Raw genomic sequence first — 57671 nt, 5'->3', positions numbered from 1 at the left:
TGGTGATCGGAGCAGGCGGGCTGGGCAGTCCGGTACTGTTGTATCTGGCAGCAGCTGGCGTTGGGCACCTGACCATCGTTGATTTTGACCGGGTGGAAATGAGCAACTTGCAGCGGCAGGTTCTTTTCACAGAATCAGATCTGGGGCACCCCAAGGCAGAAGCTGCAGCTAACCACCTGCGCAGGCTGAACCCGCAGATTGAGATCAGCGCAATTGTTGCCCCTTTTTCCAGGGAGAACGCCCGCGAGCTGATCCGTCAGGCCGACCTGGTCATCGACGGTACCGACAACTTCCCCACCCGCTATCTGAGCAACGATGCCTGTGTACTGGAAGGCAAGCCGCTGGTGTACGGCAGCATCTACCGGTTTGAAGGACAGGTCTCGGTCTTCAACCTGCTACGGGAAGATGGCAGCCGTGGCCCCAACTACCGGGATATTTTCCCCACACCTCCTCCGCCCGAGCTAGTGCCCAATTGTGCCGAAGGAGGCGTACTGGGCGTACTGCCCGGCATTATCGGCAGCATGCAGGCCAATGAAGCCATCAAAGTGCTGGCACGTGTCGGGGAACCATTGGATGGCAAACTCCACCTTTTTGATGCCGCTACGCTTTTGTCCCGAACGATTAAGATTGTGAAGCATCCCGAAGTGGCAATCGGGCACCTAATTGATTACGATCAGTTTTGTAACCCTGCTCCTGCAAATCCACTGCCGTCTGTCACTGTAAAGGAACTGGCGGAATGGCGTCAGCAGGGCATGCCTCACCAATTGATAGACGTTCGGGAGCCCTACGAGTACGAAATCGCCAATCTGGGCGGGCGCCTCATACCAATGGCTGAACTTCCCGCACGTAGCAGCGAGCTTTCAAAGGAAACGCCTTTAGTCCTGCATTGCCGGAGCGGACAGCGGTCGGCACGGGCCGTAAGGCAATTGCAGGAGGCCGGCTTTCAAGACCTTTATAATTTGGAAGGCGGGATTCTGGCCTGGGCCGAAGCCATCGATCCGCAAATGACAATTTATTAGACTTGATGTTTCCACGCCTGTCAGTCCGCTTTGAGCCGGTACCGCAACCGGACCGCTCCATTGCTGTAGGACTTTGAATCGAGGAGTTCCACCATCGTCTCCGGAATGCCCCCCGGGAACAAGGGAACCCCCTCCCCCAGGAAAATGGGCATCAGGAAAAGGGTGAACTCATCCACCAACTGCTCCTTCATCAGAGCTTTGATGATTTGAGCACCGCCGTCGCAGTAAATGTCCTTGCCAGGCCTGGCTTTAAGTTCCCGGGCCAGTTCCACAACCTCTCCTTTGTGAAAAATGACGCCGGGCTGAGCTGGGATATCCTGCCGGGTGACGACGTAGCAATGCGGGTATTGCTCAGCAGCAGGGAAGTTCCCCGCAATTTTCATAACCACATCATAGGTCCGCCGCCCAACGAGGTAGGTATCGACCGACTCAGAAAATTCGGCATGCCCGAAATCCTCCCCTTCGAAGCGGGACAGAAAGCTCAGGTCATCGCCAGGGCCGGCAATATAGCCGTCGAGGCTGAGGGCAATAAATAGTTTTATTTTCCGCATGGTCAATTGATTATTTCCCGGACGGCGCCGTCCACCTCTAAAAACAAATCTGCACCGTAGGCTTTCGCCGGGGTTTGGAATCCGGGCTTGGCCTGCCCTTTGAGTATCCGCTCAACGATCATAATACTGGTCAGGGCGGTGAGGGTGTACCCTTCCGGCATGACGGAACGCGCGGTCCGGGTTTCACCTTTGGCATTCGTTACCCGGCCCCAAACGAGGCTGCGGCCGTTTTTGCGCTGTTCGGCGGAAGGTCCGGCGGGGCCGCTTAGCACCCGCTTACGGGCACGTGCTTTTACAAATGGCAGGCGCAGGAACCAGCCGAAGTACTTCTGCAGCTTCACATAGCGGTACGTTTTGGGGTGCACCGCAGTGTAAGTTTCAATATTCGGAATGCCGGAGGAATAGTAAGCCGTGGAAACATCACCCCAGGGAATGGTCATGACCAAACGCTTAAAGTCATCGGCAAATTCCACCGTCATCGACTTGTGACCAAGGGGGACTTTTGTGATTTTGCCATTCTGCCGAACCGCGCTGCTTTGCCCCAGGCTTTCCGTCATCGTCAGGGCCGTACCCCGGGAAAAGCGGGTGCCCTGAGAAGCAAACGCCAATTGCAGGTGGGTGGCATCCGGGAGCTGTTCTTTGAGGAAAACCGCCATGCAATCGGTAGGTACCACGTCGAAGCCGGTGCCTGGCATCATCATGATTTCCGCTCTTGCTGCCTTTTCCCCCAGAGCTGCGCCCGTTTCAAACACCGGGATTTCTCCGGTAATATCCAGGTAATGGGTGCGGCTGCGCAGGCAGGCTTCCATCATAGGGCGTGCGGTATGGATAAACGGGCCGGCAGCGTGCAGGACCAAACCGCAGCCTTCCAGCTGTTTCGCTATATTTTCGGCATCGTCCAGCGGGAAAATCCGGTATTCCAGCCCAAGTTCTTCCGCCAGGGGTTGCACTTTTGACGCTGTCCGGCCTGCCAGAATTGGAGTTAAGCCTCGGTCCTTGGCATGGCGCGCGATCAGCTCACCGGTATAGCCATTCGCGCCGTAGATCATCCACTGCTGTTGCATCAATTGACTTTTTGTGAAGAGGCAAGATAGGGAATTCTATTTCAAATCTGCTACCATCAGGTTGCAGCCCCGCACATCGCTGGCATCAAGGCGGCCGAGGACTTCAAAGCTGCCATCGTCGTGAACGCGCCCGAGGTCATCCGTGGCGATGAAGCTAATGGTATCCAAATTGGCCAGGTCGATGATATTCAGGGCTCCGGTCCTGCCGGGGACAGGCTGCGCAAAGGGGTCGGTGATTTCACGGGTGCGCACCTGCATCGTTGGGGAGGCCCGAAAAAGCCCGTTGCCGGTGGAATAGGCCTGAGACAGGAGTTCTGTCATTCCATATTCGGAATGAATTTGCTCTACCTGAAAAGCCTGCCTAAGCTGAGCGTGCAGTTCCTCCCGGGTGAGCTCCCGGCGTCGGCCTTTCATGCCCCCGGTTTCCATGATGATGATGCCGGATAAATCGGTGGGGTGGGCTTCTGCCAGGTCGAGCAAGGCGAAGCTTACGCCAATTAGTAAGGTCGGCTGCTGGCTTTTTTGGCACTTTTGCAAAATCTGTAGCAGCTCACCGGTGTTATACAAAAAGAATCCACTGTTTGGATGCCCGGATTGGCGAATAAAATCTTCCACCATAAAAACCAGGGAGGAGCCACTGCGTTCCAGATAAGAGGGTAGCAATGCCAGTACACAGTAGTCTTTGAGGCTTCCGTAGAAAGTTTCAAAGCCGCGGCGGGCACTTTGCTGATAGAAAGCCTTGCTGCGCAGCAGGTGTTTGCTGGAAATAGCTCCGGTAGTGCCGCTGCTGCTGAAGATTGCCTCCGGTTGCCAATCACCGGTTTGAATGGTATAACTTTTAAACAGCGAAATCGGCAGGAAGGGGATATCAGAAAGGCGTTGAACTTTTTCCGGCGGTTGCCCAAGCAGCTCAAGGTAGCGTTGGTAGAGTGGATTACACGCCGCCTGAAACCTGAACACCTCCAGTGCTAAGGGTTCAAAATCAGGGGCAGTGACGTGCCCGATGCGCTCTTTCAGCGCTGCATGTTCTTTTTTATAATTCAACAGTTGAAATTTTTCCGATGAAAACGACATCCCTTGTAATGATTCTTGGCCTGGCACTATTCAGCTGTGTAAAACCAAAAGACTATCCCATAGAACCAGAGATTGAATATATTGGTTTTAACAAACTTACTATACTACAGGGCGGACCTAATGCCCTCAATGACACCCTGGTTCTCCGTTTGGGCTTCACCGATGGCGATGGCGACCTGGGCAATGATGACTCCGCTATTGATATTTTCATAACGGACAGCCGGACGCCCGGCTTCCAGGAAATCCGCAAACTGCCGGTTATCCCGGAAGAAGGCGTGGGCAATGGCATCTCCGGTGAAATTATTCTGCGCTTTCCCAACAAGATAGACCAAATTTGCTGCCTTGAGGGGGAGGAAGCATGCGCCGGGCCGATCGAAGGTGTACCTTCAGAGACTTTCTCTTACCAGGTACAAATTCGGGACCGGGCAGGCAACTTAAGTAATGTCGTACAGACTGAAACCGTCACTATCCTATGCGAGTAGTGATTAATAGGCACTGTTCAAAAAGCCAATCAATTTTGACCCTGAGCCAAATTTCACCCAACTCCTCCTTGATTGTATTGTTAGGTTATTATTTGGCAAAAAGCTTAATATTACGGGCAATGGGCTCGGATGTAGTTCCCAGTTTTTGACATACGCCCAGCTTTCAAAACTCAAATGAGCTTCAACAGAAAATTTTTTCAAATGAAAACGACTGCTTTGGTATTGCTTCTAGGTTTAGGTTTCGCTGCATTCAGCTGTGTCCAACCACCAGACTACCCCGTAGAGCCTGAACTTGAGTATATTGGTTTTAACAAACTTACTTTCCCCCAGGGAGGAGCCAATGCCCCTTTTGACACCCTGGTCCTTCGTCTGGGCTTCACTGATGGTGATGGCGACCTGGGCAATGATGACTCCGCTATTGATATTTTCATAACGGACAGCCGGACGCCCGACTTCCCGGAAATCCGAAAATTACCGGTTATTCCGGAAGAAGGCGTAGGCAACGGCATCTCGGGTGAAATCATTCTGCGTTTTCCCAACCAGGTGTCACAGCTATGCTGCCTTGTGGAAGGCGAGCAGGGCTGCTCTGGCCCGATCCCGGGAGTGCCTTCAGATACCTTCTCTTACCAGGTACAGATTCAGGACCGGGCAGGCAACCTAAGTAATGTCGTACAGACGGAGATGGTCACGCTAATCTGCAACTGACAGCCAGTCGATATTCTTTTTAAGCATGCCTAGCGTTTGTTGCTCCGGGCCTCCCGGCTCCGGTTGGTGGCTGTATACCCAATGGGCAACCGGTGGCAGGCTCATGAGAATGGATTCGGTACGCCCATCGGTATCGAGCCCGAATTTGGTGCCTTTGTCCCAGACCAGATTGAATTCAACGTAACGGCCCCGGCGCAGAGCCTGCCAGCTCAGCTCCCGTTCTCCGTAGGGCTTGTCCTGATTCCGTGTGATCAACTCACTGTAGGCAGGAGCAAAAATCTCCCCCACCTCTTTCACAAAGGAAAAAATGGCCTCTTTTGACAGCCCTTCGCTTTCCTCATTCAGCCGGTCAAAGAAAATGCCCCCCACACCCCGCGTTTCTTTACGGTGTTTCAGGTAGAAATAATCATCCGCCCACTTTTTAAACCGGGGGTAAAATTCGGGATGGTGCCGGTCGCAAACTGCTTTCAGCTGTTCGTGGAAATACCGGGCATCCTTTTTATTAATATAATGTGGCGTCAGATCAATGCCTCCTCCAAACCAATACAGCCCGTTTTCCATCTCAAAGTAACGGACATTCATATGTATGATGGGCACCATCGGGCTGACCGGGTGCTGCACGATACTTACGCCGGTGGCCAGAAAACGGCCAGGCTCCACTCCCAGCGCATGGGTAACCCGCTCCGGCATTTCCCCGTGCACTGCAGAGAAATTGACGCCTCCCTTAGCGATGCGCTGTCCCTGAAGGATACGTGTGCGCCCACCACCGCCACCGGGGCGTTCCCAGGCATCTTCCTGAAACTTGCCCCCTCCGTCTGCGGCTTCCAACTGCTGACAAATACTATCCTGCAGCGACTTGAAAAATGAAATGATTTCCTGTTTATCAGTATACATGATGAATTTTCTTATTTTAGTGGCTCGTACTCAACAATTGCACAAAATACATCCCTTTGCTCAAGGCGCACCTATACATATTGTCAAGGCATTGTCAACGCCTTTTCCTGGTCCTCCCTTTGATGTTGATGGCAATGCCCGGTTTCGGTCAATACGATGCACCGGTTGACAGCCTGAAAAGCTTACTACATACGCAGCCTCCCCCCAAAAACCGGGGTATGCTGCTTAACGATATCAGCTATGCCTATAGTGTTTATCAGTTTGACTCGTCAAGGTACTATGCCGAATTAGCAGAGGCAGAGGGCATTGTACAAAAAGACACTTCGGTCATTGCAAGGGCTTACATCCTGCAGGGGTCGGCAGCCTCTGCTCAGGGCAACCTTGCTGAATCCATCCGAAAAACGGAACAAGCACTCAACCTGGCACTCGCGATCAATGATAGTACGAATCTCGCCAACGCTTACAACAACCTCGCCCTGGTGGATATGGATGCCGGAGATGCCCAACAGGCACTCAGCCGGTTTCATAAATCCCTGGACTACACTACGAATGACACGCTGGGGCGGGTGTACACCCTCAACAACATCGCTCTGCTCTATTACAACAGCGGAGATGAATCGGCTTGTGAAAAATATATGGCCCAGGCTATCGCAGAAGCACAAGTGTCTGATGACCCCCTGATCCTTCTTGAAGCCTACTTCACAGAAGGTATGATCAAGATGGAGGATACCACACAACTGGATTCCGCGCTGCTGCTCTTCAACAAGGCTCTCAATATATGCCGGGAATATAAAGACCTGACTACCGAAGTACATACGCTCATCAATATTGCCATCATACATCGCGATGCCAAGCGTACGGAACACAGTGAAAACGTATTGCAAAAGGTCATTAGCCTCTGTGATGAAAACAACTATCCACTTGGTGCCTACTATGCGATTATGGAGCTTGGTGAGTTGTACCTTGACAATAAACTGTACCCCAAAGCCAGGGAAGCTCTCGGGCGTATTCCAACCGGGAGCGCATTGGCACTGGGTGACCAATTGCTGCTGCACGAACTTAAGGCCAGATATTACCGGGAAACCGGTCAGTACCGGCAGGCACTGTCAGAGCAGGATTCTGTCCTGTTTTACAAAGACAGCCTGTCCAATACCCTCAAACAACAGGAGCTAACCCGCTTAGAAGTCAACTACGAAGTAGCTCAGAAAAACCGTGCCAACGAAATCCTTGCGCTGGAAAAGGAACAAGCCGAGCAAAAAGTCGTCAATCAGCAGCGCCTGGCATTGCTAACCGTATTTACACTGGTGCTCCTGCTCTTCACCACCCTGTTTTTATTGTGGCATCGCCGCCGGTTTAGCCAACAGCTGGAGCTACAGGTAGAACTGCAAACCCAGGAACTGCAAAAGGCTAACCACGAACTGGAGCAGTCCAACCAGGAACTGGAAAGGTTCACCTACATTGCTTCCCATGATTTGAAAGAGCCCCTTCGCAATATCATCAGCTTTACTACGCTGCTGGAGCGAAAGAAGGCACTCTGGGCGGGCCATGATGACGCCAGGGATTTTTTCAGCCATATTAAACGCAGCGCCCGGCAGATGCATACCCTGATTCAGGATGTGCTGGCCTATGCACAGGTGCGCGGAGGTCAGAATCAAACTGCCTTATCAAGGGTTAATCTCAACGAGATCATGGTACAGGTACAGGAAGCCCTTCAGCCCCAACTCGAAGCTAAAAACGCTAAACTCTACAGCGAAAACCTGACTTTCATAGAAGGTACGCCCCACCACTTCTACATCATACTCAAAAACCTGGTCGAGAACGGGCTCAAGTACAACGAGCACGAATCGCCCATGATCATTGTGCAGCAGGCACTGAAAACTGAGAAGCCCCGCCTATTGGTCATCGATAATGGTATTGGCATACCGGATGAATTCAAGCCCAAGGTTTTTGAAATGTTCTACCGGTTGCACGGCCGGTCTCAGTACGAGGGCACAGGTCTTGGCCTGGCTATCGTTCAGCGGCTTGCCGGCAGTCTCGGTGCAACCATCGAAATTAGCGACCGCCCGGGCGGCGGCACTATTTTCTCCATTGAGTTTGCTAATTGATACCAGCTTTTTCCGCAGCGGCAGCCACCACGCTTTTGCTGTTGCCGATAAAGATCTCGTCCTCTACCACAACTACCGGCCGTTTGAGGAAGGTATATTCCTCAAGGATCAGGCGCTTATAGTCGGCTTCCCCCAGTTCCTGCTCGTGCAGCCCCATAGCCCGGTATTTGCGCGAACGCCGGGTGAATAAAGCCTCATACGAGCCTGCCATGTCATACATCTCCAGTAGTTGTACTTCGGTTATTGGTTCGGTTTTGATATCTTGCAAGACAAAGCCCTCTCCGCCATTGAGTTCCCCGATGATGCGCTGACAGGTTTTGCAAGTGGACAAGTGATAAATTTTCTTCATCTTTTTTTCAGCAAAGATAAACGATGCAACGCATTTCCAATGCCGAACTCATCTTAAATGCCGACGGCAGCATTTACCACCTCAACCTCCGCCCGGAGGATATTGCCTCTACCATCATTACGGTGGGCAACCCCGGCCGGGTAGCCCGGGTCTCCCAATACTTTGACGAAGTACGGGTAAAGAAAGAAAAACGGGAGTTCGTTTGCCATACCGGCCGGATCGGGCAGAGGGAACTTTCTGTCCTTTCCACCGGCATTGGCCCCGACAATATTGATATCGTCATTAATGAGCTTGACGCACTGGTGAATATTGATTTCGAGACCCGTGCTCCAAAAGCCGAGCATACGGCGCTGAATATTATCCGGATCGGCACTTCCGGCTCCCTGCGGGCAGACCTTCCGGTGGATAGTTTTGTAGCTTCAGCCTATGGCATCGGGCTCGACAATATGCTTTCCTTTTACCAGTACCAGCAAAATCTACCGGAGGCAGAGCTCGAAGATGAACTGCGGGCTTTCCTCAAAGAGAAGATGGACCTGCCCTTTTACGTTTGCGCAGGCAGCAAGACACTATTGGAGACGGTTGGGCAGGGCATGCATCCCGGCATCACGCTTACGGCGGCTGGCTTCTACGGGCCTCAGGGGCGGCAACTCCGGCTGCAGCCCCGCTTCAGTACCGAACGGATGGAGCAGCTCGGTCACTTTTACTTTGGCCAGACGCCAATCACCAATTTTGAGATGGAAACCGCTGCTATTTACGGGCTTTGCCGCATGCTGGGCCACCAGGCACTGTCCACCAACGTTATCCTGGCGAACCGGCCGGCCGGGCAGTTTAGCCCGGACCCGAAAAAGTCTGTCGGAAAATTGATTAAATTTGTATTGCAACAGCTTGAATAGCAAACGTACTTTAATATATGCACATTGAAATTACCAAAAGGCTCTCCTGCCTGCTTATCAGTATACTTATACTGCATCCTCAGCTACAGGCGCAGCACAGCCATACATATGGCCGGACGCAGCCATTACCGCAATTGCAGAAGCAGCTGCAGAATGCCTCTGATGATTCCACGAAAGCTTACTTACTAAACGAAATCAGCTGGGCTTATCATGTCCGGAATCTTGATTCGGCTGCCTACTACGCTAATGCTGCTCTGACGCTCGCCCGCCAAATCAACTATCCGTCGGCTGAGGGCCGGGCAATCAACTTGCAGGCAGTGATCGCCTACATCAGGCAGTACCCTGTAAAATCATCGGCACTGAATCATGAAGTACTAAAAATAGGCAAGGCTATCCAGGATTCTTTTCTGATAACAGCAGCCTGCAATGACCTGTCCAGCTACCACTCCGTTAACGGCAATCTGGATTCCTCCTTTATTTACCTAAATGAAAGCCGGGCTTACTTAAAAAGCAGCGATACCCTCGCAAAGGTATTTGTCCTGTCTAACCTGGCCATCCTTCAGGAAAAACTGGGCTACACGGAGGACGCAGCTGACCACTTTGAAAAAACAATTGCTCTTGGGCAAAACAGCCAGGATACTGTTGCCAAAATTGTGGCGGCCATATCCGAAGCCGATTGGCATTTGATGCACGACAAGCCCCTGAAAGCCATCGCTTCCCTGCAAAAAGGCTACAACTATGCATTACATAGCAATAATCAGTATCACCAACTTCTACTTAGCAGATACCTAGCATTTCTCAATAAACTACAGGGTAGAAGCGAACAAGCTTATCAGTTCTACCAGAAAACCCTGCAGGAATCCTGGTCTAAACGATACCACCGTATTTACCACTCCATCCTTTTCGATTACGTTAATTTCCTGCGCGAAGAGGAGGACTATGCAAGTATACTCCAACTATACCAGACCCATAAACCGCTCATCCCTCAGATGGAATTGGAAACTAAAGTCGCTTTTTTCAATGCTGTTGCAGATGCCTACCTGCACGAGCAGCAGTTTGAAGCAGCGGCTTGGTTAAAAGACAACATTTTGCATCTTCAGGATAGCTTGCTGAACCTGGACCGGCAGCGAACTATAGCAGAGTTGCAGTACAAATTCAAACTGGAAAGCGAAGTGGTGGAGAACAAATTGCTCAAGTTGGAATATGAAGCCAGCCGCCTGGAACTGGCTCAAAAAAACAGCTGGCTGACCGCAGCGATAGCAAGCTTGCTTTTTGCCGCGAGCCTGCTCTTTGCACTTTATTACTTTTACAGCCAAAAAAAGCAGCACAACGAGCAGCTCGAAAAAGAAGTGGAAGCACGTACAGCCCAGCTTAAAAAGTCGAATACGAAACTACGCCTCGCCAACCAGGAATTGGAAAAAAGTAACGAAGAACTGGAACGCTTCGCTTTTATCACCTCCCACGATATGAAAGAGCCGCTGCGCAACATCAACAGCTTTTCGACTTTGCTCGACCGCCGCATGCAGTCGATTGGCTATCAGGACGAACAGTCCCGTGAATTCCTGGCCTTCATAACCCGGGGTGCCCGGCAATTACATACTTTAGTTGAAGATGTGCTCTTTTACAGCCGTATCAGACAGGGATACGACCCTGAATATCAGGATATCCAATTAGAGGAAAGATGGGCAGGCATACGGGAGCAGTTGAGCATCCTGCTAAATGAAAAGAATGCTACGGTGGAGCTCTTCAGTTCCGGAACCTGCCGGGGGCCTGCACCGGTGATCGATATCCTCATTAAAAACCTCGTAGAAAACGGTGTAAAATACAATACGGCAGCTATCCCGCTCATCACTATCCGGCAAGGCGAAAAAGACCAACATTACTGGATTAGTGTAGAGGATAACGGCATAGGTATCCCAACTGAATTCCAGGAGAAGGTTTTCAACATGTTTTTCCGTATGCACGACCGCGGCACTTATCAGGGCACCGGATTAGGGCTGGCTATCGTACGGCGCCTGACAGACTATATCGGGGGCACGATAACCCTGCAGAGTGAAGAAAATAAAGGGAGCGTGTTTACCATTCGATGGCCGAAAGAGAAAACACAGTCGGGCATCAATCACTGACGACCGAGCCGGATCAGCCTGCAGTTGGACATTACTAATGCCAACAGGGAGCCCGGTAATAACTGCATGCTGCAAAACCGTCCAGCATACAACGCCCAATACCAACAAAAATCAATGCACCGCCAGTATGATCAGACCAATATGCACAACTGTATTTTTAGCTATAGGAATACCCTTAGCCTTATTCTGCCAAAGTTTTTCGCCGGCAAACAATGGAGCAGCCCGTAACAGCTCAGCATATGGCACCTACACTCCTGTGGCTCAACACGATAAGCGGCAAACACCAGCCGACAGTATACTTGTCCATTTGCAGCAACTATCTGAGCAGGGCGACTACCTGGCTCTCCTGCAGCAATATTATGCCCATCGGCAGTTTTTCGTTGAACAAACGGTAAGCCCGGCTAAATGGAGTATACTCTATGCATTGCTGAGTACTGCTCAGGCCCGGTTGGGTAACTATGAAACGGCTATCCGGCTCAAAGACAGCCTTATTCTCTATCAGAATATCGCTCTAACTCACCAAAAATCGGCAGCACTTGCCGCACTTGCAGCCCGATACCCCATTGATGAAGCGAGAGCACAGCGCCGGGAGCTTGAGAAACAGCGCATCCGGCAGGAAATGGCCATCAACCGGCAGCAGCAAAATTTTTCGGTTCTCATTACTGCCCTGATACTCTTACTGGCAGCTGGGGGGGGGCTCATGGCTCTGCGTACCCGCCAAAAAAGATATCAAAAAGAACTGGAGCAGGCAGTGGCAGAACATAAAAAGGAACTGAGGGAAAAAAATCAGCAACTTCAGGATTACAACAAAGACCTTCAGGCTTTCTACCGAAGTACGAGTCATGACCTCGTGGAGCCCCTGCGGAATATTACAAGTTTTGCAGGTCTGCTGGAACGCTACTACCGGCAGCAGCAACAACAAACCCGGGAATCAGCAGCCCGTAATCTGAAAGCAGCAAGCAAACAAATGCACCAACTTGTAGTACGGCTACCGGAGCTACTCGGGGTAAAACATTGACTTATGAGCCGTAAATTCTATATTCTGATACTCTTTGTCTGTATACTGCCACAACTGTCCTATACACAGCCGGCAAAAGACAGCCTGCAGCTTTTGATCGAAACGGCGCCTACAGACAGTGCCCGGGCGATTTATCACAACCAATTAGCAGGCGTACTATTCTACGAAAATGTGGACTCAGCACTGTACCATGCAGTACGCGCACAAAAAATAGCACAGGCTACCGGCATGGCTGCGGAAGAAGCGCAGGCGCATTACGCGGCTGCTGTCCTCTACAGCGTAAAGGGGAACCGGGAAGAACAGCTTTTCCACCTCGGCAAAAGCTTGCAGCTTGCCAGGCAAATCAAAGACTCCACAAAGATTCATTCAGTCATTGTGGAGCAAGCGCTAATTTTAATAGACAACGGGCGGATGGCCGAAGCCCTGCAAAGACTGCAGCAAAGCCTTGACTATACCCACTATGGAGGAGAGGACCTGCTGTATTCCCTGTACTACATCGCTGCATTGCACTTCGAGATGGGCAACGATAGTCTGGGGCTCGCGTACGAGCAGCGCGTTGTTTCCCTGCTTGACGAACTCAATCAGCCGCTACTGCATACCCGGATACTCATACAAACCGGAAGAAGCATGATTGATGCAAGTCAGTGGGCGAAGGCAGAAAGCCGACTGCAAAAAGGCCTGGAAATGGCAACCCGGCAGGGCAGCAACAACAGCATTGCACTGGCTTTAAAGGGTCTGGCTGAAATCAATATGCATTATGGTCATTATGAGCAGGCTGACAATCAGTTAGAGCAATCCCTCGAGCTATGCCTGCAGGATGACTTTAAACCCGTGCAGCTAACCGTCATACTTACACAGCTCAAGTTGATGATTGAGACGCAGCAGTACAGGCGTGCTTTACAGTATTACCAAGCCTATTACCCCGGGGTGGCCAGCTTTCGGCATAGTAATGATCAGCGGCTATTACTCTGGTCCTGCCTGAAAACAATCTACCGGGAAAACCGCAAGTTGAAACCAGCCTTTGAAGCTCAGGATTCCATTCTTTTTTATCAAACCCTGCAACTTGCAGAAGAAGAACAAAAAGCAGTAGCATCACAGGAATCAGAATATCAGCTAAAACTCGAAAAGGACCAACGGGATGCACTCGCTCTGGAAACACAAAAGCAGGAATTAGCCATCAGTGAACGCCAAACACTGCTCATCATACTTACTGCGGTATTCATGCTGGTTGCTGTAGTTGCTGCTCTGTTTTTTACGCTTACCAACCTCACCGGCAAGCGGTACGAGCGCAAATTAAAGCAAAGTATTGCCCGGGATACTGCCGAGCTCCGTAAGGTCAACCAAAAGCTGAAGGATGTGCAGCTTCGACTCGAATCCTTTTTTCGCATTGCCGCCACTCAACTGAAGGCTCCTCTGCAGAGCATCCGACAGGAGCTGGCTTATGCAGAACCCCGACAGTTGAGGGATGAGCAAAACCAAGCGAAAGAGTACCACCTCTTTCTGGAGAAGGGGGTGCAACAGATGGAAAAACTAATCGAGGGGATACAGGCTTTTGCAGACGTCCATAACAAGACCTTGAATACAGAATCCATCAATCTCGCCGAAGCCACAGAAGATATCTTCAGCGAAGCGGCAACCCGCTTTCCGGATAAAAAAACCAGCCTGAAACTTGAAACACCTCTCCCGGTTATAAATGGACCGGGAGAACTTATCCGTGCAGTCCTCGCCCATTTGATCCCCAATGCCATTCATTTTACCCCTGGAGACAATGTGACTGTTCTCGTTGGATATCGCAAAACGCCCGAGGTTCATGAAATATGGGTTAAGGACTACGGTAGTGGTATCGAACCGGAATTTCAGGAGCGGATATTCGATCTGTTTTACCGTTTGCAGGACCGCGGGCAGAGTCAGAACCCGGGCATTGGGTTGCCCTTATCGCAAAAGCTGGCCCAACAAATGAACGGGGCGCTCCGTGTAAAGAGCGCCCCGGGCATGGGTAGTACATTTACCCTCAGTGTTCCTGTACAGTAAGCTTAGCCGTTGCCTTTCTTATGATCGGCCAGGAACTTCTCCAGGCCAATGTCCGTTAGTGGGTGCTTCAGTAAGCCCATAGCGGCATCGAGCGGGCAGGTAAAGACATCCGCTCCGGCACGGGCGGCGTCCACAATATGCTTGGCATTACGGATGGAAGCTGCCAGGATTTCTGTTTCGTAGCCCTGAATGGCATAAATTTCAGCGATTTGCTCAATGAGAGCGATGCCGTCCCAGCTGATGTCATCAATACGGCCGATAAAAGGGGAAAGGTAAGTCGCACCAGCCTTAGCAGCCAGGATCGCCTGGCCAGCAGAAAAGACCAGCGTACAGTTGGTACGAATACCATTGTCGCGGAAGTAGCTTAGGGCTTTTACCCCATCCTTAATCATTGGGACTTTCACCACGATATTAGGGGCCAGTTTGGAGAGCGCTTCTCCCTCTTTGATGATGCCCTCGAAATCGGTGGAGATGACCTCAGCACTCACATCACCGTCCACAATTTCACAGATTTTCTGGTAATGGGCGTAGATATTGTCCTGACCGGTAATTCCCTCTTTTGCCATAAGGGAAGGATTGGTGGTTACACCGTCCAGGATACCTAATTCATTAGCCTCCTTAATTTGATCAAGGCTGGCTGTATCAACGAAAAACTTCATATTTCAGGTTGGTTTTTACAGTATTTTCAGAATAGACGTTCAAAGATAGAACCTGTAGTAACCGCAATAGTTTGGTGAGATATCCGGAAGGAAAAAAATAAGGCGAGCAACACATCGCACCGCTCAACCTGCCTACCCTTGCTGCGTTTCCGCCCTGGGGGAGTTCAGCGGGAGCTGGTCGTGTGCGCTCGCCGGACGGCAAAGGTAAGGGGTTCCTTTGGAAATTCCAAAACTCTGCCCCCGGCGTTGCAATTATTTTTTCTCTCCTTTTGGAATAATCTCCGTCTTCTCACCGAAGTATTGCACAAAGCGCTGCATATCAGCAGCTAACTCGGCATTCTGTGTAGCTTTATAGTAGGTATCCGCCAGTGCTCTCAGCGTTTGGAACATAAACCGGTCCATTTCGATCACCTGCATCTGCTTTGTCCACAGGTCAATCCGGAGTGTATCCTTCGTCTCCCGGTCAAAAATAGACAACAGAAAAGCTTTTGCGGACTGCAGCTCCGGCCCGTCAGGTCCGTCTACCGATGCCCATTGTATATCGATGGGCATGTTTTCCGCATCCAGCCCTACATTAATTTTTATTTCTGACCACTTCTTAACTTCGTCTGCCATAATTCTTTCGGTATTTTTTTGCTGACCAATTTCCAGGCATTGGTTTAGTACGCCCGGAGCGGGCCGAAATTACTAAATTTCAACCCGATATTCTACTGACCTGCCTGCCACCTGCCTGGTTCGCGCCTTTGATGTTGTTTTTTGATCAGTACTGTAGTATCCTGTATCCCCTACCGGCTATTTTGGTAAAAAAGACCTGACTATGTCCCAAATCAATGTTCTCAAACGGATTGTTCTGCCCCTTTACTGCTGCATTTTTCTCCCCTACTGTGTGCCGGCACAAAACGCGGTAACTTCCGGCCGTCTGTATGTAGAGCCCCCTACCCTGATCTGTCTGGGCTTTGAGTGGTACATAGGTGGAGATGACAACCGCAACGCTTCTGTGGAAGTTGCCTACCGCAAAGCCGGAGACCCGGGCTGGAAAACAGGCATGCCTCTTATCCGGATTGGAGACGAGATGGCTGGCATTGCTGAGCTGACCTACAGGACGCCACGCCTTTTTGCTGGCAGCATCATTGATTTGGAGCCTGATACGGAGTACGAATGCCGCCTCACGCTCAGCGACCCTGATGGCGTGGAGCTTGGGCAGGCCGTACATATCCTACGCATCAAAACCCGGGCTGAGCCTCAGGCCAAAGCTAATGGCCGCATCCGGCATGTCTACCCTCCGGACTGGAAAGGCGAAAAGGAAACGCCCGCCTACGAAGGCCTGATGCATGCTTACTATGGCTTTCGGCGTTATGCTGACCACAATCAGACCGTTGACCCGGTACAGCCCGGAGATATGATCCTGGTGCATGCTGGTACTTACAAGGCTGATCGCTACAACTACCGTAATGAGCATGCGCTTACCTTCCACGGTACCTACAGCCTGACCCACGATGGCACCCCGGAGCGGCCCATTGTTATTAAAGCTGCCGGAGATGGAGCGGCCATATTCGATGGTGACGGCGCATACCGTCTGTTTGATCTTATGGCAGCCGACTACCACCACCTTGAGGGCCTGACCATCAGAAATGCCGACATTGGCATACTAGCCGGAGAGAAGAATGTACTTGGCTGTGAAGGGCTCGTGGTGAAAAACTGCCGGATAGAAAATGTAGGCATCGGCATCATGGCTCAGTACCGGGGCTGCCGCAATTTTTACCTGGCAGATAACCACATCACTGGCCGGGTCGATACCACCCGCCTGCTGCGCAAGGAAAGAGGGCCTGACGGCAAGCTGCAACAAAGAGCTTATTCTTACTACGGCGTCAAAGTCTACGGGCAGGGGCATGTCATCTGCCACAACTATGTGGCCTACTTCTTCGATGGCATTGACATTTGCACCCACGGGGCTGCAGAACTCCAGGAGGATGAGCGTAGCGTAGCCATCGACGTGTACAACAACGATATTTTTCTGACCAACGACAACTTCTTCGAAGCCGATGGAGGCACCTACAACCTCAGGTTTCTTCGCAACCGGGGCTTCAACTCCGCTCAATCGGGCTTCACCAATCAGCCTGTCTTGGGCGGCCCCGTATACTGGATCCGAAATATCGGTTACAACATTCCGGAAAAGCCTGCTCTCAAGTATTGGGAGACCCGCCCCGGCGCTATTATCGCCTACCATAATGTTATTACGACCTACTCCGGGCGCAGCTGGAAAGGCATGAACAATGCTCAATTCCGCAACAACCTGTTCCTGCAGCCTGATGACGCGCCACAGCCTACGCTGGGCATGAAGACCTACACGAGCTACACTACGAGCGATTACAATGGCTACCGTTTCCACGACGGACAGGAGGCCCCTTTTTCCTGGCATGCCCCAAAACCTGGTGTGCTCCGGGACTACGTACTCAGCCATGAGGCATCGACCTTCCAAACGCTGGAAGACCTCGCTGCCGCCACCGGGCAGGAGCAACACAGCATTACTGTAGACTTTTCAGATTTTGTAAAGGTACCGGTCCCGAATTTCAAAGCATGGCAGGCTGCTAACCCGGACCCCGATGCAGAAGCCTTCCCTATTTGGTATCCGGAAGGTATGGATTTTCACCTCAGCCCTGGTAGCAAAGCCATTGACGCAGGGGTGCGTATCCCTAATGTGAATGATGATTTCATGGGAGAAGCTCCCGATATGGGCGCACTGGAAGGCAATCGGCCCGCGCCCCACTATGGCCCCCGAAATTAGTGGTCAAAACAAGAATAGCACAATGGGTCCTATCTCAACAGTCTTGTGCCCGCATTGGCTATTTCGTGAATGGCTTCAGAATCGTAAATAATCTGACCAGGTTGCAAGCCCTGAGCAACAGCAATCATCGCTTTTGCGACATCCTCAGCTTCCACTGGCCGGTATTTGCCCATCACTTTACCCCGGATATAGGGAGCAACGCCCCGGGTCAGGCGCACCGCCAATTGCTCTGCCAGCCGTTGCTCTTGCCTTGGCCCCAGCAGTAAGGAGGGCTCGAAGATATGTATACCCCACAGGGGCAGCTCACGGATGGCGGCTTCCAGCTCTCCTTTCACGCGGGAATAGAAAAACAGGGAATCGCGGTCTGCCCCAACGGAAGAAACCAGCATCAACTGATTGGCACCTGCCGCTGCAGCTGCCTTCGCAGTTTCGTAAGCGTAGGTGAAGTCGACTTTGTAGAATGCTTCTTTACTACCAGCTTTAGCCATAGTTGTCCCCAGGCAGGAAAAGACATCCTGTCCCTCCATGAGGTACTGGTAATCAGCGGCTTTGTCAAAATCAATGACATGCTGCACAAACCCTTCGCCCTCAATGTCGAGCTTGCGCCGGCCAAAGCTGACCACCCGTTTGTAGGCAGGGTGCGCAATCAACTGCCGGAGCACAAAGCCGCCGACCAGGCCGGAGCCTCCAAATACCAATGCGGTCTTCTGATGTCTGCTAATTTCCATATTCACTGCAAAAGTAAGAACTTTTCCTTTTCTAACGCGACACGGGCAAGGTATAGTAAGATGCTGAGATCCCGCCCCAGATACCGAGCCCACCCTCTACATTCGACTCAATCAGGGTATAGCTCGAAAAGGGCCCCTGATTGGCCGTATTGAACTCCACGGTATTCCAAAAATCAAAGTGGGCTTCATCTATGGTCATCCACTTTACAGTGATGGTATCGCCTACCGTGTAAAAACCAAAGGTCTCCAGGTCAATATCCACACTTCCTCTGGGAATGGGGCGGAAGAGCGGGAATTCCACCACTTCACCATCAAACAGCCGGTCGTCTGTAACAGAAGCCCCCGGACTGATGATCGGGCCGCCATTGGTGCCCACCTGATAACGGTAAAAATTGGGCGTGCTTGCGGGGTCTTTCAGGTAACCCAATAGCTGCGCCAGGGTATCAACAGGCTCGCCCGGAGGGGGCCGGAACCGCAGGGAGTCGATTGGTACCCGTTCCGGAATGCTTGTCACGGCACGTAGTTGCCGCCCCTCTGCGTCCACCAGCAAAGTATAGGTTTTTCCTTCCTCACCAATCATGGAGAAACTCATATCAATGTACACACAGAAGTTGAAGCCGAGGCTGTCCACCGCAAGCCCAAAGGCATCGGCAGCCAGTTGCTTTTCCAGAGGAGATAGCTCATTCAGGCAGATTTCTTCCAGTTGTACGGTATCCTGGCCATCAGTAATGCGTACATCTGCCCCGCTTACGAAATTATCATTGAAGTCTTCGGCGCTAAATTCAGAAAAGAAATTAGTGGACCGCGAAAGAATCACAAATGGTGGGCGTGATTCCGCACCCGCTTCAATGTAGCCCTCCACTACGATTTCCTGAGGCAGGTCAACAGAAGCAGGCACGAATTCCTGCTCGCAGCTTACCGTGAGCCATCCCATTATCAGGACAAAAAAGAAAATACGATTCATGCAGCTTGGTTTCTGCTGGCAGAACAACCGTAGCCCGGGTAAGTTTTCGCTGTTAAGATTTAATCCGCTTATACCGCAAACGGATGGAGTTGCCAATTACCACCACATCCGAAAATGCCATAAACAGTGCGCCCCACATCGGGTTGAGAAAGCCCATAGCGGCGATTGGGATGGCCACAATATTGTAGGCAAAAGCCCAAAACAGATTCTGCTTGATGGTCAGCACCGTATGCTCTGAAATACCAAAGGCTTTGCGAAGGTACTCCAGCTTGCCGTTCAGCAGGATGATCTGTGCGGATTGGATCGCTACCTGGGAAGCATTGCTTAGCGAGACGCCAACGGTTGCCTTAGCCAAAGCCGGCGCATCATTGATGCCATCTCCAACCATAGCAGTAGGCCCCTGAGCAGAAAGGGCCGCAATGCGTTCCAGTTTTTGCTCCGGCAGCTGGGCACCGTAGTACTCCTCAATGCCAAGATAGCCTGCCACTTCAGCGACTTTCGCCTCCTGATCGCCACTCAGAAGCACCGCAGATTTGCCCTGTGATTTCAGGTAAGCCACTGTTTCCGCTGCATCCGCCTTAATATCATCCGCCAAAGTAATAGTCGCCAGCAGGGTATCGTTTTCGATCAGATAGAGAGCTCCCGGCTCGCCGGCGACCTGCGGTGGCAGCATCCGGTCAGAGCCGAGGCGAATGGTATGCCCGTGTTGGTCCCGTGCCTGCAGGCCACGCCCTTTCAGCTCTTCTACCTCCTGCAACTCCACCGCTACGCCATTCACCCGGCTCGCCATCTCCCGGAGCAGGGACTGTGCAATGGGGTGAGAAGAATGCTGTTCCAGTTTGTAAATCAGGGCGTTTGCCCGAGCCTCATCCGGCTGATGGTACTCAATATGCCTGATACGAAAATCCCCGGTGGTCAGTGTACCTGTTTTATCAAAGACTACTTTTTTGACGCGGGAAAAAACCTCCAGGGTTTGCCCGCCTTTCACCAGGATGCCATTCCTCGCCAAACGGCCCACGCCCACCATTACAGCTGTAGGCGTAGCCAGTCCCATTGCGCAGGGGCAGGAAATCACCAGTACAGCGATGGCATTCATCAGCGCCTGCCCGAAAGCCAGCCCAAAGACGAAGTGCCCAAGCAGAAGCGTCAGAAGAGCAATGCTCAATACCACCGGCACGAAAATAGCACTGATTTTATCCGCCAGCCGCTGTATATCCGGCTTGTCCTGTTGAGCGGTTTTCACCAGTTCTATCATTTGGCTCAATACCGTGTCCCGGCCTGCTGCCGTCACCTCCATTTTTACAGAACCGCCAACGATCACCGAGGCCCCGATGACCTGATCACCAGCCGACTTGTTCACCGGCAAGCTTTCGCCAGTCAGCATAGACTCGTCCACAGCCGCTTCCCCTTCCAGGATTTGGCCATCCAGAGGCACTTTATCGCCTTCGTTCACCAGCAAGGTATCGCCTACTTTGACTTCTTCCCGCTTCAGCGTGACCACCGCACCGGAGGGCATGATCTTACGTGCGGTCTCTACCTGTAGCTTCGTCAGCTCCCCAATCGCAGTCGTAGTCTGCTCCACCGCTCGCTTTTCAAGCCAGTTGCCCACCAGCACCAGGGTAACAATCGTAGCGCTCGTCTCATAAAAAATGTAATTGGCTTCCCAGAGCAGTGTCCCCACAAGGCTGTAAACGAAGGCGGCTGTGCTGCCTACAAAAATCAGCACATCCATATTGGGCACCCCTCCTTTAAGCGAGCTAAGGGCCGAGCGCCCGAAGTGCAGGAACCCGATCACGAAAGGTGGCAGGCACAGGGCCATTTGAAACCAGTAATTTTCCATGATGACCAACTCCACACCCGCCATCATAAAGAAGTGGTACATCAGTAGAGGGAAAGTGAAGATGGCACTAACCAGCAATTTGCGCTCCAGCGTCCACCATGGCCCTTTGGCATCGCTGTCCTCATCCACCACCGAAAAGCCCAGTTTGTGGATGCCCTGCCGGACTTTCTCCCGGTCGATGCCCGATGCTGTCTCCCGGTAGCGTACCTCCTTAGTCTGGAAATTCACATATACCTCTTCCAGCCCTTTACGCTCCAGGAATTTATTCAGGCTTGCCGCGCAGTTGTTGCACGTCATGCCCTCTACTTTCAACTCTACAATATTGTTAGCCATAGTGATGGTCGCTTTTCTGTCTGAATATAGAAAGGATGCTAAACCTTGCCCGCCCTTTCACACTTGTTAAAGGGTGTGCATAACAAATTGCACTTTTTCCTGGATAAGCTGGAGCAGAGCGGGAAGCTCTACCCCAGCAGCCATAGGGCTTAAATGCAGAGGGTTGCCTTTGTGTTTTGTGCAATTTGTTATACACACTGTTAAAGGTATGGAGCAGTTGTTTAATTTGGAACAGCTACCTTCGTATTATTAACACATCAATCCAAAATCAGATTAATGATGAGAACGCTAAGCCTGTTATTTGTGCTTGCCTTGTTTTTCACCGGCTGCCAGAGCGGCGGCAGCACCAACGAAACAGAAGAAACGACAGCCGACACCACTGCGGTGGATTCAGAACCTGCTACCAGGTATTCCCTCACGCCTTTCAGCGAGTCAAAAGCCTATCCTGATGCGGCTATTGAGGGTGTTACCTATGATGCCGGGAAATTCAACTTCACCATAAGTGGAGAAACGTACGAACTCGGTGTACAAACACCCGACGCAGACGCTAAAATGTGCGCCAACAGCGCTAAAGGCCAGCACATCCACCTGATTATCGATGATCAGCCCTATGCTGCCAAATACGAGGCTTCCTTTGACTACGAAATTGAGGACGGCGACCACTACATGCTTGCTTTTCTTTCCCGCTCCTACCACGAGAGTATCAAGACAGATCAGGCACATGTTGCTAAGAAAGTAACGATTGAGAACAATGGTTTCATGGCGGTCGATAATATTACAGAACCTATTCTGTTCTACAGCCGCCCTAAAGGTACGTACACTGGCAAAGCCCAAACCGAAAAGGTCATGCTCGACTTTTACCCGGTCAATGTACCAGGCTTCGGTACCGACCACATGGTGAAAGCCACTATCAACGGCGAAGACCATATGATCGACACCTGGCAGCCATACTATGTAGAAGGTCTTCCAATGGGTGAGAACACCATCACACTGACCCTCGTTGATGCCGAAGGCAATAAAGTAGATACGCCGCTCAATCCGGTTACCCGTACCTTTACCCTGCAGGAGGACCCGGCAGAGTAAATATTGAGCGCATCGCTTACCTATTTAAAGCGAAATAATCACTATACAGGCAGTCCGCACCCGCGGGCTGCCTTTCTTGTTACCCCCTCAATACAAAAAGTGCTGCTCGCACACTGTGCGGCAGCACCCAAAAGCCAGTAAACCAGTAGCCCTTTGGCTACTAACAAACAAACATTCTTGACGCTCCAAAGGGAAAAGTGCAGCCCGTGTAGCAGGTGATCTTGCCCCACACTGCTCTCCTTACCATTCTAAAGATGACGGATACGGGCTACACCTGTATAATCCCTTTCGAAGTTGGCTCTCCCACCGCAGGCGCAGCATTCTGCACCCATATTCCGGTGTTTTAGTATTTTGATGTAGTTTCGTTTTTCAATGACATCTAACTAATACCAACAACCGTGCCAAAAATGAAAAACCACCTTTTCCTCCTGTTTGCTTTTGTGCTGCTTTGGAGCTGTAATGGCTCTGAAACCAAGGCGCCACCCTACGCTGCACAAAAAATCGCCCTGGCAAATGAAGCCGCGGTGGTATCTCCCCACCCCTTGACCACGCAAGTCGGCATAGACATTCTCAAAAAAGGTGGAAACGCAGTCGATGCAGCCATTGCCGTGCAATTTGCCATGGCTGTTGCCTATCCGCGGGCAGGGAACTTAGGCGGAGGTGGCTTTATGGTACTCCGGCAGCCTGATGGCAACACCGCTGCGCTCGATTACCGGGAGCGCGCCCCTTTGGCTGCTCAGCGGGATATGTATCTTGACAGCACCGGGCAGGTGATCGAAGGGCTTAGCCGCAATGATGCGCTGGCTGCGGGCATTCCGGGTACGGTAGCGGGTATGGAAGCGGCCTTTAAAAAGTATAGCACGCTGCAAGACTGGGAGGCGCTGCTGGAACCCGCCATCCGTCTGGCAGAGGAAGGCTACCCCATCTCCCCTGCCGAAGCGGAACGCCTCAATAGTTTCCAGGAAGCCTTCCGCACCTATAACGAAGGGCCCAACCCCTTCATCCGCGACACCTTTGAAGCCTGGTACCTCCTCCGGCAACCAGTGCTGGCCCGCACCCTGCGCAGAATTCAACAACTGGGCGCCCGGGGGTTCTATGAAGGCCCGGTAGCAGAAGCCATGGTACAGGAATCCCGGTCCCGCAACGGTATCTTCTCCCTGGAGGACCTGGAGCGCTATGAACCTGCCTGGCGCACACCAACCCGCGCCAATTACCGGGGCTATACCGTCATTAGCATGCCTCCTGCTTCGAGCGGTGGGGTGGCGCTTTCGCAAATGCTAAACATGGTGGAACCCTTCAATTTACACGAAAAGCCCTTCCATAGCGCTGAAGCCGTCCACCTGATGGTAGAAGCAGAGCGCCGCGCCTTTGCCGACCGGGCAGCCCACCTGGGCGATACCGACTTCTACGATGTGCCTGTGGACTCCCTTATGAGCCGGGCTTATCTCGACCGGCAGATGGCTAACTTCGACCCTGCACAGGCTACGCCAAGCGACAATATCATTGCAGGAGACTTCCAGCTGCTTAAAGAGAGTTTTGAAACCACCCATACCTCAGTGGTAGATGCAGAAGGCCGGGCGGTATCCATCACCACTACGCTCAATTCCAACTTTGGCTCCAAGGTGTGGGTACGAGGCGGCGGCTTCTTTCTCAACAATGAGATGGATGACTTCAGTGCCAAACCCGGCGTGCCCAATCAATTTGGGCTAGTGGGCGCAGAAGCCAATGCCATTGCCCCCAAAAAGCGGATGCTCAGCTCCATGACCCCCACTATTGTGGAGCGGGACAGGCAATTGTATATGGTCCTGGGCGCGCCGGGCGGCTCCACCATCATTACAGCTGTATTTCAAGTCATCACGAATGTTACTGACTTTGGAATGTCTTTAGAGGAGTCGGTCAATGCCGGCCGTTTCCACCACCAATGGCTGCCTGATGAAATCCTGGTGGAGCGTGGTGCCCTGCCCGACAGCACTATGGCACAGCTCAAAGCCATGGGGCATACCTTCCGGGAAATTGAGCGCATGGCAGTGATCAAGGCTATCCTTAGAGACAAGGATGGTACGCTCCATGCAGTAGGCGATTTCCGTAACCCCGATGATGATGCAAAGGGGTATTGAGCAAAGTGTTGAGGATTCAAAAATAATGCCCGGGCTCCGGAATTTAACCGGAGCCCGGGCATTGTACGTTTCGAATTGAGGCCAATTACAGTTTCCCCGGGAAATGCCCCGGGTTCACCTCGTGCATCATTTTATAAACCTGCTCAAAGACATCCTCCGGACTGGGCTTGGTATAGTAATCGCCATTAGAGCCATAAGGAGGGCGGTGGGCACGCGCGGTAAGCGTCACCGGATCGGAATCAAGGTAGCGATAGCCGCCCTGCACTTCCAGCACCTCCCGCATCATAAATGCCGTAGCGCCACCGGGCACATCCTCATCCATAAAAATAATGCGGTTGGTCTTTTTCAGGGATTCCAGGATGATATGCTCGAGGTCGAAGGGAAGTAGGGTCTGCGCATCTATTAATTCCACAGAGATGCCCTGTTCTTCCAACAACTGCACCCCTGCCTGCGCTACGCGAACGCAGGAGCCGTAAGTCACCAGCGTCACATCTTTGCCCTTACGCAACACTTCCGGCACACCCAACGGAATGGTGTACTCACCGAGATTGTCCGGCACGCGCTCTTTTAGACGGTAACCGTTGAGGCACTCTACGACCAGAGCCGGGTCATCAGATTGCAGGATGGTGTTGTAGAAGCCGGCCGCCTGTACCATATCACGGGGCACAATGACATAAATCCCACGCAGGGCGTTCAAAATCATACCCATAGGCGAACCAGCATGCCAGATCCCCTCCAGCCGGTGCCCGCGTGTACGGATGATAGCCGGTGCTTTTTGCTGGCCATTGCTGCGCCAGCGTAGCGTTGCCAGGTCATCCGTTAGTGGCTGCAGCCCGTAAATCAGGTAATCGAGGTACTGAATCTCTGCGATGGGGCGGAGGCCACGCATCGCCATGCCAACCGCCTGCCCCATGATGGTCCACTCCCGGATACCGGTATCGAAGACCCGGCCTTTGCCATATTTCTGCTGCATGCCTGCGAAGCCCTGATTCACATCGCCAATATCGCCGACATCTTCACCGAAAGCACAAAGCTCCGGGTACTGCGCCAGTTTTTTGTCAAAGAAAGCATTAAGGACTTCATAGCCGTTTTTGACTTCAGAGTCTTCTGAGAAAGCTTTATGCACCACCGGTACATTCAGGGCAGCCTGAGGCGAGTCACTGTACAGGTGGGCATGGTAATGCTTATGGGCGAGCTGATAGGATTGTTCAATCCAGTTGCGAAGCCCAGCTTCCGCCTCCAGCCCGGCACCCATAATCTGGTAGAGCATCCGTCGGGCAACTTGCGTGACCTCTCCGTCTACAGGGTGCATGAGCCGTTCAAGCTCCTGCTTCAGCTCGTCGCAGGGGCCATTATCCTCAGGGATTTGCCCGAAGACCGATTTCAGGTCTTTGATACGTTTTTTGGTCGGTGCATTTACCGCTTTCCATGCTTTATCACGACTCTCCTTAGCATAAGCTTTGGCATCCTTACGGATTTTCTTCGCTTCCTCTTCGGTGAAGATGCCTTCTTTGACCATCCATCGCTCCATTAGCAGGATGGGGTCGTGGTCTTTTTCCCACTGCAGGCGCTCTTTTGATTTGTAGCGTTCGTGAGAACCGGAAGTGGAGTGCCCCTGCGGCTGAGTAACTTCTGTAATGTGGAACAGGGCCGGGCGGTGGGTCTCTCTCATTTTGGCGATACCTTTCATGTAGGTTTCCACCAACTCCGGATAGTTGCCGGCTTTGACCACGTAGATGTCCATACCGGTATCTTCGCCTTCAGTTTGGAACCCCTGAAGTGCTTTGGAAATACTCCCTTTAGCAGTCTGGTACTCTATAGGAACAGAAATACCGTAGCCATCATCCCAAACGGATATCGCAAGCGGCACCTGTTGAACGGCAGCAGCGTTGACCGTTTCCCAGAAAACGCCCTCAGAAGTTGAAGCGTCACCGATAGTCACAAAGCTGATTTCCTTACCATCCTGAGAGAAGTCTCCCCCGCTTAGCATCTCTGCATTTACCCGATAATGTTTGGAAGCCAGGGCGAGCCCCAGGGCACGGGCCATCTGCCCTGCCGTGCTGGAGATATCTGCACTAACGTTAAAGTGATTAAGCAAGTCGAGCCATTCGCCTTCATCATCAATGGTAGGGGTACCGAAATGGCCGTTCATCTGACGGCCACCAGAGAAAGGGTCGTTTTCAGGATCGGCATAGAGCTGGGCGAAGAAGTCTTCCACCGTTGCCAGGCCAAGAGCGAACATAAAGGTCTGATCACGGTAATAACCGCTGCGCCAGTCGCCTTTGCGGAACGCTTTGGCCATGGCCACCTGAGGCACCTCTTTGCCATCGCCGGTAATGCCGAACTTGGCTTTTCCGGTCAGCACCTCCTTGCGGGCTAACAAGCTGGCTTCCCGGCTGATACAGCAAATTTCAAAATCTTTGATAATTGATGCTCTGGATGGCCCGTCTTCTGAGTTAGCAGATTCACGGGTGAAAGAATGGTCTAGCATACTTTTATCAGTTATACTGGTTATAATTTGGTTTATTTTGCGCTTTTGCAAAATTTAATTTCAAAGGGCTTGGTTTGAGCTATGCTAATATACAAAAAATTTGGCACAACCACTACCCAAAAAGACAAAGAAAGCCGGTAATTGTTCGCAACTTAAGCGGCCCCGTCCCTGTTTGTTAAAAGGTGGATTAACAACTCATTAACCATAATGTAAGCGGCTCAGCTTTTATATTGACAGCATTAACTGTATTTTTGGGTCGCATCCAATTTATTTGTGATCTATCAAAAAAAAAAAGAATAACGTGATGAAGAAAGTATTTTCCGTATTAGCGCTGCTGGCCCTGGTAGCTACTGTAGGATTTAGTCAGAGTGATGCTGCAGCGACTCCGGTTGCTGCCGAAGAAGCTACAGAAGGCCCTCAGATGTCTTTTGAAACTGAAACTGTAGACTACGGCACGATTGAGCAGGGATCTGACCCTTACCGTGTATTTAAGTTTACCAACACGGGCACAGAGCCTCTGATCATCACGCATGCCAAAGGCAGCTGTGGCTGTACAGTGCCTACATATCCAAAAGAGCCTATCGCACCAGGCGAAACGAATGAGATCAAGGTCCGCTACGATACTAACCGCCTCGGTAAGTTCACCAAGCGCGTAACCCTGACTACCAACGCCGGTGAAGAGAAGCAGATGCTGACCATTAAGGGCGAAGTGGTGAAGAAGCCGGAAGAACCTGCTGGCTTACCTGCCAATGAAGGCAATATGTTCAACAATCAGTAATCGTTCTTTTCGTTACTGTCTACTAAAAAGCCCCGGACTGAAAATCAGTCCGGGGCTTTTCTTTTGGGATGGCAGGTGGAACTTGCGCCTGCATGTTAACTCAAACCTTTTTGCCCTGATCGGGTTATTTCTGATGCAACCCTTGAACAGGGGGACAAAAAAAACCCTTACTTGCAATGAAGTAAGGGCCTCTAACCCAAACAAATAAACACAAAAACTACTTCTTAAGTGTGTGTCACAAACATAGGATGAATTCTAATAATAGCCAAATTAATATATTTGGTTTTGTGACATCCTACATACGCTTTACGATATGCAATATACAAAAGAAACAGGAATAAATCGTATTTTTTCGTGACGAATTTGCATCGTATTGAGAAGCATTTATAGTGTCACACTTTTTTTCATTTAACTCATTGAGCAGTTAAGACATAAGGACAAGACAATAATCGGCAACTTTGTGACATAAAAAACCAGACATGCTTTTACTACTTTCACCAGCTAAGACCCTTGATTACAGTGAGTCTTCAACAGAACTGCACGATCAGCCCCGGCTTCTCAGTGACAGCAAACCTCTGATTGATCTCCTAAAGGATAAATCAGAATCCGAGCTCATGGACCTCATGAAAATCAGCGAAGACCTGGCTACTGTTAACCGGGAGCGCTATCAGGACTTTGAGACACCCTTTGACCTGAATAATGCCAAGCAGTCTGTTTTGGCTTTCAAGGGCGATGTATACGTTGGGCTGGGCGCAGAGGATTTCTCCGAAGAAGACCTCAAATTCGCTCAGACACAAATCCGTATCCTCTCCGGGCTTTACGGAGTGCTACGCCCACTGGACCTGATGCAGCCCTACCGGCTTGAAATGGGCACTAAGCTCCAAAACGAACGCGGCAAAAACCTTTATGAATACTGGGGCGACCGCATTACCGAACTGCTCAACGCTGACCTGAACGCCAACGGGCAGGACAAAAGCGTCATCAACCTCGCTTCCAAAGAGTATTTCTCTGCTGTGAAGCCCAAAGACCTCGCGGGAAAGCTTTATCAGGTTGACTTCAAGGAACACCGGGACGGGAAATATAAAATCATCGCCTTTTACGCCAAGAAGGCGCGTGGTATGATGGCGCGCTACGCCGTCAAAAACCGCATCACCGCACCTGAGGGCCTCAAAGCGTTCGATATGGACGGCTATAGTTTTAATGCGCGATTGTCCAAAGATCAGCACTTTGTGTTTACCCGTGAAAGCTAATCGTTATCGGTCAGCTTAAGATAATCCCGTACTGTAGTCAAAAAATACGACCGTTCATCCCCATCCTCAAAAAGCGGGGCGAAGGTAGAGTCTGCAGCAGCTGCGTACCAAACCTCGCCCCGCTTAAGGCTTTCGTAGAGGCGCAGTCCCAGTTCATATTGTTGTACTGGCGTGGGCGGTTGCAGTTGCAGGACTTCTAAAGACCAGCTGGTATCCTGCGATATCGTCAAAGGCGACAGAAAGCCCGCCTCCCAGGCGTTGGTTTGCAGGAAAAGGTATGCTTCATCCTCCAGCCAGTTGTTAGCGATAACCGGATAGATGGCTGGACGTTTTGTGACGGGTTCAAATTTACTGAGCCGGTACAGCTCAATGCGGCTCCTGGGCTGTTCATCTACGGTATACTGTGTGCTCCTCATATTTTTGAAATACAGCAGGGAGGGCGGTGTGGTGCGAAACCGGCGGTCTCCTGTACCCTTTTGACGCTCAGTGGAATCGGGGCTACAGGCCAGACAAATGAAAAAAAGACCAATGACAGCCCAGGAAGTTTTCATATCTTTCTTTTTTAAATTGCCCTAACTAACAACATGCGACAGATAAGGTTTTTCTTTGCCCTGCTGCTGACCACCGGCCTGACGATACTGGCCAGCCTGCACCAGCCCCTGGGGTCTCCCCTGCCCGCAACAGGCCAATTCCTGAGCCCTTTTACCGGGTTTTGGCAAAATGCTGAGCGAGCCGATAAATTTCCGGACGAAAACCTCGTATTCCCACAGCTTTCCGCTCAAAGTGAGGCCCTGTTCGATGAGCGGGGTGTGCCCCACATCTTCGCGCAAAGCAACGATGATGCTGCTTTCATACAGGGCTACATCCATGCCCGCGACCGGCTCTGGCAGATGGATATTTCGGTACGGGCTACCATCGGGCGCCTGTCTGAAGTGATGGGCGAGCGTACCCTGGAGCGCGATCGTTTACAGCGGCGCAAAGGGCTGCTGTGGGGGGCTGAGAATGCGCTGAAAAAGTGGATGTCCTCTCCGGAGGAAGCTGCCATCATCAACGCTTACTGCGAGGGAGCCAATGCGTATATCAATAGTCTTAGCCCGGCAGACTATCCCATCGAATTCAAGTTGCTGGGTTATGCGCCGGAGCCATGGACGCCACTGCACATCGCCGCTTTTTACAAATCCATGTCAGAAGCCCTTTGCAGCCGGCACGAGGACATTCCTGCTACCAATGCGCGATTACTGCTTGGCGACAGCCTTTTCCAGGTGCTTTACCCTGAGCATAACCCGAAGCAATCCCCCATTATTCCGGATGTTGTTCAGTGGGGTTTCAATCCGTTACCCCTGGCATCTTCCGCAACCGGCGACAGCATGCTGAGCAGCGGTGCAACCCGAACGCCCTTCGAGCTCCCCTCGCCATTTATTGGCAGCAACAACTGGGCGGTGAGCGCCGAAAAAACAGCCAACGGAGCCCCCATCCTATGCAATGACCCCCATCTGCAGCTCCGCCTGCCCGCTGTGTGGTATGAAGTACAAATGCAAACGCCGGAATACAATGCCTATGGAGTATCCTTCCCGGGTGTACCTGGCATCATAATCGGATTTAATAAGAATATGGCTTGGGGTGTCACCAATGTAGGGCACGATGTGCTCGACTGGTACCGGATCGACTGGGCGAACCCCGAGAAAACAGCCTACCGGATTGATGGGGAGGAAAAGCCTGTGCGGGAAGTCGTGGAAGTCATTCAGGTCAAAGGGCGCGATGAACCCCTGCGGGATACCGTCCGCTACACCGTCTGGGGGCCGGTCACCTACGATGACCCGGAACATCCCAATCATGATATGGCGATGCGCTGGCTGGCCCACGATGAGCCGGCAGAAAAGCCTTTTTACGCCCTCGGTGTTTTCACGCGCCTGATGGGCGGGCAGGGGCTGTCAGACTATCAAACGGCCCTGCGTGGGTGGGAAAGCCCAGCCCAAAACTTTGTCTTCGCCAGCAAAGCCAATGATATTGCGATTACCGTAAATGGAAAACTGCCCCTGAAAGAAGACCAACAGGGGCGTTTCGTACAGGACGGCAGCCGCTCGGCTTCAGGCTGGAAAGGCTTTATCCCCCACGAGCACCTGCCACGGGTAGTCAACCCCGAGCGGGGCTTTGTCTCCTCCGCCAACCAACGGTCAACCGCACCTGATTATCCATACTACTACAACGGTGGCTTTGACGATTACCGGGGCCGCTACATCAACCGTCGCCTGGCGGAGATGGAAAATATTACCGTGGAGGATATGAAAGCCCTCCAACTGGACAGCCGCAGCCTGAAACCGGAGGATGCACTGCCGGTACTGCTGCAATTACTCGACAGCACGGCTTCCGAATTACGAGCGCACGAACGGGTCAAAACGTTGAGAAACTGGGACTATAATTTTACGAAGGATGGGGAAGCACCCAGCCTGTTTGAGGACTGGTTTGAAGCCGCTTACGCACAGACTTTTGACGAATTCATCGTTTGGGAGGACTCTCTGGAAGTCCTTAAGCCTGAAGACTGGCGGTTCATTGAGCTGCTGGCCACCCAACCCGGCCATGCCATTTTTGACCATCAGTCTACTCCGGAGGTGGAAACCGCCGAGGAGGTCGTCCTAATGGCACTGAAAAAAGCACTGGAACAGCCACCGGTCTCCTGGGCAGAGCATAAGTCAACTGACATCGGGCACATGGCCATGATCCCTGCTTTTTCCAGATTAGACCTGGACGTAGGAGGCTATGGAGATGCGCCTAATGCCATTAAACCCGACCACGGCCCTTCCTGGCGTATGGTAGTAGAGTTGGGGGAGCAGCCCAATGCGTGGGGCGTATTCCCCGGCGGCCCTTCCGGCAATCCAGGCAGTGCCTTTTATGATCCTATGGTGACGCCCTGGGTGGAAGGGCAGTACAACCGCCTGCACCTGCTGGACGGCCCTGATGACCCCGCTGTTAAGCCCCTTTACCGACTCACCTTCAAAACTGCTGAATAACTATGCAAAAGACATTATCTGCAACCATAGCCATCCTGGTGGGTGGTGCTGTAGGCCAGGCGCTGCTGGCCTGGTGGAGCCTGCCGGTGCTGGCGGCTCTTATTGCCCTCATTTTCCGCCTGAGCCCCCGTCCTGCCCTGTTTGGCGGTTTTCTGGGCGGGCTACTGCTGTGGGGAGGCTATGCTGCGGTCCTTAATGCCCAGAACGATGGTATTTTAAGTGCAAGAATTGGTGAGCTTTTTGGTGGCCTTGGCGGGCCATTGCTGGTACTCATTACCGGGCTCTTTGGCGCTATATTCGCTGCCCTTGGCGCCTGGACCGGCAGCCTGGCCAGAGGAGATTCAGGCTCTTAAATGCCGTACTTTTCGACCGGCTTATTTCGCACAAAGAACGTTGCAAACCTTAATTCTGTCGAATAACCTTGACCGGTGGCGTTCATATCGTTATCTTGAATATCGAAATGCTAAAACAGCGTAATGGAAAACAGCAGTTACGAACAGGCCCGCAAAAGGGTTAAGGAAAAAAAGAAGTTCTACGAGCACTTAGGCTCTTTTCTCATTGTTAATATTTTCCTGTTTTTGTTGAACATCTTCACTTCACCAAGCCACTTTTGGTTTATCTATCCACTCCTGGGATGGGGTGTGGGGCTAATGAGCCACTACTATCAGGTATTCGGCTTTCCAGGCATGCGGGGGGAAACCGCAGAATGGGAACAGCGGGAAATGGAAAAGGAAATGCGCCGGCTCGAAGGTGGCTACCATGAAGAAGACCACCTGGAGCTTCGGGAATTGGATAAAAAACCTCAAAGAAAGTGGCGTGATGAAGACTTGGTCTAAATGACAATAATCTACATCCCGCCCGGCGTGCGCTCTGCCTCCGGCTGAGCGACGCTTTTGTAGTAGACCCTTGACCCGGGAGCTACGCTACGGGTAATCCATACATTACCACCAATCACACTGTCGTGGCCAATGATGGTCTCCCCTCCTAAAATCGTAGCGCCGGAGTAAATCACAACGTTATCCTCTATTGTGGGGTGGCGCTTGGTTTTCGCATATTCTTTGCGGACACTCAATGCGCCCAGTGTTACGCCCTGATAAATTTTCACGTTGTTGCCAATTTCCACCGTCTCTCCGATAACGATACCTGTGCCGTGGTCAATGCAGAACCGCTCGCCAACGGTAGCACCGGGATGTATATCAATCCCTGTTACCCCATGCACATGCTCGGTAAGAATCCGTGGTATTAAAGGAACCCCCAGCCGGTGAAAAGTATTCGCTAACCGGAATACCGCAATGGCACGGAAGCCCGGGTAAGTCCGGATCACCTCCGTACGGCTGACCGCAGCCGGGTCCCCCGCCATGATCGCATCCGCATCCATTTGGAGGAGCTCATAATTTCGGGGAAGCTCGTCCAGAAAAGCAGCTTCCAGGTCCTCTGCCCCGGCAGGCAACAAGTCCTCAATCTTCTCAAGCAAGGTGAAGAGCTCCAGCTTCAGTTGCTGATAATGCTGGCCGACCTCCCTTTCGCTGCGGTAGCGCCGGTTGGAAAGTTCTGGAAACATAACGCTAAGCAACCCATCCAGCCAACTGCACACCTCGCTGGGCGAAGGGATTTTGCGGGAATCGCGATGGGCGTGGAACAATTGCTGAATAAACTGCTGCTCTTTCATGATGATTTATTCATAAGGGCTTCCAGAAAAATAAAATACACAACTGGTTTTGTTCTAACGTTGCACAAAACCAACCATAGGGCGGGTTTTGTGTAATGTTGGGGCAAAAGCTTTTTGAAAGTTGTGTATTTTTATTCTTGCCCCACTACTAATGTCTAATCATAAAAGTTGAACACCGGAAAAGTTTTACGAAGGCTTGCGTATTTCTGCCCATGCTGCTTTGGTACGGTCGTGTATCTTGGTTTTGACAAACTGCTCCAGGGCGGGGAAGTCGTCTTTGCCAAATGTTTTCTGGATTTGCCCTTCGCTGAGATAGCTTGCCCGGTCGCACACCTGCCTTACTGTAGCCATAATGTGGGAGCTGAGCAGCAGGCAAAGGCCGTTGCGCCTCAACTCTTCCAAGATTTCATACAGAATTTCCGTACTCTCGAGGTCCAGCCCGCTGAAAGGCTCATCCAGCAGCAATACCTGGCAGCCCCCCGCTAAAATCCCCAGTAAAGCCAGCTTTTTGCGCATCCCGGTGGAGTAGGTCTCCGTTAAGTCCCGTAGTGGCAGCTGAAAAAGCCCGTTCCACTTATCGATTGAGAAGCCCGGGCTGCGATGGCTGCACAATTCAAGGTATTCCTGCCCGGTCTGATAGGGATAGAAGTAAGGCTCAGCGGGCAGGTAGCCAATCCCGGCAGGCGATAAAGGCGCTCCCTCCCAGCTGACTTCCCCGGTAAAAGAAGGGCCTAAACGGCATAATGCTTTAAAAAAGGTGGTTTTCCCGGCTCCGTTGACCCCCAATATACCGTGTACTTCGCCGGCCGCGGTTTCCAGGCTTATATTGTTCAGGATAAGCGTATGGCCGTATCCGGCAGTGAGGTTACTGATGTTAAGCATCGTATGCCATTTTGAAATGATGCCGCGCTCTTTTCACAAACCGCAGCAAGTAAAAACCCACTACCGGCAACAGCAGAGGAAAGAACAGGCTAAAATAAGCCAGGGTGACTGGCAGGCTTTGCATGACCCGTTGGCGGCCTGGGTGCCAGGTGGCGTATTTATAAGCAATGGAGAAAGCAAGTATCAGCACAATAAAGCCTAAACCAATTAATGCCAGGTACCAGTATTGCGGATGAAAAGCCAGGTGCAAAGCCAGGCCCGGCCCAAAAACCACCAACTGCAGCGCAAAATGCCGAAGCCCGTGCCGCCATAGGCCTCCTCCATTCACGATGACTGCTATCGTTACCTCCCGGGGTTCCTGATATTCAAATACCGATGGGATAAAGCTGGCCCAAAGCAACAACACGATCGGCAATACCGCCATACCGTAGGGTGCTGTCAGGCTTAGCAACCAAAGCAGAGCAAACAGGACACCGTAACGCCTCAGCGCGCTCCGCCACTCAAAAAGTGCAACGGGCAACCAGCTTACGTTCAACTTTGGATTGAATGCCGCCCGGAAAGCCCGAACGGGCAGGAAGCCACAAGCAAGACTACACAAAACCGCGGCCAGCCACATCAGCCAACTCCCTATGTAAATCAGAAAAGGCAATACCACCACAGTACTCACCATAGCATATTCGAGCCCCAGGACCCAGCCCACCGGAAACCCGGCTCGCTCCAGGAAAAATTGGTCTTTACGCCTGTAGTGCCAGCTTATGGACAAGAGCAACGCAATGAACGGGATACTCCACCCGGGTGCCCCATCCATTGCTTCAATCCCCTGCAACGCAAAGACCAGCAGCAGCGGCAGGGCAATCACGCCAGGCCAGCCCGCGGAATACAGAATGCGCCTGAGTTGCCGTACCCGAAAGCGAAAATAAACCCTGAAACTGTTAATGGACAAAATCATGCGCTCGTTGATAACCTTGCTCAAGTTAGCCAAATCAGGTCATTTACCCAGCACCATTCTGCCAACACCTCCTGATTGCAGACGAAACGCCAGTCGGTTCCCGTAATCCTGAACATTCTGCATCCGTTCCTGTATTTTAGCAGCAGTGCTTCTATTGATGCCCACAGGCCATGATTAGACACCTGAATACCAATAAGTAAGGTTGAACCTGCTTCAAAAAAAACAAAACCATGATCAAAACCCAGGGCCTGACCCGCCGCTTTGGTGACTTTACTGCCGTCCGGGAGGTTTCCTTTGAGTTGCAAGAGGGCCAAACCCTTGCCCTCATCGGCCCAAGTGGCTGCGGCAAAACCACCACCCTTAAAATGCTCAACCGCCTCATCACACCAAGTGCCGGCAAAGTTTGGGTAAACGGGCAGGACATCAGCCAGCAGCCGGTAGTGCAGTTGCGGCGTCAAATGGGTTATGTCATTCAGGATATGGGACTGTTCCCGCACTACACCGTGGCAGAGAACATAGCCGTAGTGCCCAGGTTGCTGGGCTGGGAGGCCGGCAAAATCAAAGCCCGGACCGGTGCCTTGCTGGAACAACTGGGGCTGGATACCGGCGCTTTTGCCCAAAAATACCCGAACGAGCTCAGCGGCGGGCAGCAGCAGCGGGTTGGTATTGCAAGAGCCCTGGCTGCCAATCCCCCTATCGTGCTGATGGACGAGCCCTTTGGTGCCCTCGACCCGCTGACCCGGCAGCAAATCCGGCGTGACTTTATGGAGCTGGAGGAGCTGCGCTCCAAGACCACCATTATGGTAACCCACGATATTGAAGAAGCCTTTGAAATGGGCAGCCTCGTGTGCCTGCTCAACCGGGGCGAAGTGCAGCAACTCGCCCCACCGGAAACCCTGTTGCAGTCTCCCGCCAATGAGTTTGTGGCCGACTTTGTGGCGGAAAAAGCCGCACAGCTCGAGTTGCGGTCGGCGAAACTACGGGATATCTTCAGCGAACTGCCCGAAGCGCCGCCATTGCCAGGGAATGCACTGCCCCTATCCCCCACCCTGCCGCTCCTGAGAGCCATCTACCGACTTGCCAAAGTACGGGGCGAACATCCGCTTGGCTCGACCACCTACCAGGGGCAGCAACGCTATTTCACGCTTTCCTTACTTATCGAAGCCTTTAAAAACAACCTTCAGTCATGGGCGAACTAATTACCTTCTTCAGCGATAATCAGGAAAAAGTGATGGAGCAGGTCCTTGAGCACATCGGGCTTACCTTTATCTCACTTTTGCTGGCCGCTGTTATTGCGATCCCCGCCGGCATATTTATCACGCGGCGCCCCAGGCTATCCGGAGGAGTGCTGGCCTTTACAGGGATACTACAGACCATTCCAAGCATTGCGTTGCTCGGTTTTCTGATCCCGATTCTGGGCATTGGGCTCAAGCCCGCCATCTTTGCTTTGTTCCTCTATGCCCTGCTGCCCATCTTGCGGAATACTTACACAGGCATTAGCGAAGTGGATGCTGCCGTTAAGGAAGCGGCGCTGGGCATCGGGCTCTCAAAGGGGCAATTGCTGCGGCAGGTGGAGCTGCCCCTTGCCCTTCCGGTCATTTTTGCCGGGCTCCGAACAGCAACGGTGATCAATGTAGGGGTAGCCACCCTCGCTGCTTATATCGGTGCCGGCGGGCTTGGGGAGTTTATCTTTGGAGGCATCGCGCTCAACAACGCCACGATGATCCTCGCCGGAGCACTGCCCGCTGCCCTGCTCGCCATTATCTTTGACCAACTGCTCGCATTGCTGCAAAACACCAACGCGCGCAAGCTTTCCAAAGCAGGCAAGCCCTTGCTGCTAATCATCCCGTTGCTCTCTTCCGCCTACTTCTGGCCGCAGGCTTATGCACCGGGCTGGAGCGCCGGTTTCCCACCCGAATTCATGGGCCGCCCCGATGGCTATCAGAAGGTGGTGGACACTTACGGCGTGGATTTCACAACTACCATCCTAAACAATGCTTTAATGTATAAAGCAGTTTACGAGAGTGAAGTGGATGTTATCAGCGGCTATGCTACCGACGGGCGGGTGGAGGCTTTCCGCCTCCGGCAGTTAGAAGATGACCGCCATGCTTTTCCTCCCTATTATTGCGCTCCAATTATGCAGAAAAAGCTGGCTGAGGAAAATAAAAACCTAACGGAAGCACTTGGTTTGCTCGAAGGGCGGATTGATGATTCCGTGATGACGGTGCTGAATTACCGGGTGGACTTCGACAAAATATCGCCTGAACAGGTAGCCCGGGACTTCCTGAAAGCGGAGGGACTTTGGCGGGCAGACCAAAAGCAAGGCGGGGAAACGCTCATCATCGGTTCCAAGATCTTTACCGAGCAGTATATTCTGGTGGAGCTCTTCAGTCAACTCATCAACGGGTACACCGATTATGATGTGGACACCCGCCCGGGGCTGGGAGGCACCAAGATTTGCTTCGATGCCTTGCGCAATGGCGAGATCGACCTTTACCCGGAGTACACCGGGACCGGGCTGCAGGTACTACTCAACCCACCTCAGGACACCCTTGAGCACATCATTACACAGCCCGATGCTGTCTACCGGTATGTCAGCCGGGAATTTGAGGCCCAATATGGACTAAAGTGGCTTGCTCCGCTTGGATTTAACAACACCTATGCCCTGATGATGCGGGAGGCGCAAGCGGAGTCTATGAATATCAAATCTATATCCGACCTCATCCGCCAACAGTAAAAAGCCGGATTTAGAAATCCTTAGCCTGATACCTGACCTCCCCGTCCACCATAGTCATCAACACTTTGGACTCGAGGATTGCTTCGTCCGTACAATTGACGAGGTCATGTGAAAGCACCACAAAGTCAGCCGCTTTACCTTTGGTAACAGAGCCTTTGAAGTCCTCCTCAAAGCCGGCATAAGCATTGCCCAGGGTGTAGGAGTGGATGGCTTCCTCCCGCGTCATCCGTTGCTCCGGGAAGAATTCGAAACCATTATCTGCCCGTTTTCGGGTAACGGAAGCATAGAAGCTCAGCAGCGGGTCCACATCCTCCACCGGGGCGTCTGTGCCATTGGCGATAATGACGCCTTCATCCAGCAGGCTGCGCCAGGGGTAGGCACCAAGCCGGGAGCGCTCTCTGCCCAGTCGCTTTTCCACAAATGGTGCATCGGAGGTACAGTGAATACCCTGCATGGAGGCGATGATGCCCATTTCGCGAAAGCGTGGAATGTCTGCTGTATCGAGATGCTGGGCATGCTCGATGCGCCAGCGGAGATTTTCCTTTTCCGGATTTGCACTGAACTGTTCCTCGTAAATATTGAGGACTACCCGGTTAGCACGGTCGCCGATCGCATGCACGCACATTTGCATATCGTTGTCCATAGCCAGTTGAGCGATATTTTTCACCTCCGGGATGGGTGTGGTGTTTTGCCCGGTGAAGCCTTTCTTATCATTGTAAGCCCGCAACAGCCATGCACCGAAGGCACCAAGGGCACCGTCTACTTCAGACTTGATAGCCCGGCAGGTAAAGTAGTGGTTGCCGATGTCAATTTTCGGATAGCCATCGAGGTTGTCTTTCATCTCATCGTAGCTGTGGCGGACCATCGCCCATAGGCGGAGATCGAGCTCGCCGTCCTCTGCCATTTGCTCGTAGCGCTCAAGTTCAAAATATTTGGACCCCGCATCCTGGAATGAAGTAACCCCTTTTTTCAGGCACTCTTCTTCCGCCAACTCAATGGCCCTGTACCACTCCTCTGTCTTTGCCTCCTCAGAAAGACCGGCCCGGTAGTCATCGTACGCCGCATTGATGAGGCTCATGGCCCGTTCTTCAAACACGCCAATCGCTTTGCCGCGGGAGTCCCGCACCACCTCCCCTCCTGAAGGGTCGGGTGTTTCGGCAGTTACGCCGGCAAGTTCCATGGCCTTCGCATTGGCAAACAGGGAATGCCCGCTTGCATGCCGCAGCATAACCGGATTATCAGCTGACACAGCGCTCAGTGCATCGTGATAAGGATAACCCAATACTGATGGGCTTGGCGTCTCCGTCCACTTTTCCTGATGCCAGCCACGGCCCACAATCCATTCTCCTGGCTCGGCCTGTGCTGCCGCTTCGGCTACCATCTGCACGATCTCCTCCCAACTGCTGGTGTGGAGAAAATTGAGGTTGATCAGGCTGTACCCAAGGCCAGAAAAATGCCCGTGCCCCTCAATAAACCCGGGCATCATAAAGCGCCCCTGCAGATCAATAACTTCGGTACTGTCCCCCCGGAGTGCCATTAGATCAGCGGTGCTCCCCACATCTATGATACGGCCTCCCCTGAGAGCAACCGCCTCAGCGCCGGGCAACAAAGTGTCCACGGTGTAAATATTGCCATTGATAATCAGCGTATCGGCAAACTGATCAACGGAAAGGCTTTGGCTACAGCCCGTGCCTAAAGCCAGGAGCAGGAAAAAGGAAAGGAGTCGGTTCATACTAATTCATTATTTGAAGGGCTCAAAATAACGAACTTTCGGCAAACTAATGCCGGTAGCCCTTCCAGGTCCCGCCGTATCGGTACCCCGGTCGTTTTTGATGTTGCTCACAACAGCTTTTACAGACAAAAACCCAGGGGCCCTTCTTTTGAAGCTGCACCCTGTACAACGTGGTTTCCTCCCGATTACAGGTATTACAGATCTTTGTTTTCATATTTAAACACAAATGTGAATGAGGAGCAACAGTTTCAAAAAATCAGAAGAAATTTAACAGGGATTTTGAAACCCAATAAAATCCCTGACGTATTAAGTGTAGAAATATTAGAAATTACCTTATATTTACTCCCCCCTACTGAGAGCATTATATCTATCTTACCAAGATCGCATAACGCACAACACTTCCCCACAACACTAAGACAGCAAAATAGAACACGCTATACACCAGCCTTGTGGAATAGGTTGGCATTAATTAATTGACAACATCAAACAGATATGCCCAAAAACAGAGTGTCAGGCCTGTGCCTGCCGCTCTGCCTTTTGCTACTTAATCTGTCATAGTATACTGTAGAGGGCGCGGGGTTTTAGTATCTGTTTGGGTTCTTAAAGTTTTTAAAACCCGAATATTTATGAAGTGTTTGGTACAGTTTCTAGGATTGTTTTTTTTGGCGCTCCCCCCACTTCTGGCACAAAACACCCCCACAGTCTCTCCTTGCGGAGCTATTGCCAGTCCGGCATCCATCCAATTGATGGACAGTCTGCAACAGGACTATGAGAACTATGCTGCCGCCTTTTCCCCCGGCAGCAGTTACAGTATGGTGGATATGGTCCCTGTACAGGTCCACATCATTCGCCGAAGTAACGGCACCGGCGGGATCACGGAAGCGGAGTTCAATACCGGCATGAATGAAGTCAATGACTTTTTCATTAATGCGAACATGGAATTCTTCCAGTGCGCCCCCATCAATTTCATTAACAGCGACACCTACTTCAACTTTAGCATTTCAGAAGAGACCAGTTTCTGGAATACTTATGGCGTAGAGGATGTCCTCAATATTATCATTCCGGGTGGCAGCCTCACGACAAGTTCAGGGGGCGGCCTTTGCGGGTACGCCTATCTTCCCGGCGGCGGGCGGGACCTGATTACCGTTGCCAACAGTTGTTTCCTTTCCGGCGGTAACACCTTTGCACACGAAGTAGGCCACTACTTCGGGCTTTACCATACCCACGGAAAGACCAATTGCGGCGGGCTGACCGATGAGCTTGTTAACGGCTCTAACTGCAGTACCGCTGGCGACGACATCTGCGACACCCCTGCGGACCCCGGCTTGCTGGGCATAGGCTGTACCGGATATGTGGTGTCTAACTGTGTTTATACCGGCAGCTTTACCGATGCAAACGGCGACCCTTATGATCCGGACGTGTCCAATATCATGTCTTATGCTCCTCACAGCTGTCGAAACACCTTCTCCGCCGGCCAGTATGCACGGGCCAGCTTTTACAACACCAACGCCAGAGGCTACCTTTCCTGCGGTACTGCGCCCAGTGTAGGTTCTACCTGTACGGATGCTCAGCCTATTACCACTAATGGAAACTACTTCCCTGACGGGCCCGATGAGGGGAACGGTTGTGTGAACTGTTCGGGAGGTGCTCAGCATGCAGACTGGTTTTATTATGATGCGCCTGCCAATGGAAGTATATCCATCAGCAGCTGCCTGAATGATGTGAATACCCGGCTTTGGGTTTACACCGGCTCCTGCGGCAACCTCACCCCAATTGACAACAGTGATGACGACTGCGCTATCAGCCAAAGCGGGCCGAATCTTGCCAGTGAGGTCATCCTGAATGTAACGGCTGGTACCCGCTATTACTTTGAATGGGACGACCGCTGGTCTGCCGACAATTTTGGTTTTTCCTTTTCCTATACGACTCCCTGCAGCCCACCCTCTAATGTAGAAACGGTTTCAGCTGATTACTCTCATATCACTCAGGATTGGGAAGCGGTACCCGGCGCACAAGGCTATAATGTAAGGTACCGCACCGTTCCAACTGCCCCATGGACGGTCGAGCAGGGCCTGGTCCAAAGCGAACATACTATGGAGAACCTGTCTCCTTGTAATACGCTGGAGTGGCAGGTGCAGTCTGTTTGCAATGGCATCCCCAGTATCTGGAGCAATCCTTATACTATTAGCACTACGGGGTGTTCAGATGCCTATTGCTATTCCTACGGCAACAGTTGGAGTGCCTGGATCACCAGTGTAGCCTTAAGTAACTTATCCAATAACTCAGGCAACGGCAATGGATACTCCAACTTCACCAATTTAACTGCTAATGTGGTACAAGGACAGTCCTATACGCTCATCATGAATTCCGATGACGAATTCGTGGCTCCCGTTTACTGGCGGGTATGGGCAGACCTTAACCAGGACAGCGACTTTGAAGACCCGGGGGAGCTTTTGCTTTCTGCGGCCACGAACAGTAGTTCATTGGTCTCCGGGGCGATCACGATTCCCGCCGGAAGCAATATCGGAAACACCCGACTGCGCATTAGTATGGACCGCAACAACTTCCCCGGGCCCTGCTCCACCGGTGGGTTCACAGATGTAGAAGACTACAGCCTGAACATACAGCCTGGTTTTTGCAGTACTCCCTCGGCTCCATCCGTCAGCAATATTGGCTACGCTTCTGCTCAAATTGCCTGGCCGCCTTCTCCCGGCGCCAGCGCTTATCAGATCAGGTACCGGACTGTGGGCAGTTTCACCTGGTCCACAACTTCATGGCTAACCGATACGACAGATTACCTCTACAACCTCATCCCTTGTTCAGACTACCAGGTGGAGATCAGATCGGACTGCGGCAGCAACTTTAGTGACTTTTCTGCTACTTCAGCATTCTCCACCATTGGATGTGATGACGATTATTGCTACTCCTATGGTAACAGCCGAAACATCTGGATAGACCGGGTCAACATAGGCGCTATCAATAATATTTCCGGCAATGACCATGGATACGGCCATTATACCCACCTCAATACCAGTGTACAGCCAGGAAATAGCTACCCCTTGTTCCTGCAGGCTCAGGGGCTTTCTTCAAGTACGCTGGTTTACTGGAGGGTGTGGGTTGATTTAAACCAGGATGATGACTTTAATGATGCGGGCGAACAGCTTTATCAGGGCACGAGTGGCAGTCAGGGGTCTCTCAGCGGCCAGCTCTCCATCCCAGGCGGCCTGTCTTCAGGCAGTACCCGTATGCGGATTGCAGTGAGCACCGGTGGCTACAGCGCCCCTTGTGCTACCGGAGGGATCCGCGAAGTAGAGGATTACCAGCTGACCATAAATAATCCGGATTTTCTGACTATCACACCAGGTAGCCTTAGCATACCGCATACCGGAGGCACTGCCGGCTTCAGTATTGAGTCTAATACCAACTGGCAAATAATGGAAAATGCTCCATGGCTGTCTGCTAGTCCGCTGAGCGGTCTGGGCAACGGGATTGTGACCCTAACCGCCACGCCTAATTTGAGCACCAATAACCGTTCGGTGAATGTTCTTGTTACTGGCGACGGCGTGGCAGACCAGATTGTAGCCGTGACTCAAACTGGTGCCCCTGCCAATATCGCTATGACCCCTGCTTCTCAGGTAGTTACCGCTCCGGCAGGCCAAACCACTGTTCAGGTAACCTCCAATGTAAGCTGGACGCTAACCTCCAGTCAGAGCTGGGCAACGCTTTCTCAGAGCTCCGGATCGGGGAATGCCACCATTACCATTTCCTACGATGAGAATACGTCATCAACCCAGCGAACGGCAACCTTGACCCTCAACAGTCCGGGGCAGCCCGCACAAACAGCTACCATCCTGCAAAACGCAGCAGCCACCGGCCCGGTACTAACAGTGAGCCCTGCCAACCAGCAAGTAGGGGCTCCTGCCGGGCAAACTACGGTGTCAGTAAGTTCAAACGTAAGCTGGACCGCTAATACCAGTCAGTCCTGGGCAACCCTTTCTGCTGCTTCAGGGAGTGGGAACCAGACCCTCGTGGTCACCTATACAGCAAACACCTCCGGCAACCCGCGTTCTGTGATGGTGATCCTCAATACGCCTGGTTTGCCCCCCCAGATGGCAACCATCACTCAGGCTGCGGGGACTGCTGCAACCCTGAGCGTCACCCCGGCCAGCATAACGGTAGAACACCCGGCAAACTGTGTCTCTTTTTCAGTAGCCAGCAATACTTCCTGGACAGCTACTGCTCAGACCGCCTGGGTCACTTCCGTGAATCCTATCAGTGGCACAGGAAACGGGACCATTACTGTATGCTATGAGGAGAACAACAGCGGCTCCTTGCGTATTGCCAGTATTGGGTTTTCAGGAGGTGGTGTTTCAACTACAGCGACCATCAACCAAAACCCGGAATCTACCGTTGCGCCATGGCCCGTGAACCCCACGGGTATTACCCATACCGTTGTCCTTCCAGATACGCTCTACAGCGACTTAGGTGGTGGCATTCTCAGCCCCACTGACTGGATCGGTTTTTTCTATGACGACAACGGGACAGTGCGTTGCGCCGGTGCCGGGCAATGGGACCCCAACAACAATACTGCTGTAACCGTTTACGGCGATGATGCCCAAACGCCTGCAAAAGATGGTTTTGACGAAGGAGAATTTTTCCAGATCCGCGTACTGCAGTCCATCACTCAGGACACAGTCGATGCACAGGGAGCTTTTGCTCCTATCGATAATATCATTTCCCACACCAACCGCTTTGCACTGGACGGACTGAGCAAACTCGACAGTATTTTCATCCCCACCTCCGGAGCACCCTGGACGGTTACGGTGACAGGCAACAACCACAGTGTAATCGTACCCGACGACTTGTTTAGCAGCATTGACGGACAGCCACTGAGCACGGATGACTGGATCGGCTTCTTCTATACCGATACAGACACCATGCGCTGTGCAGGCTACGGCCAGTGGAATCCACAAAACAATACCGTGATCACCGTTTACGGAGACGACAGCCAGACGCCGGAGAAAGACGGGTTTGCACCAGGAGAGACGTTTACAGTCATGGTTTGGCGCACCGCTGAGTCTACTGCCTACGAAGCGACCGCAACCTATGCCCCAACGGATATTCTCATTACCCATACGGACAGCTATGCCAGCGATGGCATCAGTGCACTGGAAAGCCTGACGGTAACGCTGGATATTTCGCTGGATATCACCCTGGATGTGGGCTGGAATACCATATCCAGCTATGTGATGCCGGTAGACCTCGCCATTGACCAGATTTTCAGCCCGGTGGCTACGGATGTTATTATTGTAAAGGATGGGGTTGGCAACTCTTATATCCCCACATTTAACATTAATGATATCGGCAACTGGGATATGCTGCAAGGCTACCAGGTCAAAATGGCGAACACCAGAGTGCTTTCCATCACCGGAGAGCAGATGGATCCTCAGACGGAAATCCCTCTTAGTGCAGGCTGGCAGATTGTAGCCTATCTCAGAAACAGCCCCTCGCCTATTGCCGGTGAACTTGCAGGCATCGGCTCTAATCTGCTGATTGCAAAGAATGGAACCGGGGATACTTACATTCCTGCGTTAAATATTGACGATATCGGAAGTATGGTACCGGGAAGAGGCTATCATCTCCGGCTTACTGCTGAAGACACCCTGATCTACAGCCCTAACTCTCTGATCGTCCCCGATTTGAATGCGCTTTATGCAGCACCCGGGGGCACACCAGAAGCCGCGCTGGAAATGCGTGCAGCGGCAGGGTTGCAGCCTACCGGCAACAGTGCAACGCTTATCCTTCCAGCCTCAGTTGCTGCCCGCTGGTTACTACCAGGAGACGAAGTTGCCGTTACGGATGCAGCAGGGAACGTTTTTGGGCGCAACCGGTACGAAGGTGAACATTTTGCCATAACCATCTGGGGAGATGATGAAGCCACGCCACACCTGCAGGAAGCGCTGAAAAACGGTCAACCCTACTTCATTCAGTTATGGAGAGGCGGACAACAATCAACAGCCTTCTACCAACCGCTGTTTGAAAGCGGGCAGGCAGCCAGATACCGGCAGGATGATGTACTGGTTATCAGTGGGCTGGAAGCGGCAGCATTTGCGGATAATAAGCCACAAGTGGCTCCTAATCCGGTGCGGGACCTTTTGAGCATTGGGCACTACACTACAGCTGCAGGCCCGGTTGAATACCGGCTCTTCAGTCTGGACGGCAGCCTATTGCTCCGTGGGGCGCAAACAGCAACTTCAGCCGGATGGCAACAATACCAAATGAACCTGAAGCAACTGCCGGCAGGCAGCTATCTTCTGCAAGTCACAGATGCCGAGTCGACCTTCAGCCAGCAAGTGATCAAACAGTAACTGTACCTTCGCCATGCTCAAAATGGCGATAACCTCAATTCTAACGGGGCTGCCTTGCGCAGCCCCTTTTTTGTATATTGCCTGCAAAACAAAATATTATGCGGCAAGTAAAACTGCGGATTACCGGCAAGGTACAAGGGGTATTCTTCAGAGCCTCCACACTGGAGAAGGCACAACAGCTTCATATAAAAGGCTGGGTGAAAAACGAGCCGGATGGCAGCGTTTCCGCTGTGGGACAGGGACCCGATTCGAGCCTTCAACACTGGATAGACTGGTGCAGGGAGGGCCCTTCGGAAGCCCGCGTCGAATCCGTAGAAGTTGAAGAACAACCCATTTCGGCTTTGCAGCAATTTGAGATTATCAGATAACCAACTTATGCAGATCAATATCCGTCCGGGCACCGCAAAGGACCTGCCTGCCATTCATAACCTCGTACTGGAGTTAGCCGAATATGAAAAGGCTGCCCATGAATTCACTGCCTCGCTGGAAGACTATCAGCGCGATTTCGGGGAAGGTGTCTTTGAAGTACTGGTTGCAGAGCAGAAGGAAACAATTGTAGGCATGGCTTTATACTATATGACCTACTCTACCTGGAAAGGCAAGATGCTGTACCTGGAGGACTTCGTTGTTCAGGCTGCCTACCGCCGCAAAGGAATCGGAGAGGCTCTGTTTGATGCCTTTCTGGAAACGGCAAAGAGTAAAGACTGCCGGTTGGTGAAATGGCAGGTATTGGACTGGAATAAGCCCGCCATTAATTTTTACAGGAAAAAAGCAGCTACAATTGAGCAGGAGTGGTGGAATGGCAAAATTTTCTTGTAATTGTTAATATTAGTTAATACATTTGATATGAAACTGTTTTCATAAGCAGTCTCGCAAGTCCAGAAAGCTACACAACAAACAAACAAAGGCTGTTACCCTCCCGGCCTTCCTTCCGGTTTGTGGTAATCACCTTATTCATTCAGGTTGATCGCATAGGTGCCTTCTATTTAAGGCCCTAAGTCCTGATTGTTTTTGAATGTACAAAAGCAAGATGGCACTGCCTTGCGCTAAATGATGTCTTTTGACATGATCTGGCAGTATAAGCCAGTGCACTCTGACTTGCTAATTTATAGTGTTTCATAGTGTGAGGGGTAGCCACTTTACGGTGGTTGCTCCTTTTCTTTTGCCCGTTTTGCAGGGAGGTTAGGACTCTCGCACCAGCAATTGTTCAGCAAGAGCCTGTAGTTGCTGTTTACCCTGCTTTGGCGCCTCCAAAGCATCTAATGCGCTAAATGCCCTGTCCTGATATTGCTGTTTTTGCTGCTCTGCCCATGCAGGAATACTGAGCTCCCTTAATATTTGTGTGACCGTACGGACTTTACTGTCTTCGTCTTCCGGGTTTGTCGTCATTAAATGGTGAAGGGTCTTATAGGTTTCCCCTTCGGCAAGCTCCAGCGCTTTAAGGATAAGGAAGGTCTTTTTATTCTGCAGTATATCGCCTCCAACCCGCTTACCAACCTTTTCAGGGTCTCCAAAAGTATCCAGGATATCATCCTGAAGCTGAAAGGCAATGCCGATATTTCGCCCGAAGTCACGGAGCTGATGCTGAGCCTCTGGAGGCGCACCGGCAGTAATGCCTCCCATTTGCAGGCTTCCTCCAACAAGAGCTGCCGTTTTGAGCTCAATCATATTGATATATTCCGAAATTGTGACATCATTTCGGGATTCAAAGTCTACATCAAACTGCTGTCCCTCGCAAACTTCTATTGCGACTGTATTGAAGACGTCCAGCAAATCGGCCACCTCTTTAGCAGTTTTGCCCCCCTTCGACAGGAACTGATAAGCATAGATCAGCATGACATCACCACTAAGAATGCCCGTATTCAAACCATATTTAGTATGCACGGCGGGACGCCCCCTCCGCAACGGGGCCTCATCCATGATGTCATCATGCACCAGAGAAAAGTTGTGGAAGATTTCCACAGCCATAGCCACAGGCAGGCTGTAAGCCATATCCCCCTTAAATAAAGCGCCCCCCATTAATACCAGGACCGGCCGCAGCCGCTTACCGGAAGAAGACATAATATATTCAACTGGCTCGTAGAGCCCCTGAGGAGCCTGTGAAAAAGCGTGCTGTTGGCGGTAGGCTTCGAAGGAATTACGAAGCGCCTTGATGTCAAGCATAAAAGATATGATGTTTCAACAAAGATAGACAAGCAATATGGTTCCACAAATGCGGAAGGAAGACTATGTTCAAAATTTATGCCCGCCCATAATACACCATTTTTTACAGCCTGCTGATTTGTCTGTAGCCCCACTTCGTAGAAAAGGTGACAGGAAAAACCCTAATTAAGCGCCTTCGTATTCATTATTTTATCAAAATAATTCTAACTTTACAGAGCTATAACAGAAAGCAGGCTCGATAGTAAACAGTACAATTAATTGACAAAGGCTTACGCAGTGCCCCGATCTTCAAAATGCTCTGTACTAAAGCAAATTTGAAAACCGGACGCAGTGGATCAGAGAATCGGATCAAAGCTGAGACCCAATTATTGAAATTGGTAATATGGTCAACAAAACAAAAGCACACAATATCCTCTTAATCGAGGATAACCCTGGGGACGTAAGGCTCACCCAAGAAGCATTTCGGGAAAGCAAAAACGACATAAAGCTTGATGTCGTAACTGATGGCATTGAAGCCATCAAGTACCTTCGTAAAGAGCCTCCTTACGAAAGTGCTCCGCTGCCTGATCTTATCCTACTGGATCTAAACCTGCCTAAATGGGACGGGCGGGAAGTCCTGGGCGTCATCAAATCTGATGAAACACTTAAGCGTACCCCTGTAGTGGTGCTTACGACTTCCAATGCTGGCGTAGATATTCTGAAAAGCTATGACCTGCACGCCAACTGCTTTATCAATAAGCCTATTGACTTTGATAAATTTTTTGAAATCATTCATAAGATAGAAGACTTCTGGTTATCTACTACAATTTTGCCGACCAAGGTATCCTAAACGAAACCTGATCGTGCTTTATCCCGCCGATTATAAAAACCCCCGGTTACACAATCGGAAACATCTGATTATTTTGCAGCCTGGCGCAAACAGCCCTCGTTGTAAACTTGCCGTGAAACACTACGCAGCATTCGCATGAATGCATCTAATCGGTATTTGATTTCTGGGTGTGGACAGTCAGAACTATGGCAGCCACTTCGGTAGCTGCACCTGGTTCAGTTCCCCTGACGCTGCGGGGAGCTTCACATATTCTATCCCGCCAGACAACCAAAGCTATTTTTAACCCCGAACCCTATTCAGGAACTGACGAATGGGAGGAATGAAAGAAGCGGTTAATGGTTATGAGCAATAACAATACGAGAATTTTGGTCATTGAAGATTCCGAGTCAGACATTACGCTGCTGGAAGCACTCCTTAAAGAGGCCAATTACAAGCACACTTTGTTCACATCGGACTCTCTGTCAGAAGGGTTGGAAAAGCTATGGGAATGCTCACCGGACATCGTACTGCTCGATCTCAACCTGCTGGACGTTACAGGGTTCAAAACCTTGCAGCAGTTTAGAGAAAAAGCCCCCAATACGCCGGTTATTGTCATGACCGGTTATAAGAATGAGATCATGGGCATTCAGTCCGTAAGAGCAGGCGCTCAGGATTTTCTGGTCAAGGGCACCTTTGACCATCGCCTGCTGGTCAAAACCATTAACTACTCCCTTCAGCGCTTTGCCACACAATCAAAGCTCCAGAAAAAGGCCGATGACCTCAGCAAAAACGAAGAGCGCACCCGAAGGGCGCTTAAAATAGCCAGGTTTGGGCGTTGGGAAATGAATATGGTGGACACTTCCATGCACTGGGACGATGAGATCTTTCGCTTCTTCGGGTTCCAGCCAGGCAGCTTCCTGCCATCACTTTCTGAGTACCTCAAGTACGTTCATGTCAATGACCGGGCAGAGGTAGAGCAATTCTTCGAAGAAGCTATGAGTGACGGCAAGCCACACACTATCAATCATCGTATTGTCATTGACAACAAGAAAGTCCGCCATGTACAGGTGAATGCGCAGGTCAGCTATGTTGAAAAGGATAGCCAAATGATGCTCCTGGGCAGCATTCAGGATGTTTCCAATCAAGCTCCTGAGCCCTCCCCTCCTCAACCTGCTCCGGACAGCGGGCCCGGGCCTGACCCTGAGGAACCGCCAAAACCGGACAAGGAGAATTCCCAGCAAACCCCTGACCACAAGTCAGATAGCCCGGCGCATGAAAACCCTAAAGTGCTATTTTCTGATTTTTCCTATAACCTCAGGACGCCCATCGCCTCCGTGATTAATTTCATTTATCTCCTGGAGGAAACAACGCTTCAGGACCAGCAAAAAGAATATATCAGGGGCATCAAATCCTCTTTGGAAGACCTGAGCTTTGCACTGAACAACTGGATAAACCTCAGTACGCTCCGTACCGAGCAGGTAAACCTGAACTATTCAGAGATTCAAGTTACCAATATGCTGAAAACTGTCCTGGATATCTCTAAAATCAGGGCAGAGAAATCGGGCAGTGATCTAGCCCTGGACGTATCACAGAAATTGCCGGATACCATTATCAGTGACCCTCAGCGGCTTACCCAACTTATTTATAACGCCCTGGAGCTTGCCGTCAACTTCACGGTGCCCGATGCCCAAACCCGTCTTTCGCTGGGCGTCAGGGGCAGCCGAAATACCAACCTTGAGTTATTGGTCCGCTGTATGTTTCAATCTGACGATTTCAACTTCGAGGAAGCCAAAGAAATGATTGAGGATGAAGATATTATTAAGGACCATGGCGTAGAAGCCAGCCGAATGCTCCCCCTCGTCATTGCCAAACAGCTTACCGCCATCATGGGAGGGCAGCTAAAGCCTGTCCGGAAGACCAGCCAAAAGTTCGAGATCAAAATTGAGCTGCCTATTGGAACACCCGAACAACAGCCCAGGTCGTTGCCCGAAACGCCAACGGCTCCGCTCCGTATCCTCTTGGTGGAAGACCATGACCTGCACCGCCTGGCCACCAAGCGAATGCTAACGAATTGGTCGGACAAGGTCACTGTAGATGTGGCTGCAAATGGGCTGGAAGGCGTAAAAATGGCCTCCCGGAACGACTATGATATCATACTGATGGACCTCGAAATGCCTGTGCTGAATGGCATACAGGCCACTATCAAAATCAGAAGCCAGTCCAAAACTCCCATTATTGCCCTGACCGCCAATGAGTCCAAGCAGGAACAGGAGCGGTGCCAGTCGATTGGCATTAATGATTATGTAGTAAAGCCGGTCAAGCCGGAAGGGCTTTTCAAAAGGGTCTTACAGCAGGTCATACCCTGATCCATCAACCTTGCCCCCCTTTACTGCGTTGAATGATTGTCGAAAAACGAAAGACAATCATGGAAAGTTACGATTTGATTATCATTGGCGGTGGGCCGACCGGGCTCAATTGTGCAATCGCGGCACATAAGGAAGGGCTTAGCCACCTGGTCCTTGAAAAAGGTGTACTCGCCAATTCTATTTATAATTTCCCGGATAACATGACCTTCTTCTCCACTTCCAAACGTCTGGAAATTGGAGATGTCCCTTTTATTTCTCATACCGAGAAGCCCACTCGCCGGGAAGCACTGGAATATTACCGGCGCCTGCAGCAAGCCTGGTCCCTCAATGTGCATACCTACGAGCCAGTGTCAGCAATGAAGCCCGATGGTACCGGCAGCTACTTGATTTCGACCCCAAAGCGTACCTATAAGGCCCGTGCTGTAGTCGTAGCCACTGGATTCTATGACACCCCAAACATGATGGACGTGCCCGGAGAGGGCCTCCCAAAAGTTAAGCACTACTACGATGATGCCCACCCCTATGTCGGACAACAGGTGCTCGTAGTTGGAGCTGCGAACTCAGCATGCCAGGTAGCACTGGAGCTATGGCGCAAAGGGGCAAAAGTAACGATGGCAATTCGGGGTAATGCTATATACAAAGGTGTGAAGTACTGGATTAAGCCCGATATTGAAAACCGGATAAAGGAGGGCAGTATTCCTACCTACTGGAACAGCACCGTACAATCCATTCAGGCGGATACTGTAACCCTGCAAACCCCGGAAGGAGAAGTGGAGCTGGATAACGATTGGGTGCTCGCCATGACCGGTTACCGCCCGAATTACGACCTGCTATCCAGTCTTGGGCTCGAAATACCAGAGGATGAAGCACGGGTGCCCAATCATAACCCGGAAACATTAGAAACCAGCCTGCCCAATGTTTTTCTGGCGGGCGTGGTCTGCGCTGGTATGAAAACCAATTCACTCTTTATTGAGAATACAAGAGACCACGGCACGGTCATCGCTAAGCAAGTTGCCCGGCGCGTGCCTAAGCTGCAACCGATTTAACGTATGGGGCTAAGCATCCACTACCGGGGCACCCTGACGGACAAACGACAATCCGCAGCACTGCTCTGCGAGCTCGAAGATATAGGAAAGTCTATGCGCTGGCCCACTCAGGTACTTGACGGACACTGGGACCGCAGACCGGACGCACGCCTGGAGCGCAATAGTGCCGGCCTGCCTGCCTTAGTGGGCGACTCAGGCCTGAAGGGCATTATTCTAAAGGTTCATCAGGACTGCGCCCCTCTTTATTTTTGTTTTAGTGCTTCGGGGGTTTTGACTTCTCCAATACAAGTTGCAGTAAGCGCAGTTGATAATTATGCTGTCACGCCAAATTGGATTACAGTGCACACCCAATCTGCAGGGCCGGAGACCCACGCTGCAATAGTTAGTTTACTACGTTATTTGCAAGAAAAATACTTTCATGACCTGGAGGTAGAAGACGAAAGCGGCTACTGGGAGTCCAGAGACTATCAGGACGTGCTGAGTGAAATGGCCCGGGAGCGGTCTGGCAACGAAGAGCTCGCCAGAAAAGCTGCCCGGCTCAAGCGCCGGGAGCAAAAGGATATCGTTGCAAGGATTGACTTGCTACTGCGCAAAATGCGGGACTGGGAAGAAGATTAATTGTCCTATATTTGTTGTTCTATTGTTAGCCACAAAACGAATGACACCTGACATTGCGACTTCCTGAATCAATTAAGGCGCTCAGCATCTTGCTGTTGGTAGCAGTATCCATCCGCCTGATCTCCTTTTTCCCATCGGTCATTGATCACGATGAGTCTACCTACCTCGTCATCGCAGATGCCGTATCACAAGGCTACACTTATCAGGTAGACTATATTGATACCAAACCTATAGGTATTTTTCTGGTACTGGCCGCACTAAAGTCTCTGCTTGGCCATGCCATTTGGGGTTACCGGCTCGTTGCGGCCCTGGTACTGGGCCTTACTGCATTTCTGCTCTACCGCGCCAAACGTATACAGGGGAGTAGCTGGGCTGCTGCGCTGTCAGCGGGTATTATTTATCTTATCCTGAATTCATTATTTACACGCTTTGGTGTTTCCCCAAATACAGAGACTTACTTTAATTTATTCACTGCCGGCGCACTTTTGCTTTTTTTCCAATACCGCAGTTATACTGCTTTTCTGGTAGCCGGCCTGCTGCTGGGCATTGGCTTTGTCATCAAATACGTAGTGCTCTTTGATGGGCTGGCCTTTGGGGCCTTTCTCATGTTCCAGTCTTTGCGCCGGGAGGGCAATGTGGTCAAAGCCCTGAGCCAGGCGCTGACTATGGCGATGGGTGCGGCCATCCCTTTTGCCATGGTAGTCGGCTACTATTATCAGATTGGAGAATTCGACCGCTTTTGGTTTAACTCAATCACGGTAGCCGGGCGCTACCCTTCTTCCCGTGCCTTTTCGCATTACATCGTTTTCTTCTTTGAATTTTTCCTGCGGTTTTTGCCCGTTACGGTCTTGTTTATCATAGGGCTCTGGCACAAAACCGTCAAGCTGTCTGTACGGCAGTTTGGCCTGATCTGGTCTGCCTTTGCACTGGCCTCCGTGCTGATTCCCGGCAATGCCTTTGGGCATTATTACATTCAGTTTATGCTGCCCTTTAGTTATCTGGCCGGGGAATTCTTCGGGCTGCCCCGGCAGGAGGTGCCCCGGTGGCTGCGCTGGATGCGCCACCCACGGATTGGCTATGCCTTATTGGGCTTACTCTTCGTAACGCACCTGCTGCTTCAAAAGAAAGACTACCTCGACCGACCGGATAATGTCCGTTACGCTGCTCAATACCTCAATCAGCATCTTGAGCCCGGCGATCTTATCTACACACAGGAAGATCAGGCGATCTATTTCATGACCCGGCGCCTTCCACTCATCCCTTATGTCCACCCTTCCCTCTTTTGGCTGGACAAGCACATCGAAGCCATGGAGATTGATGTGGAGAAAGAAGTGGCGAAAATTGAGGCCGCTGCCCCCCGCTTCATGGTCTTCCGCTATCCCGTTGAAACCGAACGCTTTGCAGCCTACCGGGCAGCGCACTACACTCAGGTGGCCAATATTGGCGACTATGTGGTAATTTTTGAGCGCAAAAATTAACAACCTTATTGCACCTTTTCCAAAAAGCCCTTATATTTGCATTCGCTAAAAAGCGGGGAATTAGCTCAGCTGGCTAGAGCGCTTGCATGGCATGCAAGAGGTCACCGGTTCGACTCCGGTATTCTCCACAAAGTTTTTTGCTAAATCGTTGCCCTTCAGATATAAAAGTGGCAAATAATAACGGCAAAAGCGGCAAAAATGACCCTTGGTTCTGAATTGGATCAAGGGTCTTATTCGTTTATACAGCTCTCCTCTAGAAAATCACATTAGGACTCCCCTCTCCGGGGAAGAGCAAAGCCAATCCCTCAAATCCATCCTTTTGAAAAGAACGCTGATAAGCGCCATTTTCCTATTCGGCTTGGTGGTTAGATCCAGCAGGGATTCAACAAGGAAAGACGGATAGTAAAAAGTAGCCGTGACCATGAACTGGTAACTGACCTTTCGCACGCGAAAGGTTATGATAATTGAAAAAATTAGCAGTACTCAGGGTGCTTGGCACAGCAAGCCCACTCAGTGCATGGCACTGAAAAAGCACTCGCATGAACAAGTTAATCAAGGCCTTACCCCAAAAGAGGGGTGGCTAGCCCATCCGGCGGTCCAATTTTAGGGACATAGGCTTTGAGCCTTTGCACCTCTTGAAAAGCCGCCCTGAGGGCATTGACATAAATTTTGGTTTTTAGGGCAAAGTGGTTGGTCTGCTCTTTTGCAGCCAGCAGTTCGAGTTTAGTCCAGGCAATCATGGCAGCAAAAACATGGTTGCACTGGGATGTCTCGTGCTTGGTGGGGGACTTTTCCAGCCCCACGTTTTGTTTGAGCGATTTGTGGAATACCTCCACTCCCCAGCGTGTCCCGTAGGTTGTGCAGATAGCTGGGCCGCTTAGCACCAGATCGTTGGTGACCAGGTACAAGTCTCCAGTTGAGCCGTCTTGGTTTATAAAGACCTGCTTGACCAACTGGACTTGGAAATCCAGCCCTTTGAGGTAAACAGTAATGGCCTGGCCTGCTTGCAGTTCTAGCCCGTCGACTCGGTGGAACTTGCCTTCCAGCTTGTCTTCCATGCTAAGGGCGACCTTGCGGTTGCTCTTCAAGGCACTGATGAAATGCTTGCCCAGCTCATAATGCACGAACTCGAAGTTCTCCTTGGCAGCAAACCAAGTGTCCCATACCACATAGCGGAAGGGCACGCGGTTGTATTTGACAAGTGCAAAAAGCTGGTCGCGCAGCATCTCGTTCTTGCTGCGGGGGCTGCGCTTCTTTACCTGCCCGCTTTTGGCATCCACGTATTCTTGCGACTTGCGCACGATCTCAAAAGCAACAGGCAGCTCTATGCCCTGTGGGCTCTGGTAAAGGAAATTCAGGATGTTGATCCCTTTGGTGTGCCCCGCTTTCGGCTTCTTGGAGTGGTCCCAGTGCCAAGTGACCACTTCATTCTCCGTAGAGTGCGGCTTCTCCTCGATCGTGTCATCTATCTTGATGACCGCGTCCGGGTGCTCCACTTTACGTACCAAAGGCTTTATGCAACGCCAATAGTCCTTTGCCGTGAAGGCTTCCTGCCCTAAAAAACGGCTGATCTTGTCATGGCTCAGTGCCTGATCGGTCAGCTCGGACAAGCCGGTGGCTGTCGCCATGCGAAACGATGCCAGCAGGTAGTCCGAATACAAGTCAAGTAACTTTGGGTCTTTCATCTTGCGCTCCTTTGAGCTGCAAGATAACTGCCCCAACATTATTAATCAATTTTCCAAATCTTTCGCGTGCGAAAGGTCAGCTGGTAAACTAAAAAAACGTTTGTCATTTACATCGCACACGATTTAATCTTAATCGATACAAATGAAAACAACAACACTTCAAAACGTATTCCGTGTCATCCTCGGCTTGCTCATGGGGCTGGCCGGCATCGGGCATCTTACCTTCCAACGGGAGGAATTCCAGGCTCAGGTGCCAAGGTGGCTACCGAGTGACCCTGCTTTTATGGACTTTGTGGTCATCGCCTCTGGTGTGACGGAAATTGCGCTCGGGCTGGCTATGGTTTTCTGGACCCGACATAAGGTCAAGGTGGGCATTGCGCTGGCGATCTTTTATGTGCTGATCTTCCCCGGCAACGTTTCCCAGTATACCAACGGTATTGATGCGTTTGGGCTGGACACCGACCGCAAGCGGCTTATCCGCCTTTTCTTTCAGCCTGTACTCATTTTGTGGGCACTTTGGTCAACCGGAGCGCTCAAACATCTATTCAATCATACAAGAGTTTATTAAGGTAAATTTTGTGTGCCCCTGAGAATTGCCTTTTTCACCAGCTCTGCATCACGTCCTCACCTTCGTAGCTACACGAAGAAAGGGAATTAAAGGGCTCCCTTTCTGAAGTCGAGGTTCCGGGCGTTCTTTGATCTGGCAAAAAATCCTAATCCATGGTCTACACAAAACCTACACTAATAAACTCTCTAATCAAACCGCTAAAATCGATAACTATGGATTTTTACAGCTTTGAAGCCGAACAACTCAATGGCAAAA

The 57671-nt window shown here is 51.4% G+C and carries 46 protein-coding genes, 1 tRNA gene and 1 other RNA gene (2 of these 48 only partly in view); 29 read left to right on the top strand and 19 right to left on the bottom strand.

All coding sequences use genetic code 11. The features are described 5' to 3' along the window. Nucleotides 1-1019: the 3' portion of a molybdopterin-synthase adenylyltransferase MoeB gene (gene moeB, locus ACO08I_RS26145; protein ID WP_421947575.1), read on the top strand. 103 nt of this gene lie to the left of the window's left edge; the window shows 1019 of its 1122 coding nt (coding positions 104-1122); its start codon lies off the left edge, out of view; its stop codon occupies nt 1017-1019. Nucleotides 1020-1039: 20 nt separating this feature from the next. Here the strand turns inward: moeB and ACO08I_RS26140 are convergent, their stop codons facing one another. The 3 genes from ACO08I_RS26140 to ACO08I_RS26130 are packed head-to-tail and all read right to left on the bottom strand — an operon-like array spanning nt 1040 to nt 3678. After that, nucleotides 1040-1570 (bottom strand): dihydrofolate reductase family protein, encoded by a 531-nt coding sequence (locus ACO08I_RS26140; RefSeq protein ID WP_421947574.1) that lies wholly within the window; start codon nt 1568-1570, stop codon nt 1040-1042. A 2-nt stretch (nt 1571-1572) separates the two neighbouring features. Continuing rightward, the gene (locus tag ACO08I_RS26135; RefSeq protein ID WP_421947573.1) at nt 1573-2634 is read right to left on the bottom strand and encodes a saccharopine dehydrogenase family protein; all 1062 of its coding nucleotides are present in this window, start codon (nt 2632-2634) and stop codon (nt 1573-1575) included. Between the two features lie 36 nt (nt 2635-2670). Further along, nucleotides 2671-3678: an acyl transferase gene (locus tag ACO08I_RS26130; protein WP_421947572.1), complete on the bottom strand. Its 1008-nt coding sequence runs from the start codon at nt 3676-3678 to the stop codon at nt 2671-2673. A 17-nt stretch (nt 3679-3695) separates the two neighbouring features. On the opposite strand from ACO08I_RS26130, the gene ACO08I_RS26125 reads away from it, so the two are divergent. Next, nucleotides 3696-4190, top strand: a complete 495-nt coding sequence (locus ACO08I_RS26125; RefSeq protein ID WP_282775708.1) for a hypothetical protein — start codon at nt 3696-3698, stop codon at nt 4188-4190. Between the two features lie 201 nt (nt 4191-4391). Beyond that, nucleotides 4392-4895 carry a hypothetical protein gene (locus ACO08I_RS26120; protein WP_076650659.1) on the top strand — a complete coding sequence of 168 codons (504 nt, stop codon included), beginning with the start codon at nt 4392-4394 and terminating at the stop codon, nt 4893-4895. Here the strand turns inward: ACO08I_RS26120 and hemF are convergent. Further along, nucleotides 4881-5789, bottom strand: coding sequence for an oxygen-dependent coproporphyrinogen oxidase (gene hemF / locus ACO08I_RS26115; protein WP_282775707.1), 909 nt, complete (start codon nt 5787-5789; stop codon nt 4881-4883). The two genes, ACO08I_RS26120 and hemF, sit on opposite strands and share 15 nt — an antisense overlap. A gap of 218 nt (nt 5790-6007) precedes the next feature. Here hemF and ACO08I_RS26110 point away from each other — a divergent pair, with 218 nt between their 5' ends. Further along, the gene (locus ACO08I_RS26110) at nt 6008-7894 is read left to right on the top strand and encodes an ATP-binding protein (RefSeq protein ID WP_421947571.1); all 1887 of its coding nucleotides are present in this window, start codon (nt 6008-6010) and stop codon (nt 7892-7894) included. Here the strand turns inward: ACO08I_RS26110 and ACO08I_RS26105 are convergent. After that, the gene (locus ACO08I_RS26105) at nt 7887-8243 is read right to left on the bottom strand and encodes an arsenate reductase family protein (protein ID WP_421947570.1); all 357 of its coding nucleotides are present in this window, start codon (nt 8241-8243) and stop codon (nt 7887-7889) included. The genes ACO08I_RS26110 and ACO08I_RS26105 overlap by 8 nt on opposite strands. A gap of 23 nt (nt 8244-8266) precedes the next feature. Between ACO08I_RS26105 and ACO08I_RS26100 the strand changes: the two genes are divergently transcribed. From ACO08I_RS26100 to ACO08I_RS26085, 4 genes are all read left to right on the top strand, one after another. Then, nucleotides 8267-9136, top strand: a complete 870-nt coding sequence (locus ACO08I_RS26100; protein WP_421947569.1) for a nucleoside phosphorylase — start codon at nt 8267-8269, stop codon at nt 9134-9136. A gap of 17 nt (nt 9137-9153) precedes the next feature. Continuing rightward, a complete protein-coding gene (locus ACO08I_RS26095) occupies nt 9154-11262 on the top strand; it encodes an ATP-binding protein (RefSeq protein WP_421947568.1) in 2109 nt (702 codons plus the stop codon). 127 nt (nt 11263-11389) lie between these two features. Then, on the top strand, nt 11390-12280 hold the full coding sequence (locus ACO08I_RS26090; RefSeq protein ID WP_421947567.1) for a hypothetical protein: 891 nt from the start codon (nt 11390-11392) through the stop codon (nt 12278-12280). A gap of 3 nt (nt 12281-12283) precedes the next feature. Further along, nucleotides 12284-14311 carry a sensor histidine kinase gene (locus tag ACO08I_RS26085; RefSeq protein ID WP_421947566.1) on the top strand — a complete coding sequence of 676 codons (2028 nt, stop codon included), beginning with the start codon at nt 12284-12286 and terminating at the stop codon, nt 14309-14311. A gap of 2 nt (nt 14312-14313) precedes the next feature. Here ACO08I_RS26085 and fsa read toward each other — a convergent pair whose 3' ends face one another. The 3 genes from fsa to ACO08I_RS26070 all read right to left on the bottom strand — a co-directional run bounded on the left by fsa (nt 14314) and on the right by ACO08I_RS26070 (nt 15585). Beyond that, on the bottom strand, nt 14314-14970 hold the full coding sequence (fsa, locus tag ACO08I_RS26080; protein ID WP_044223449.1) for a fructose-6-phosphate aldolase: 657 nt from the start codon (nt 14968-14970) through the stop codon (nt 14314-14316). Nucleotides 14971-15068: 98 nt separating this feature from the next. Continuing rightward, nucleotides 15069-15163: signal recognition particle sRNA small type (gene ffs / locus ACO08I_RS26075), an RNA gene on the bottom strand. A gap of 59 nt (nt 15164-15222) precedes the next feature. Further along, nucleotides 15223-15585: a gliding motility protein GldC gene (locus ACO08I_RS26070; protein ID WP_282775700.1), complete on the bottom strand. Its 363-nt coding sequence runs from the start codon at nt 15583-15585 to the stop codon at nt 15223-15225. A gap of 202 nt (nt 15586-15787) precedes the next feature. On the opposite strand from ACO08I_RS26070, the gene ACO08I_RS26065 reads away from it, so the two are divergent. Next, nucleotides 15788-17755 (top strand): hypothetical protein, encoded by a 1968-nt coding sequence (locus ACO08I_RS26065; protein ID WP_421947565.1) that lies wholly within the window; start codon nt 15788-15790, stop codon nt 17753-17755. Nucleotides 17756-17784: 29 nt separating this feature from the next. On the opposite strand, the gene ACO08I_RS26060 is transcribed toward ACO08I_RS26065, so the two are convergent. From ACO08I_RS26060 to ACO08I_RS26050, 3 genes are read right to left on the bottom strand one after another with little or no spacing between them, the layout of a single operon-like run. Beyond that, nucleotides 17785-18483 (bottom strand): NAD(P)H-binding protein, encoded by a 699-nt coding sequence (locus ACO08I_RS26060; RefSeq protein ID WP_282775698.1) that lies wholly within the window; start codon nt 18481-18483, stop codon nt 17785-17787. A gap of 31 nt (nt 18484-18514) precedes the next feature. Beyond that, nucleotides 18515-19447 (bottom strand): DUF4249 domain-containing protein, encoded by a 933-nt coding sequence (locus ACO08I_RS26055; RefSeq protein ID WP_282775697.1) that lies wholly within the window; start codon nt 19445-19447, stop codon nt 18515-18517. A gap of 52 nt (nt 19448-19499) precedes the next feature. Further along, complete coding sequence (locus tag ACO08I_RS26050; protein WP_421947564.1) at nt 19500-21620, bottom strand: heavy metal translocating P-type ATPase; 2121 nt, start codon at nt 21618-21620, stop codon at nt 19500-19502. A 276-nt stretch (nt 21621-21896) separates the two neighbouring features. Between ACO08I_RS26050 and ACO08I_RS26045 the strand changes: the two genes are divergently transcribed. Both ACO08I_RS26045 and ggt read left to right on the top strand, forming a co-directional pair. Then, complete coding sequence (locus tag ACO08I_RS26045; RefSeq protein ID WP_052516104.1) at nt 21897-22703, top strand: hypothetical protein; 807 nt, start codon at nt 21897-21899, stop codon at nt 22701-22703. 407 nt (nt 22704-23110) lie between these two features. After that, nucleotides 23111-24820, top strand: coding sequence for a gamma-glutamyltransferase (gene ggt / locus ACO08I_RS26040; protein WP_421947563.1), 1710 nt, complete (start codon nt 23111-23113; stop codon nt 24818-24820). A gap of 85 nt (nt 24821-24905) precedes the next feature. Here the strand turns inward: ggt and ACO08I_RS26035 are convergent, their stop codons facing one another. Continuing rightward, nucleotides 24906-27311 carry a thiamine pyrophosphate-dependent enzyme gene (locus tag ACO08I_RS26035; RefSeq protein WP_421947562.1) on the bottom strand — a complete coding sequence of 802 codons (2406 nt, stop codon included), beginning with the start codon at nt 27309-27311 and terminating at the stop codon, nt 24906-24908. A gap of 304 nt (nt 27312-27615) precedes the next feature. On the opposite strand from ACO08I_RS26035, the gene ACO08I_RS26030 reads away from it, so the two are divergent. Together ACO08I_RS26030 and yaaA are read left to right on the top strand one after the other, a co-directional pair. Next, a complete protein-coding gene (locus ACO08I_RS26030; protein WP_282775693.1) occupies nt 27616-28089 on the top strand; it encodes a DUF1573 domain-containing protein in 474 nt (157 codons plus the stop codon). Nucleotides 28090-28568: 479 nt separating this feature from the next. After that, the gene (gene yaaA / locus ACO08I_RS26025; RefSeq protein WP_282775692.1) at nt 28569-29339 is read left to right on the top strand and encodes a peroxide stress protein YaaA; all 771 of its coding nucleotides are present in this window, start codon (nt 28569-28571) and stop codon (nt 29337-29339) included. On the opposite strand, the gene ACO08I_RS26020 is transcribed toward yaaA, so the two are convergent. Then, on the bottom strand, nt 29336-29890 hold the full coding sequence (locus ACO08I_RS26020; RefSeq protein WP_282775691.1) for a hypothetical protein: 555 nt from the start codon (nt 29888-29890) through the stop codon (nt 29336-29338). The genes yaaA and ACO08I_RS26020 overlap by 4 nt on opposite strands. 33 nt (nt 29891-29923) lie before the next feature. Between ACO08I_RS26020 and ACO08I_RS26015 the strand changes: the two genes are divergently transcribed. The 3 genes from ACO08I_RS26015 (at nt 29924) to ACO08I_RS26005 (ending at nt 33183) form a co-directional block, all read left to right on the top strand. After that, complete coding sequence (locus ACO08I_RS26015; RefSeq protein WP_421947561.1) at nt 29924-32347, top strand: penicillin acylase family protein; 2424 nt, start codon at nt 29924-29926, stop codon at nt 32345-32347. A gap of 2 nt (nt 32348-32349) precedes the next feature. After that, nucleotides 32350-32700: a hypothetical protein gene (locus tag ACO08I_RS26010; RefSeq protein ID WP_421947560.1), complete on the top strand. Its 351-nt coding sequence runs from the start codon at nt 32350-32352 to the stop codon at nt 32698-32700. Nucleotides 32701-32823: 123 nt separating this feature from the next. Continuing rightward, a complete protein-coding gene (locus ACO08I_RS26005) occupies nt 32824-33183 on the top strand; it encodes a 2TM domain-containing protein (RefSeq protein ID WP_052516100.1) in 360 nt (119 codons plus the stop codon). A gap of 11 nt (nt 33184-33194) precedes the next feature. On the opposite strand, the gene ACO08I_RS26000 is transcribed toward ACO08I_RS26005, so the two are convergent. The 3 genes from ACO08I_RS26000 to ACO08I_RS25990 form a co-directional block, all read right to left on the bottom strand. Then, on the bottom strand, nt 33195-34016 hold the full coding sequence (locus tag ACO08I_RS26000) for a serine O-acetyltransferase (RefSeq protein WP_421947559.1): 822 nt from the start codon (nt 34014-34016) through the stop codon (nt 33195-33197). Between the two features lie 186 nt (nt 34017-34202). Beyond that, a complete protein-coding gene (locus ACO08I_RS25995) occupies nt 34203-34898 on the bottom strand; it encodes an ATP-binding cassette domain-containing protein (protein ID WP_421947558.1) in 696 nt (231 codons plus the stop codon). Next, nucleotides 34891-35880 carry a hypothetical protein gene (locus ACO08I_RS25990; RefSeq protein ID WP_421947557.1) on the bottom strand — a complete coding sequence of 330 codons (990 nt, stop codon included), beginning with the start codon at nt 35878-35880 and terminating at the stop codon, nt 34891-34893. Before ACO08I_RS25990 ends, ACO08I_RS25995 begins: the two co-directional genes overlap by 8 nt. A 197-nt stretch (nt 35881-36077) precedes the next feature. Here ACO08I_RS25990 and ACO08I_RS25985 point away from each other — a divergent pair, with 197 nt between their 5' ends. Continuing rightward, nucleotides 36078-37046, top strand: a complete 969-nt coding sequence (locus ACO08I_RS25985) for an ABC transporter ATP-binding protein (RefSeq protein ID WP_282775685.1) — start codon at nt 36078-36080, stop codon at nt 37044-37046. After that, nucleotides 37034-38584 (top strand): ABC transporter permease/substrate-binding protein, encoded by a 1551-nt coding sequence (locus tag ACO08I_RS25980; RefSeq protein WP_282775684.1) that lies wholly within the window; start codon nt 37034-37036, stop codon nt 38582-38584. Before ACO08I_RS25985 ends, ACO08I_RS25980 begins: the two co-directional genes overlap by 13 nt. 10 nt (nt 38585-38594) lie before the next feature. Here ACO08I_RS25980 and ACO08I_RS25975 read toward each other — a convergent pair whose 3' ends face one another. After that, complete coding sequence (locus ACO08I_RS25975; protein WP_282775683.1) at nt 38595-40316, bottom strand: amidohydrolase; 1722 nt, start codon at nt 40314-40316, stop codon at nt 38595-38597. Between the two features lie 626 nt (nt 40317-40942). Between ACO08I_RS25975 and ACO08I_RS25970 the strand changes: the two genes are divergently transcribed. The 3 genes from ACO08I_RS25970 to ACO08I_RS25960 all read left to right on the top strand — a co-directional run bounded on the left by ACO08I_RS25970 (nt 40943) and on the right by ACO08I_RS25960 (nt 47503). Beyond that, on the top strand, nt 40943-46684 hold the full coding sequence (locus ACO08I_RS25970) for a BACON domain-containing protein (RefSeq protein WP_421947556.1): 5742 nt from the start codon (nt 40943-40945) through the stop codon (nt 46682-46684). A 98-nt stretch (nt 46685-46782) separates the two neighbouring features. Further along, nucleotides 46783-47052, top strand: a complete 270-nt coding sequence (locus ACO08I_RS25965) for an acylphosphatase (RefSeq protein ID WP_282775681.1) — start codon at nt 46783-46785, stop codon at nt 47050-47052. Nucleotides 47053-47059: 7 nt separating this feature from the next. Next, nucleotides 47060-47503: a GNAT family N-acetyltransferase gene (locus ACO08I_RS25960; protein ID WP_421947555.1), complete on the top strand. Its 444-nt coding sequence runs from the start codon at nt 47060-47062 to the stop codon at nt 47501-47503. 363 nt (nt 47504-47866) lie between these two features. On the opposite strand, the gene ACO08I_RS25955 is transcribed toward ACO08I_RS25960, so the two are convergent. Further along, nucleotides 47867-48847, bottom strand: a complete 981-nt coding sequence (locus tag ACO08I_RS25955) for a polyprenyl synthetase family protein (RefSeq protein ID WP_282775679.1) — start codon at nt 48845-48847, stop codon at nt 47867-47869. 382 nt (nt 48848-49229) lie between these two features. On the opposite strand from ACO08I_RS25955, the gene ACO08I_RS25950 reads away from it, so the two are divergent. The 6 genes from ACO08I_RS25950 (at nt 49230) to ACO08I_RS25925 (ending at nt 55291) form a co-directional block, all read left to right on the top strand. Then, complete coding sequence (locus ACO08I_RS25950) at nt 49230-49676, top strand: response regulator (RefSeq protein WP_282775678.1); 447 nt, start codon at nt 49230-49232, stop codon at nt 49674-49676. Between the two features lie 341 nt (nt 49677-50017). After that, nucleotides 50018-52021, top strand: a complete 2004-nt coding sequence (locus tag ACO08I_RS25945; RefSeq protein WP_421947554.1) for a response regulator — start codon at nt 50018-50020, stop codon at nt 52019-52021. A gap of 59 nt (nt 52022-52080) precedes the next feature. Further along, nucleotides 52081-53067 (top strand): YpdA family putative bacillithiol disulfide reductase, encoded by a 987-nt coding sequence (locus ACO08I_RS25940; RefSeq protein WP_282775676.1) that lies wholly within the window; start codon nt 52081-52083, stop codon nt 53065-53067. 3 nt (nt 53068-53070) lie between these two features. Continuing rightward, nucleotides 53071-53685, top strand: coding sequence for a hypothetical protein (locus tag ACO08I_RS25935; protein WP_282775675.1), 615 nt, complete (start codon nt 53071-53073; stop codon nt 53683-53685). A gap of 53 nt (nt 53686-53738) precedes the next feature. Continuing rightward, a complete protein-coding gene (locus tag ACO08I_RS25930) occupies nt 53739-55163 on the top strand; it encodes an ArnT family glycosyltransferase (protein WP_282775674.1) in 1425 nt (474 codons plus the stop codon). A gap of 54 nt (nt 55164-55217) precedes the next feature. Beyond that, a tRNA-Ala gene (locus ACO08I_RS25925) sits at nt 55218-55291 on the top strand. Nucleotides 55292-55723: 432 nt separating this feature from the next. Here the strand turns inward: ACO08I_RS25925 and ACO08I_RS25920 are convergent. Continuing rightward, nucleotides 55724-56848, bottom strand: coding sequence for an IS701 family transposase (locus ACO08I_RS25920; RefSeq protein WP_421946523.1), 1125 nt, complete (start codon nt 56846-56848; stop codon nt 55724-55726). A 142-nt stretch (nt 56849-56990) separates the two neighbouring features. On the opposite strand from ACO08I_RS25920, the gene ACO08I_RS25915 reads away from it, so the two are divergent. Further along, entirely contained in the window at nt 56991-57416 is a 426-nt protein-coding gene (locus ACO08I_RS25915; RefSeq protein WP_282775672.1) for a DoxX family protein, read from the top strand. A gap of 212 nt (nt 57417-57628) precedes the next feature. Continuing rightward, nucleotides 57629-57671, top strand: the 5' portion of a protein-coding gene (locus ACO08I_RS25910; protein WP_282775671.1) for a glutathione peroxidase. It continues 431 nt past the right edge of the window; 43 of the gene's 474 nt are visible here — the first part of the coding sequence; its start codon is at nt 57629-57631; its stop codon lies off the right edge, out of view.

It is taken from the genome of Phaeodactylibacter xiamenensis (assembly GCF_965229835.1).
GTDB classification, from domain to species: Bacteria; Bacteroidota; Bacteroidia; order Chitinophagales; family Saprospiraceae; genus Phaeodactylibacter; species Phaeodactylibacter xiamenensis.
The sequence above is the reverse complement of the archived record's forward strand: the minus strand, read 5'-3'. Positions and strand labels throughout refer to the sequence as shown.

Bases quoted from the DNA above. Each gene is read 5' to 3' on its own strand.
- ACO08I_RS26085 (WP_421947566.1), top strand. From the start codon at position 12,284: ATGAGCCGTAAATTCTATATTCTGATACTCTTTGTCTGTATACTGCCA.
- hemF (WP_282775707.1), bottom strand. From the start codon at position 5,789: ATGTATACTGATAAACAGGAAATCATTTCATTTTTCAAGTCGCTGCAG.
- ACO08I_RS26070 (WP_282775700.1), bottom strand. From the start codon at position 15,585: ATGGCAGACGAAGTTAAGAAGTGGTCAGAAATAAAAATTAATGTAGGG.
- ACO08I_RS26110 (WP_421947571.1), top strand. From the start codon at position 6,008: ATGCTGCTTAACGATATCAGCTATGCCTATAGTGTTTATCAGTTTGAC.
- ACO08I_RS26050 (WP_421947564.1), bottom strand. From the start codon at position 21,620: ATGGCTAACAATATTGTAGAGTTGAAAGTAGAGGGCATGACGTGCAAC.
- ACO08I_RS26045 (WP_052516104.1), top strand. From the start codon at position 21,897: ATGATGAGAACGCTAAGCCTGTTATTTGTGCTTGCCTTGTTTTTCACC.
- ACO08I_RS26100 (WP_421947569.1), top strand. From the start codon at position 8,267: ATGCAACGCATTTCCAATGCCGAACTCATCTTAAATGCCGACGGCAGC.
- ggt (WP_421947563.1), top strand. From the start codon at position 23,111: ATGAAAAACCACCTTTTCCTCCTGTTTGCTTTTGTGCTGCTTTGGAGC.
- ACO08I_RS26015 (WP_421947561.1), top strand. From the start codon at position 29,924: ATGCGACAGATAAGGTTTTTCTTTGCCCTGCTGCTGACCACCGGCCTG.
- ACO08I_RS26035 (WP_421947562.1), bottom strand. From the start codon at position 27,311: ATGCTAGACCATTCTTTCACCCGTGAATCTGCTAACTCAGAAGACGGG.
- ACO08I_RS26095 (WP_421947568.1), top strand. From the start codon at position 9,154: ATGCACATTGAAATTACCAAAAGGCTCTCCTGCCTGCTTATCAGTATA.
- ACO08I_RS26020 (WP_282775691.1), bottom strand. From the start codon at position 29,890: ATGAAAACTTCCTGGGCTGTCATTGGTCTTTTTTTCATTTGTCTGGCC.
- ACO08I_RS25985 (WP_282775685.1), top strand. From the start codon at position 36,078: ATGATCAAAACCCAGGGCCTGACCCGCCGCTTTGGTGACTTTACTGCC.
- ACO08I_RS26060 (WP_282775698.1), bottom strand. From the start codon at position 18,483: ATGGAAATTAGCAGACATCAGAAGACCGCATTGGTATTTGGAGGCTCC.
- ACO08I_RS25915 (WP_282775672.1), top strand. From the start codon at position 56,991: ATGAAAACAACAACACTTCAAAACGTATTCCGTGTCATCCTCGGCTTG.
- ACO08I_RS26140 (WP_421947574.1), bottom strand. From the start codon at position 1,570: ATGCGGAAAATAAAACTATTTATTGCCCTCAGCCTCGACGGCTATATT.
- ACO08I_RS26055 (WP_282775697.1), bottom strand. From the start codon at position 19,447: ATGAATCGTATTTTCTTTTTTGTCCTGATAATGGGATGGCTCACGGTA.
- ACO08I_RS26005 (WP_052516100.1), top strand. From the start codon at position 32,824: ATGGAAAACAGCAGTTACGAACAGGCCCGCAAAAGGGTTAAGGAAAAA.
- ACO08I_RS26120 (WP_076650659.1), top strand. From the start codon at position 4,392: ATGAAAACGACTGCTTTGGTATTGCTTCTAGGTTTAGGTTTCGCTGCA.
- ACO08I_RS25975 (WP_282775683.1), bottom strand. From the start codon at position 40,316: ATGAACCGACTCCTTTCCTTTTTCCTGCTCCTGGCTTTAGGCACGGGC.
- ACO08I_RS25950 (WP_282775678.1), top strand. From the start codon at position 49,230: ATGGTCAACAAAACAAAAGCACACAATATCCTCTTAATCGAGGATAAC.
- ACO08I_RS26010 (WP_421947560.1), top strand. From the start codon at position 32,350: ATGCAAAAGACATTATCTGCAACCATAGCCATCCTGGTGGGTGGTGCT.
- yaaA (WP_282775692.1), top strand. From the start codon at position 28,569: ATGCTTTTACTACTTTCACCAGCTAAGACCCTTGATTACAGTGAGTCT.
- fsa (WP_044223449.1), bottom strand. From the start codon at position 14,970: ATGAAGTTTTTCGTTGATACAGCCAGCCTTGATCAAATTAAGGAGGCT.
- ACO08I_RS25960 (WP_421947555.1), top strand. From the start codon at position 47,060: ATGCAGATCAATATCCGTCCGGGCACCGCAAAGGACCTGCCTGCCATT.
- ACO08I_RS25940 (WP_282775676.1), top strand. From the start codon at position 52,081: ATGGAAAGTTACGATTTGATTATCATTGGCGGTGGGCCGACCGGGCTC.
- ACO08I_RS25995 (WP_421947558.1), bottom strand. From the start codon at position 34,898: ATGCTTAACATCAGTAACCTCACTGCCGGATACGGCCATACGCTTATC.
- ACO08I_RS26065 (WP_421947565.1), top strand. From the start codon at position 15,788: ATGTCCCAAATCAATGTTCTCAAACGGATTGTTCTGCCCCTTTACTGC.
- ACO08I_RS25965 (WP_282775681.1), top strand. From the start codon at position 46,783: ATGCGGCAAGTAAAACTGCGGATTACCGGCAAGGTACAAGGGGTATTC.
- ACO08I_RS25945 (WP_421947554.1), top strand. From the start codon at position 50,018: ATGAGCAATAACAATACGAGAATTTTGGTCATTGAAGATTCCGAGTCA.
- ACO08I_RS26000 (WP_421947559.1), bottom strand. From the start codon at position 34,016: ATGAAAGAGCAGCAGTTTATTCAGCAATTGTTCCACGCCCATCGCGAT.
- ACO08I_RS25970 (WP_421947556.1), top strand. From the start codon at position 40,943: ATGAAGTGTTTGGTACAGTTTCTAGGATTGTTTTTTTTGGCGCTCCCC.
- ACO08I_RS25980 (WP_282775684.1), top strand. From the start codon at position 37,034: ATGGGCGAACTAATTACCTTCTTCAGCGATAATCAGGAAAAAGTGATG.
- ACO08I_RS26135 (WP_421947573.1), bottom strand. From the start codon at position 2,634: ATGCAACAGCAGTGGATGATCTACGGCGCGAATGGCTATACCGGTGAG.
- ACO08I_RS25955 (WP_282775679.1), bottom strand. From the start codon at position 48,847: ATGCTTGACATCAAGGCGCTTCGTAATTCCTTCGAAGCCTACCGCCAA.
- ACO08I_RS25920 (WP_421946523.1), bottom strand. From the start codon at position 56,848: ATGAAAGACCCAAAGTTACTTGACTTGTATTCGGACTACCTGCTGGCA.
- ACO08I_RS26090 (WP_421947567.1), top strand. From the start codon at position 11,390: ATGATCAGACCAATATGCACAACTGTATTTTTAGCTATAGGAATACCC.
- ACO08I_RS26125 (WP_282775708.1), top strand. From the start codon at position 3,696: ATGAAAACGACATCCCTTGTAATGATTCTTGGCCTGGCACTATTCAGC.
- ACO08I_RS26030 (WP_282775693.1), top strand. From the start codon at position 27,616: ATGAAGAAAGTATTTTCCGTATTAGCGCTGCTGGCCCTGGTAGCTACT.
- ACO08I_RS25935 (WP_282775675.1), top strand. From the start codon at position 53,071: ATGGGGCTAAGCATCCACTACCGGGGCACCCTGACGGACAAACGACAA.
- ACO08I_RS26105 (WP_421947570.1), bottom strand. From the start codon at position 8,243: ATGAAGAAAATTTATCACTTGTCCACTTGCAAAACCTGTCAGCGCATC.